Source organism: Nostoc sp. LEGE 12447, from assembly GCF_015206985.1.
In the GTDB taxonomy this organism is placed as follows: domain Bacteria; phylum Cyanobacteriota; class Cyanobacteriia; order Cyanobacteriales; family Nostocaceae; genus Nostoc.
This window is the reverse complement of sequence record NZ_JADEXT010000007.1, coordinates 165,349-223,019: the sequence shown is the minus strand read 5'-3', so window position 1 is coordinate 223,019 and position 57,671 is coordinate 165,349. Positions and strand designations below refer to the sequence as shown.

General features: G+C 41.9%; 51 protein-coding genes (1 of these 51 running past the window's edge). 31 read left to right on the top strand and 20 right to left on the bottom strand.

The features are described 5' to 3' along the window. Positions 1–214 precede the first annotated feature (214 nt). Positions 215–1,168 (bottom strand): lysylphosphatidylglycerol synthase domain-containing protein, encoded by a 954-nt coding sequence (locus tag IQ274_RS11345; RefSeq protein WP_194142314.1) that lies wholly within the window; start codon positions 1,166–1,168, stop codon positions 215–217. 137 nt (positions 1,169–1,305) lie between these two features. Here IQ274_RS11345 and IQ274_RS11340 point away from each other — a divergent pair, with 137 nt between their 5' ends. The 4 genes from IQ274_RS11340 to IQ274_RS11325 all read left to right on the top strand — a co-directional run bounded on the left by IQ274_RS11340 (position 1,306) and on the right by IQ274_RS11325 (position 7,037). After that, the gene (locus tag IQ274_RS11340) at positions 1,306–2,271 is read left to right on the top strand and encodes an alpha/beta hydrolase (RefSeq protein ID WP_194142313.1); all 966 of its coding nucleotides are present in this window, start codon (positions 1,306–1,308) and stop codon (positions 2,269–2,271) included. A 136-nt stretch (positions 2,272–2,407) separates the two neighbouring features. Next, positions 2,408–3,316 carry an alpha/beta hydrolase gene (locus IQ274_RS11335; protein WP_194142312.1) on the top strand — a complete coding sequence of 303 codons (909 nt, stop codon included), beginning with the start codon at positions 2,408–2,410 and terminating at the stop codon, positions 3,314–3,316. A 69-nt stretch (positions 3,317–3,385) separates the two neighbouring features. Beyond that, the gene (locus IQ274_RS11330; protein WP_194142311.1) at positions 3,386–5,056 is read left to right on the top strand and encodes a phosphatidylglycerol lysyltransferase domain-containing protein; all 1,671 of its coding nucleotides are present in this window, start codon (positions 3,386–3,388) and stop codon (positions 5,054–5,056) included. A 523-nt stretch (positions 5,057–5,579) separates the two neighbouring features. Next, on the top strand, positions 5,580–7,037 hold the full coding sequence (locus tag IQ274_RS11325; protein WP_228058140.1) for a hypothetical protein: 1,458 nt from the start codon (positions 5,580–5,582) through the stop codon (positions 7,035–7,037). 191 nt (positions 7,038–7,228) lie between these two features. Here IQ274_RS11325 and IQ274_RS11320 read toward each other — a convergent pair whose 3' ends face one another. Next, positions 7,229–7,828 carry a site-2 protease family protein gene (locus tag IQ274_RS11320; protein WP_163929351.1) on the bottom strand — a complete coding sequence of 200 codons (600 nt, stop codon included), beginning with the start codon at positions 7,826–7,828 and terminating at the stop codon, positions 7,229–7,231. A gap of 949 nt (positions 7,829–8,777) precedes the next feature. On the opposite strand from IQ274_RS11320, the gene IQ274_RS11315 reads away from it, so the two are divergent. The 6 genes from IQ274_RS11315 to urtD all read left to right on the top strand — a co-directional run bounded on the left by IQ274_RS11315 (position 8,778) and on the right by urtD (position 15,881). Continuing rightward, positions 8,778–9,059 carry a DUF4212 domain-containing protein gene (locus IQ274_RS11315; RefSeq protein WP_114083898.1) on the top strand — a complete coding sequence of 94 codons (282 nt, stop codon included), beginning with the start codon at positions 8,778–8,780 and terminating at the stop codon, positions 9,057–9,059. Between the two features lie 9 nt (positions 9,060–9,068). Beyond that, the gene (locus IQ274_RS11310; protein WP_163929350.1) at positions 9,069–10,739 is read left to right on the top strand and encodes a VC_2705 family sodium/solute symporter; all 1,671 of its coding nucleotides are present in this window, start codon (positions 9,069–9,071) and stop codon (positions 10,737–10,739) included. Positions 10,740–11,161: 422 nt separating this feature from the next. After that, positions 11,162–12,475, top strand: a complete 1,314-nt coding sequence (urtA, locus tag IQ274_RS11305) for an urea ABC transporter substrate-binding protein (protein ID WP_194142310.1) — start codon at positions 11,162–11,164, stop codon at positions 12,473–12,475. 375 nt (positions 12,476–12,850) lie between these two features. After that, entirely contained in the window at positions 12,851–14,011 is a 1,161-nt protein-coding gene (gene urtB / locus IQ274_RS11300) for an urea ABC transporter permease subunit UrtB (RefSeq protein ID WP_194142309.1), read from the top strand. A 30-nt stretch (positions 14,012–14,041) separates the two neighbouring features. Continuing rightward, positions 14,042–15,160 carry an urea ABC transporter permease subunit UrtC gene (gene urtC, locus IQ274_RS11295; RefSeq protein ID WP_194142308.1) on the top strand — a complete coding sequence of 373 codons (1,119 nt, stop codon included), beginning with the start codon at positions 14,042–14,044 and terminating at the stop codon, positions 15,158–15,160. Then, complete coding sequence (urtD, locus tag IQ274_RS11290) at positions 15,135–15,881, top strand: urea ABC transporter ATP-binding protein UrtD (protein WP_194142307.1); 747 nt, start codon at positions 15,135–15,137, stop codon at positions 15,879–15,881. The genes urtC and urtD overlap by 26 nt, the downstream gene beginning before the upstream one ends. A gap of 352 nt (positions 15,882–16,233) precedes the next feature. Here urtD and IQ274_RS11280 read toward each other — a convergent pair whose 3' ends face one another. Further along, positions 16,234–16,629, bottom strand: a complete 396-nt coding sequence (locus IQ274_RS11280) for a hypothetical protein (RefSeq protein WP_194142306.1) — start codon at positions 16,627–16,629, stop codon at positions 16,234–16,236. A 264-nt stretch (positions 16,630–16,893) separates the two neighbouring features. Between IQ274_RS11280 and IQ274_RS37305 the strand changes: the two genes are divergently transcribed. From IQ274_RS37305 to urtE, 3 genes are all read left to right on the top strand, one after another. Next, positions 16,894–17,025 (top strand): hypothetical protein, encoded by a 132-nt coding sequence (locus IQ274_RS37305; protein ID WP_265578532.1) that lies wholly within the window; start codon positions 16,894–16,896, stop codon positions 17,023–17,025. An 84-nt stretch (positions 17,026–17,109) separates the two neighbouring features. Next, a complete protein-coding gene (locus IQ274_RS11275) occupies positions 17,110–17,724 on the top strand; it encodes a Uma2 family endonuclease (RefSeq protein ID WP_163929343.1) in 615 nt (204 codons plus the stop codon). 31 nt (positions 17,725–17,755) lie between these two features. After that, entirely contained in the window at positions 17,756–18,454 is a 699-nt protein-coding gene (gene urtE / locus IQ274_RS11270) for an urea ABC transporter ATP-binding subunit UrtE (RefSeq protein WP_194142305.1), read from the top strand. Here the strand turns inward: urtE and IQ274_RS11265 are convergent. From IQ274_RS11265 to IQ274_RS11255, 3 genes are read right to left on the bottom strand one after another with little or no spacing between them, the layout of a single operon-like run. Beyond that, positions 18,417–19,157: a hypothetical protein gene (locus IQ274_RS11265; RefSeq protein WP_194142304.1), complete on the bottom strand. Its 741-nt coding sequence runs from the start codon at positions 19,155–19,157 to the stop codon at positions 18,417–18,419. The genes urtE and IQ274_RS11265 overlap by 38 nt on opposite strands. Before the next feature lie 8 nt (positions 19,158–19,165). After that, entirely contained in the window at positions 19,166–20,479 is a 1,314-nt protein-coding gene (locus IQ274_RS11260; protein ID WP_194142303.1) for a cytochrome P450, read from the bottom strand. Between the two features lie 6 nt (positions 20,480–20,485). Continuing rightward, positions 20,486–21,268, bottom strand: coding sequence for an ABC transporter permease (locus IQ274_RS11255; protein WP_163929339.1), 783 nt, complete (start codon positions 21,266–21,268; stop codon positions 20,486–20,488). A 150-nt stretch (positions 21,269–21,418) separates the two neighbouring features. Here IQ274_RS11255 and IQ274_RS11250 point away from each other — a divergent pair, with 150 nt between their 5' ends. Continuing rightward, positions 21,419–22,030, top strand: a complete 612-nt coding sequence (locus IQ274_RS11250) for a DedA family protein (protein WP_194142302.1) — start codon at positions 21,419–21,421, stop codon at positions 22,028–22,030. A 61-nt stretch (positions 22,031–22,091) separates the two neighbouring features. After that, the gene (locus IQ274_RS11245; protein ID WP_175586667.1) at positions 22,092–22,625 is read left to right on the top strand and encodes a hypothetical protein; all 534 of its coding nucleotides are present in this window, start codon (positions 22,092–22,094) and stop codon (positions 22,623–22,625) included. Here the strand turns inward: IQ274_RS11245 and IQ274_RS11240 are convergent. The 4 genes from IQ274_RS11240 to IQ274_RS11225 all read right to left on the bottom strand — a co-directional run bounded on the left by IQ274_RS11240 (position 22,622) and on the right by IQ274_RS11225 (position 28,601). Beyond that, positions 22,622–23,182, bottom strand: coding sequence for a hypothetical protein (locus IQ274_RS11240; protein WP_194142301.1), 561 nt, complete (start codon positions 23,180–23,182; stop codon positions 22,622–22,624). The genes IQ274_RS11245 and IQ274_RS11240 overlap by 4 nt on opposite strands. A 360-nt stretch (positions 23,183–23,542) precedes the next feature. Next, positions 23,543–25,186, bottom strand: coding sequence for an acetolactate synthase large subunit (locus IQ274_RS11235; protein ID WP_163929363.1), 1,644 nt, complete (start codon positions 25,184–25,186; stop codon positions 23,543–23,545). 109 nt (positions 25,187–25,295) lie between these two features. Continuing rightward, positions 25,296–26,663: an NAD-dependent succinate-semialdehyde dehydrogenase gene (locus IQ274_RS11230; RefSeq protein ID WP_194142300.1), complete on the bottom strand. Its 1,368-nt coding sequence runs from the start codon at positions 26,661–26,663 to the stop codon at positions 25,296–25,298. 297 nt (positions 26,664–26,960) lie between these two features. Continuing rightward, positions 26,961–28,601, bottom strand: coding sequence for an adenylate/guanylate cyclase domain-containing protein (locus IQ274_RS11225; RefSeq protein ID WP_194142299.1), 1,641 nt, complete (start codon positions 28,599–28,601; stop codon positions 26,961–26,963). 672 nt (positions 28,602–29,273) lie between these two features. On the opposite strand from IQ274_RS11225, the gene IQ274_RS11220 reads away from it, so the two are divergent. Next, a complete protein-coding gene (locus tag IQ274_RS11220; RefSeq protein WP_194142298.1) occupies positions 29,274–30,560 on the top strand; it encodes a phosphotransferase in 1,287 nt (428 codons plus the stop codon). Here the strand turns inward: IQ274_RS11220 and IQ274_RS11215 are convergent. Both IQ274_RS11215 and IQ274_RS11210 read right to left on the bottom strand, forming a co-directional pair. After that, complete coding sequence (locus IQ274_RS11215; protein WP_194142297.1) at positions 30,553–31,440, bottom strand: succinate--CoA ligase subunit alpha; 888 nt, start codon at positions 31,438–31,440, stop codon at positions 30,553–30,555. The genes IQ274_RS11220 and IQ274_RS11215 overlap by 8 nt on opposite strands. 173 nt (positions 31,441–31,613) lie before the next feature. Then, positions 31,614–32,840: a succinate--CoA ligase subunit beta gene (locus IQ274_RS11210; protein ID WP_163929332.1), complete on the bottom strand. Its 1,227-nt coding sequence runs from the start codon at positions 32,838–32,840 to the stop codon at positions 31,614–31,616. 650 nt (positions 32,841–33,490) lie between these two features. On the opposite strand from IQ274_RS11210, the gene IQ274_RS11205 reads away from it, so the two are divergent. Further along, the gene (locus IQ274_RS11205) at positions 33,491–35,254 is read left to right on the top strand and encodes a hypothetical protein (protein WP_194142296.1); all 1,764 of its coding nucleotides are present in this window, start codon (positions 33,491–33,493) and stop codon (positions 35,252–35,254) included. A gap of 37 nt (positions 35,255–35,291) precedes the next feature. Here the strand turns inward: IQ274_RS11205 and IQ274_RS11200 are convergent, their stop codons facing one another. The 3 genes from IQ274_RS11200 to IQ274_RS11190 form a co-directional block, all read right to left on the bottom strand. After that, positions 35,292–36,320 (bottom strand): aspartate carbamoyltransferase catalytic subunit, encoded by a 1,029-nt coding sequence (locus IQ274_RS11200; RefSeq protein WP_163939301.1) that lies wholly within the window; start codon positions 36,318–36,320, stop codon positions 35,292–35,294. Between the two features lie 102 nt (positions 36,321–36,422). Beyond that, positions 36,423–37,775 (bottom strand): magnesium transporter, encoded by a 1,353-nt coding sequence (mgtE, locus tag IQ274_RS11195; protein ID WP_163939298.1) that lies wholly within the window; start codon positions 37,773–37,775, stop codon positions 36,423–36,425. Between the two features lie 578 nt (positions 37,776–38,353). Continuing rightward, the gene (locus IQ274_RS11190; protein ID WP_194142295.1) at positions 38,354–39,316 is read right to left on the bottom strand and encodes a TauD/TfdA dioxygenase family protein; all 963 of its coding nucleotides are present in this window, start codon (positions 39,314–39,316) and stop codon (positions 38,354–38,356) included. 644 nt (positions 39,317–39,960) lie between these two features. Here IQ274_RS11190 and IQ274_RS11185 point away from each other — a divergent pair. Next, positions 39,961–41,637: an FAD-binding protein gene (locus tag IQ274_RS11185; protein ID WP_322745223.1), complete on the top strand. Its 1,677-nt coding sequence runs from the start codon at positions 39,961–39,963 to the stop codon at positions 41,635–41,637. A gap of 13 nt (positions 41,638–41,650) precedes the next feature. Then, the gene (locus tag IQ274_RS11180) at positions 41,651–41,992 is read left to right on the top strand and encodes a 4Fe-4S binding protein (RefSeq protein ID WP_194142293.1); all 342 of its coding nucleotides are present in this window, start codon (positions 41,651–41,653) and stop codon (positions 41,990–41,992) included. 9 nt (positions 41,993–42,001) lie between these two features. On the opposite strand, the gene IQ274_RS11175 is transcribed toward IQ274_RS11180, so the two are convergent. Continuing rightward, the gene (locus IQ274_RS11175) at positions 42,002–42,169 is read right to left on the bottom strand and encodes a hypothetical protein (RefSeq protein WP_194142292.1); all 168 of its coding nucleotides are present in this window, start codon (positions 42,167–42,169) and stop codon (positions 42,002–42,004) included. A 416-nt stretch (positions 42,170–42,585) separates the two neighbouring features. Between IQ274_RS11175 and IQ274_RS11170 the strand changes: the two genes are divergently transcribed. Together IQ274_RS11170 and IQ274_RS11165 are read left to right on the top strand one after the other, a co-directional pair. Continuing rightward, positions 42,586–45,792, top strand: a complete 3,207-nt coding sequence (locus tag IQ274_RS11170) for a glycoside hydrolase family 15 protein (RefSeq protein WP_194142291.1) — start codon at positions 42,586–42,588, stop codon at positions 45,790–45,792. A gap of 40 nt (positions 45,793–45,832) precedes the next feature. Beyond that, positions 45,833–46,210 carry a GxxExxY protein gene (locus tag IQ274_RS11165; RefSeq protein ID WP_194142290.1) on the top strand — a complete coding sequence of 126 codons (378 nt, stop codon included), beginning with the start codon at positions 45,833–45,835 and terminating at the stop codon, positions 46,208–46,210. Positions 46,211–46,307: 97 nt separating this feature from the next. On the opposite strand, the gene IQ274_RS11160 is transcribed toward IQ274_RS11165, so the two are convergent. Continuing rightward, positions 46,308–46,622: a YkvA family protein gene (locus IQ274_RS11160; protein WP_163937504.1), complete on the bottom strand. Its 315-nt coding sequence runs from the start codon at positions 46,620–46,622 to the stop codon at positions 46,308–46,310. Between the two features lie 365 nt (positions 46,623–46,987). Between IQ274_RS11160 and IQ274_RS11155 the strand changes: the two genes are divergently transcribed. From IQ274_RS11155 to IQ274_RS11145, 3 genes are all read left to right on the top strand, one after another. Further along, positions 46,988–47,716 carry a MotA/TolQ/ExbB proton channel family protein gene (locus IQ274_RS11155; RefSeq protein WP_194142289.1) on the top strand — a complete coding sequence of 243 codons (729 nt, stop codon included), beginning with the start codon at positions 46,988–46,990 and terminating at the stop codon, positions 47,714–47,716. Positions 47,717–47,756: 40 nt separating this feature from the next. Continuing rightward, on the top strand, positions 47,757–48,437 hold the full coding sequence (locus IQ274_RS11150) for an ExbD/TolR family protein (protein WP_163937510.1): 681 nt from the start codon (positions 47,757–47,759) through the stop codon (positions 48,435–48,437). Positions 48,438–48,762: 325 nt separating this feature from the next. After that, a complete protein-coding gene (locus tag IQ274_RS11145; RefSeq protein WP_012411457.1) occupies positions 48,763–49,125 on the top strand; it encodes a phage holin family protein in 363 nt (120 codons plus the stop codon). 65 nt (positions 49,126–49,190) lie between these two features. Here IQ274_RS11145 and psb29 read toward each other — a convergent pair whose 3' ends face one another. Further along, on the bottom strand, positions 49,191–49,898 hold the full coding sequence (psb29, locus tag IQ274_RS11140) for a photosystem II biogenesis protein Psp29 (RefSeq protein ID WP_163933359.1): 708 nt from the start codon (positions 49,896–49,898) through the stop codon (positions 49,191–49,193). A 204-nt stretch (positions 49,899–50,102) separates the two neighbouring features. Between psb29 and IQ274_RS11135 the strand changes: the two genes are divergently transcribed. Then, positions 50,103–50,708, top strand: a complete 606-nt coding sequence (locus IQ274_RS11135) for a chromophore lyase CpcT/CpeT (RefSeq protein ID WP_194142288.1) — start codon at positions 50,103–50,105, stop codon at positions 50,706–50,708. Between the two features lie 55 nt (positions 50,709–50,763). Here the strand turns inward: IQ274_RS11135 and IQ274_RS11130 are convergent, their stop codons facing one another. Then, on the bottom strand, positions 50,764–51,132 hold the full coding sequence (locus IQ274_RS11130) for an STAS domain-containing protein (protein ID WP_163933353.1): 369 nt from the start codon (positions 51,130–51,132) through the stop codon (positions 50,764–50,766). A gap of 262 nt (positions 51,133–51,394) precedes the next feature. Beyond that, entirely contained in the window at positions 51,395–52,438 is a 1,044-nt protein-coding gene (gene hemF, locus IQ274_RS11125) for an oxygen-dependent coproporphyrinogen oxidase (RefSeq protein WP_194142287.1), read from the bottom strand. 308 nt (positions 52,439–52,746) lie between these two features. On the opposite strand from hemF, the gene IQ274_RS11120 reads away from it, so the two are divergent. The 6 genes from IQ274_RS11120 to IQ274_RS11095 all read left to right on the top strand — a co-directional run. Beyond that, the gene (locus IQ274_RS11120) at positions 52,747–53,271 is read left to right on the top strand and encodes an SRPBCC family protein (protein WP_163933347.1); all 525 of its coding nucleotides are present in this window, start codon (positions 52,747–52,749) and stop codon (positions 53,269–53,271) included. 206 nt (positions 53,272–53,477) lie between these two features. Next, positions 53,478–54,548, top strand: a complete 1,071-nt coding sequence (locus tag IQ274_RS11115) for an Mrp/NBP35 family ATP-binding protein (protein ID WP_194142286.1) — start codon at positions 53,478–53,480, stop codon at positions 54,546–54,548. 185 nt (positions 54,549–54,733) lie between these two features. Beyond that, complete coding sequence (gene rodA / locus IQ274_RS11110; protein WP_163933340.1) at positions 54,734–56,047, top strand: rod shape-determining protein RodA; 1,314 nt, start codon at positions 54,734–54,736, stop codon at positions 56,045–56,047. 87 nt (positions 56,048–56,134) lie between these two features. Next, positions 56,135–56,332, top strand: a complete 198-nt coding sequence (locus IQ274_RS11105; RefSeq protein WP_012411449.1) for an NAD(P)H dehydrogenase subunit NdhS — start codon at positions 56,135–56,137, stop codon at positions 56,330–56,332. Between the two features lie 164 nt (positions 56,333–56,496). Then, positions 56,497–57,153, top strand: coding sequence for an HAS-barrel domain-containing protein (locus IQ274_RS11100; RefSeq protein WP_194142285.1), 657 nt, complete (start codon positions 56,497–56,499; stop codon positions 57,151–57,153). A 142-nt stretch (positions 57,154–57,295) separates the two neighbouring features. After that, a protein-coding gene (locus IQ274_RS11095) for a cation:proton antiporter (RefSeq protein WP_194142338.1) crosses the window boundary here: on the top strand, positions 57,296–57,671 show its start. It continues 1,763 nt past the right edge of the window; the window shows 376 of its 2,139 coding nt (coding positions 1–376); its start codon is at positions 57,296–57,298; the stop codon falls past the right edge of the window.

The window sequence follows — 57,671 nt, the reverse complement described above, 5'->3', positions numbered from 1 at the left end:
ATTAAAAAATTTCCACTAACTGTTACTATTGTGATGGAATCAAATTAGCGATCGCCTCAGCAAAAATTATGAACTTTTACTGCTAGTTATGAAGATATCGCATTTAAAATTAACAGCATTTATAAATTTTACTTAGTCGAAAGGCTCAGATTCCCGACTTCTTCAAGAAGTCGGGAATCTAATTCATTATTAGTATTCATACTGAAACTGAATTTTACAGTTTATTGATATTTTTTAAATTCCGGGTTCTAAATCTAATTTCATAAATTCCTAACAAACCCGATGCTACTAGCAAAGGTAAGAAATAATAGACTCCCCGATAAGCTAACATTGACCCCAAAATTGCCGCCGCCGAAACTTGGGATGAGAGAATCAGCAAAATTATAGTTTCAAATACACCTAAACCACCAGGAACATTACTAACAACACCTGCAAACATCGCTAGCAAATAGATACCCAGAAAATCCAGATAAGAGAAAGATATATTAGTGGGAAGCACCGCATAAAGAATTGCTGCTGCCAAAATCCAATCAAGACCAGAAATTGCTATCTGAATAAGGGATATCTTAAAAGAAGGAAATCGAAATTCTTGTCCACGAATTATTAAAGGTTGTTTAATAAAAATACTTCCTAGCAAATAACTAGCCACCAATAGGAGAAAAATCACGCCGATGGGACGCACAGTAGCAAAAGGTAAATGTAGTTGAGTGGGAATTTTGAGGGGGTTGATGAGGAATAAGCAACCTGCAACGGCAAACATCCCCAACCAAAAAGTAAAATTGGCGAAAGCAATTACTTGAGCGATCGCAACTGCTGGCACTCCCCAACTAGCATAAAATCGATAACGGATAGCACTGCCAGTCAGCAAAGCAAAACCTATAGTATTACTAAACGCAGAGCTAATAAAGCTGGTTAAAGCAATCTTGTTCCAGTTTAGGGAACGATTAATGTAACTAAAACCCAAAATATCATACCCAATCATCACTAGATAGCCCAAAACCGTCAGCCAAATTGCCCAGCTTAAGCGGCTTTTGGGGATAGCAGCTAGAGAGTTGAGGATGTCACGATAATTATACTCATGCAGTTCGTTAGCGATCGCCCACAGGGAAAGCACCAGCAGCGACAAGCCAAACAGTGTGCTGAAATTCAGTTGCAGTTTTTTAAGCATCGTGAAGAAACTTATCCTAACTTATGACTTTTAACTTACAACAAGTCGCAAAGTTTCCATCCTGTTGACACAACATTGACAACTTACTTCCGTAAACTTAATGGTTGCCAGCACAGACTGTCCAATGCTCTACAAAGATGAACTACAAACAACCAAAAATTCTCTTGCTAGTTTCAGTATTAACCCTAGTTAGCTGTAATTTATCCCAAAATGTCGTAGCAAAACCACCTCTACAGCAAGATTTAAAAACAACTCCTTCCGTTCTTTCAACAAAGTCTAATACTGGCGACTCAGCTACTCACTTAACCTACAAAATTGAAACCTACGATAGTCAATTAATGGGTGCAAATCGCACTTATGGCGTTTCTTTACCCCCTGGCTATGAACAAAACCCAAAACAAAGATATCCTGTAATCTTTCTCCTCCACGGTGGACATGGTAATCCCAATGATTGGTTTATTCAGAATAAGGGACAAGCTCTCAAGACAGTGGAACAACTTTATACTACAGGTAAGCTCCCACCTAGCATTATTATCACACCAGATGGCAACGACAAACGTGGCTCTAGTCCCTACCGAGATCCAGAATATATTGATGGCCCTAACGGTAAAGTCTCCACAGCCGTGGGTGATGAGTTAGTAAAAGTCGTGCAAAGCCGTTATCGTACAGTAACTAATCCAGATTTTTGGGCAATAGGTGGTTTATCTTCTGGTGCTTGGGGTGCAATGAATGTAGGGTTACATAATGTAAATCATTTCTCAATTTTATTTAGTCATAGTGGTTATTTTAAAGATAAAAGCGGCCCAACAAATAGCCCAATAATTTATATCAAAAGCATTCCCACACCAGCTAAAAAACGATTGCGAATTTACTTAGATTCAGGCAAAGCAGATATTGAAGAAATCGATGAAGCTAAAAATTTCTCTAAAGTACTAAATAACCTCAAAATTTATAATTTGTTTCGTCAATTTCCTGGCAGTCACACTTGGCAATATTGGCGGGAACATTTAGCCGATTCTTTGACATTTGTGGGCGAACAATTTAAATCTGCTGAAATGGCAAGTATGACTCGTAATGTAGGTGTTAATAATAAAAATCCTTAGCGATCGCCAGGATAAATAATACTATTTTGTAAATCCGTTGATATTTAAATATCACTGTGGAAAACTCTACCGCCATTCTTAAGCAGATTCACTATAGTAAGTTCGGACGGAGGTGATTTTTTAACCCTAAAAAAATATGAAAATTTCTAAATTGTTAATTAGTTTGCTAGGAGCGATCGCACTTCTCACTACTGCTGGTTATTATTATGTATTTATATTAGGTGCGCCGCAATTAGACCCACCCCAAAAAGTTGCAAAGACTGGACTAAAGTTTCAATTAGCAACCTTTAACTCTCAAGCGATGGGTGCAGTCCGCAACTATGGCGTGATTTTGCCGCCTGATTATGATAAAAATCAGCAAAAGCGCTACCCGGTGATATTCTTATTGCACGGTGGTCATGATGATGCTCGTGCTTATGCTGATAAGTATGCAGTCTTAGATGTACTTCATCAACTTTATCAAAATGGAAAATTACCGCGATCAATTGTGATTACACCTGATGGTAATGATAATCGTGGTTCCAGTCCTTTCTACGATCCTGATTACTTTGATGGGCCGAATGGCAAAATAGGGACTTTAATTGGTTCTGAGTTAGTGCAAGTCATCAAGTCTCGCTACCGCACTTTAGAAGAACCCCAGTTTTGGGCTCTGGGAGGTCTGTCTTCTGGGGGATGGGGGGCATTTAATATAGGGTTACGCTATCTTAACAACTTCCACATTTTGTTTAGCCATAGCGGTTATTTTACCGATAATAGCGGTTCACAAAATAGTCCCCAACAAATTGTGCAACAGCTACCGCTTCAAGATAGGAAGCGATTGCATATTTACTTGGATGCAGGTTTGAATGATACTAATTTATTGGCTTCTACCAAAGCCTTCCACGAAACCTTAAATAAATTAGGCATTGATCACGTATTTTATGCGTTTCCAGGAGGTCATGGCTTATCTGGTGCTGATATAGGCTGGAACTACTTTCACAAACACCTTAAAGATTCGCTCTCGTATGTAGGGGAACAATTTCAAAAGTTAGGAGTTAAAAGTTAGGAGTTAAGAGTTAAGAGTTTTAACACCAAAACAAATGACAAATGACAAATGACAAATGACTAATAACAAATGACTAATAATTTAAAAACTCAGATTGGACTTTGGAGTGCAGCTTTCCTTACTGGTTTAGTGGGAGTAGTAAATTTGTTGTCAGCAGTGACACCTAACTTGTATGGGCGGAATCACTGGTTAAAGGAATTTTTGCCATTTGAAATTCGTGCCACGGGTCATATATTTGCAGCGTTGACTGGGTTTGTTTTACTCGCGCTTGCTACTAATTTATTACGCAGAAAAAGAATTGCCTGGTTACTAACCATTGCTTTACTAGTAATTTCCATCTTCAGCCATTTGTTCAAGGGATTGGACTATGAAGAAAGTCTACTCTCTGGAGTTTTATTGGTGCAATTAATCTTGATGCGCCATTTTTTCACGGCACAATCAGATCGTCCTTCAATAGCACGGGGAGTTAGAGTGCTGATAGGTGCTTTACTATTTACCCTGGCATACGGAACTATTGGATTTTATTTATTAGACGGCAAATTTTCAGAAAATTTTAATTGGCGTGAAGCTGTACTTCAGACTTTAGCGATGTTCTTCACTGAGGATAATTGGGGACTGCAACCAAAGAGCCGATTTGGGGAATTTTTTGCTAATTCTATCTATATTATTGCCGCAGTTACTATTACCTATGCAATAGTAATGTTATTGCAACCTGTATTTTGGCGTAATCTAGGAACGCCAAAAGAGCGCCAAAGAGTTAAAGAAATTGTCGAACAATATGGACATTCTTCTTTAGCAGCGATCGCACTCTTAAATGACAAGAGTTATTATTTTAGCCCTACTGGTAATAGTGTAATAGCTTATGTTCCCAAAGGCAGGGGTGCGATCGCATTAGGAGATCCCATCGGCCCCATTGAAGACCGCCAAGAGACAATTGTTGCTTTCTGGCAGTTTTGCCAGCGCAATGACTGGTATCCAGGCTTTTACCAAACTTTGCCCGATGATGTTGAGCTTTACAAATCATTGGGATTTAAGGTACTCAAGATTGGAGAAGAAGCGATCGTTGACCTGAAAAGTTTTACATTACAAGGTAAAGCCGGTAAAAACTTTAGACCATCAATCAATCGTTTAACTAAACTGGGATACCAAATCGAGTTTTACCAACCACCTATTACTGATGGTTTGTTGCACCTCCTTAAACCTGTGAGTGATGAATGGCTAAAGATGGTACAAGGTTCAGAAAAACAATTTTCTTTGGGCTGGTTTGACGAAGCTTATCTGCGAGAGTGCGAGATTGCTGTGGTGCATACTCCCGAAGGTAACATCAGCGCCTTTGCCAACATTCTCCGGGAGTACCAACTCAACGAAGCAACTATTGACATGATGCGACATCGCTCATCTCTTGAGAATGGGACGATGGACTTTCTATTTATTTCTCTGCTTCAGCATTTTAAAGAGTGTGGTTACGACAGCTTTAATTTCGGTCTTTCTGCCCTTGCGGGAGTTGGAGACAACCCAGAAGCACGCCGTTTAGAGAGAGTCTTGCACTATCTTTACAAGCATTTGAATCGCTTCTACAACTTCAAGGGGCTACACACCTACAAAGATAAGTTCCGCCCCAGTTGGGAACCGCGTTATTTGGTTTACCCCAGTTTAGCTGCCTTACCAGATGTAGTTGTAGCATTGATTCGCGCAGATTCAGGCGATCGCCTTTTTGATTATTTCAAACCCGGAGCCTAAAGGCATCTATTCTGGCATTAACCCCATAACACCTCATTCGACTTCTTGCAGAAGTGGGGAAAGGGGAAGGGGATGAAATTTCCCCTTACCCTTTACCCTTTCCCCGACATCTTGGCATTTGTTACTTTTGCAAGATGTCTATTCTAGGGCGATATCTACGATTGACTCGTCTGCACAAATTGACATTTTTGTGATACAATTGTACTATAAAAGCATAAAAGGGGAAAGAGATGATGATTGTCGCGCCACTTGCGGGCGAGGTTTTACCTTCCTCATAAAATTTGGATTATTTCGCGCCACTTGCGGGCGAGGTTTTTACCTTTCCCCCTTCCCCTTCTTATGAATATCCGGTGAGTATGTAACGCTAAGTCTGACAGGAAATGTCCAAAGTTTGTCATAACTGAATCCCCATAGTAGTTAGTACACTGAGGCCAAAATTTCCCTTATCTTGAATGAGGGGCAAAATCTCCTTGTCTCTATTTGGCATCAATTTATTTTGTGTTTGTCCTTCAAGTTTTCACGGTTGGAAGAACTTATTAGAAACCGTGGCTTTAACAGACTTATTGACATTTATACGGAAGGTGAAAATATGAGAAATAATCAAATTTCTCTGCCAGAACTCATCAAATTTTTTGCAGAATATCGCAACAATATCATCATTAATATCAAGCACCTGCAAGAAAATTATCAAAGAACAGGTATCAAGCGCCTTAAAGGTGTGAGAGATGAAAAAGGGGAACTCTTACAACCTTGGTTGCAAACAGAATATATAGATAATGCTGAGTATGTTGGTATGGGCGAGTTTCAATTTAACCGCAATACCGCTACTATCAATATGCTTATCAAGCGTAAAGTCAAACTTACTAAATCTGAAGATAAAACCCCTACTCTTGAGGTAGCAGGTTTGCTGGTAAATGACCTCAATAGCTTTAATAACTACACGATTGTAAGTGACGGTAAAATCAATATAAAGTCTTTACAAGTCAAAATTAGTAGTAAAAAAGCTTTTGATTGGCTCAAAGAAAAGGGTGTATTAGATGCAGAAAATTTTGACTTCCATGCTGAATATACCATCCAGCTAGATAACTTGCCGCTTGTAGCTTCTAATAGCTCTTACAGTAATATTGATGGGCTATTCAATCAACTCGCAGAAATTAAAGTACTTACTAGTATTATTTCCGCTTACTTGAAAAAAGAGTCAGATGTATTTATAGCGCCGCAGTTAGATGAGTTTAAAAAACACTATCTGTCCAAGAATACTTACATCAATTTCCCTACAACTAATGAATACACCAATATCCACGAAGCTTTAGTTAATGGTACTCTTGATTCCAGATTGAGCTATAAAATCGATATCGGCAGTCAAGATATTCTGAACTTGAGTAAGTTCCCTTCTGCTAACAAGTTTCTGAATAGAATGTATCGTCTTTATGATAAAGAAACTGGAGAAATTATCATTAAGCCGAATTTTGAGATGGTATTTAATGAAAATCTCGCTGTTAGGCACAGGTTACTGTCATCACGTACTAAGATTACGAAAGTTGACGAGTTTATGAAACCAATTTTCGATGATTTTCTTGGGCTTGATCAAAATGGCATAGTTATAGATATTCTGAAGAAAGTTGGTGCTGATATTTTGGCGCAGTTATTTCAAGAGAAACAAACTGGTAAGCAAATCAGCAAAGAAGAAATGGTTGCAGCTTTGAGCGCAGCGAATATCAAGCTAGAGAAATATGTAGAAAATATCTACCAAGATAAGATTTCCCCTTTGGTATTTTACATTGGTTGTACTGGTCTATTGCCAGATGAAATAAAAGCAAAACCCATGACTGCTGAAGAAGCTGCTGCTAAATATCCAAATCTACAATTTTCTAAAAATGAGCAAGAAGGCACTTTTTTTGCAGTTGGTAATAGTATTATCAGCATCTATGTCAAGACTGAATATTACAGCAAACTTATTTCTGTCGGTATAGACAATTAGATTGCATATACCAATAACCCAAAGATCCCCGACTTCTTAGAGAAGCCGGGGATCTTGTTTATGCACTTTTGGATTGCTATAGCAATTATAATTATGGGTTTCCCAAAATACAGCTAGAGTTTGGACGTATCAAGAAATTGGACTTGCAGACGAAGGACTCATTACAATAGTGTTGCCTAAAAAGTTGCTGTCTACATGCTCAATGCTGACCGGATAAATAAATCAGCAATGCCACCAATTCCTCTCCCCAAACCTGGGATTATGAACAGAAGCATCATGCCAAAGATTCCGAATTGAGTATATTGCAGTGGCTTTAGCTGAGGAAAAATCTCACTGAAAATATGAAAGCCATCCAGTGGTGGAATTGGCAGCAGATTAAACAGAAATAAGGTCAAATTGATCCGAGCCGCTAAGTAAAAAAATTCGACACTCAAAAGTCCTGAAAGATTAAAAAGTTTGAGCAACACAGTAAATAGAATACCTAATGCCAGATTCGACAATGGGCCTGCTGCGGATACCAAAATATTGCCTAGCTTACCAGAACGAAACTTAGAGGGGTTGACGGGCATTTGTCCCCAAGCTATACCCATGAGGCAAAGAAAGATGATTGATTCTTTACCCATGTGAACTACAGGATTAAGCGTCAGATGACCAGTTTGTTGGGGAGTGTTATCTCCCTGACTCATCGCAGCCCAGCCGTGAGCAAGTTCATGCAAAGTAATGGAGAATATGACAATTACAACGATTCTGAAAAAATGAATCGGCTCTGTGATGAGTGTTTGGATAAACATATATTTTGGCTTGTGGTATGGTTAAAGCTGAAATCCGCACTTTCTGAAGATATGCACGAAAAAGTTATCCAATTTAAAAACTGCAAACCTTGAGAATCAAGGTTGCTCGCAAATAAATTAGGTAAGTTATTTTTGCGCGGTATAAGAGGTTGTTTGAAAAGTCTAATTTATTACTCACCGGGCGACTGTAAGTCGCGGCTACACAGGCAAAACCCACCTCCGTGGGTTAAAAACATTGATTTTCTCTTAGTCCTCGCAGGTGGACAACTTTTAGAGACGCACTCGCATTCGTTTGTGTAGTAGCGTTCGCCCTTGGGTGCCGGAGGCATCATTCTATTCGCCTAAAACTTTTCAAACTGGTTGTTGAGAATAAAGCAAATCAGTTGCTTGAAATCAGCCTTTTCTCACCATGATGATAGAAGTTCTCATCTATACTGGCTGCAATGCGTCATAAAGCTCAGTAAGACAGTATTTGTATAATAATTTACTAGCTATATTTTGGTAATGGCCCATGTGTGTAATAACAAACTCGCTGTTTTAATAGTATTAAATATACTCCGTAATAGCCTATAGTAGTTGTTCGTATATTTTTAAAATTAACTTTACTCACTTTTGAGATCGCCAATAGCTTGTATAGCTTCAAAAACTTAATTGATAGCATTTAAGTGTGAAAAAATTCTAGCAAATAATACGTATTTTAAATTGAAGATGTTGTATAGAAAATTCTAGTAGCATTAATTATTTATTGGATGTTTCAGCTTTATTAAGCAACATTTGTTCATAACTGACTATAGGTTAATTCTCAGCCGATTATTACTTAGTTAAATTTATTACGAGCAACTTAAATGTTATTTACTAAATAATTTAAAAATTAATACAGTCATTAGACAGGATATTAACGGCTTATTGGTATTATTTTGATGCACCAACGCAATGATGATGAAAAACAATGGATGAAGATCAGCGCCGTTCTTATTGGCGTGCTAATACTGCTTTAATTCGTAATCTTTTAATTGTCTGGGCATTGGTTTCCCTAGTTTTTAGTATTTTGTTGGTTCAACCTTTGAATGCAATACGGTTTTTTGGCGTACCCTTTGGCTTTTGGATGGCTCAACAAGGGTCAATCCTGGTATTTGTGGCCTTGATTTTCATTTATGCCTTCCAAATGGATAAGCTAGACCGCAAATACAATCTTAGCAAGCAAGACCATAAATACAATATTAGGAAGTGAGGAAAAACCGTGTCTGTTGAAATTTGGACTATTGTATTAGTTGGACTTTCTTTCGTCGCCTACATTTATATTGGTTGGCAATCACGAGTCGAAAATAGTAAAGACTTTTTTATAGCAGGTCAAGGGATACCTTCAATTGCTAATGGTGCGGCTACCGCGGCCGACTGGATGTCAGCAGCCTCCTTTATTTCAATGGCGGGGCTGATTTCTTTTTTGGGTTACGACGGTTCTATTTATTTAATGGGGTGGACTGGCGGCTATGTACTGCTAGCATTATTACTGGCTCCCTACCTACGGAAATTTGGGAAGTATACAGTGCCAGATTTCGTAGGCGATCGCTACTACTCTAATATCGCCCGTTTAGTGGCAGTAGTTGCAGCCATTTTCATCTCCCTAACCTATGTTGCTGGACAAATGCGGGGCGTGGGCATTGTTTTTAGCCGCTTCCTACAAGTCGATATCAATACAGGTGTAATCATCGGTATGGTGATCGTCGGCTTTTTCTCTGTGTTGGGGGGGATGAAAGGTATTACCTGGACGCAAGTAGCACAGTACTGCGTGTTGATTTTTGCTTACCTGATTCCAGCGATCGCGATCGCCTGGTTTCTCACTGGTAATCCTATTCCTCAGCTAGCATTTACCTTCAGTGATATTGGAGAAAAACTTAATCAAATTCAGGTTGACCTGGGTTTTAAGCAATATACTGAGCCATTTGTGAACAAGTCGATGCTAGATGTGCTGTTTACCACCATTGCTTTGATGGTAGGCACGGCTGGCTTACCCCATATCATCGTCCGTTTTTACACAGTAAAAAGTGTGCGTGCAGCCCGTTTTTCTGCTGGTTGGGCATTGCTATTTATTGCCATTCTTTATACAACGGCTCCAGCCCTTTCCATGTTTGCCCGCTACAACCTAATCGATTCCCTGCACAATCATACAGTTGCAGAAGTGCAGCAGCTAGACTGGGCGACGAAGTGGGAAAAAACTAAACTTTTGGGTTTTGATGACATAAATAAGGATGGGCGTTTCCAGTTAACTCCAAATAAGGAGACTAATGAAATAAAGATCGACCCAGATATCATCGTACTTTCCACCCCGGAGGTAGCTAACCTCCCTCCGTGGGTGATTGGCTTGGTAGCGGCTGGCGGTTTGGCTGCTGCTTTGTCTACAGCATCAGGTTTATTGCTGGTAATTTCCAGTTCCATCGCCCACGATATCTACTACCGGATCGTAGATTCATCAGCCTCAGAACAAAAACGGGTGTTTGTCGGGCGGATCATGGTAGGTTTTTCCCTCGTCCTTGCTGGTTATTTTGGCGTGAATCCACCAGGATTTGTGAGCCAGGTGGTGGCTTTTGCCTTTGGTTTAGCTGCTGCTAGTTTCTTTCCAGTGATTTTCTTGGGGATTTTCGACAAGCGCACTAACTCTGAAGGTGCGATCGCCGGTATGTTAACGGGTTTACTGTTTACGATAATCTACATTGTCGGCGTTAAGTTTGGGGGTATGCAACCCTGGTTTTTTGGGGTTTCTCCTGAAGGAATTGGTACTTTGGGTATGCTAATTAACTTTGCTGTCACCCTAGTAGTTTCACGCCTAACACCACCACCTCCAGCAGAAATTCAAGCAATGGTAGAAGACCTCCGCAGCCCATTGATTGAAGAATCATTGGTTGAAGAATAAGAGATTGGGTGGGTATGGGGAATGGGGTATTTCTTTTTCACTCCCTTATCTCTAAATACGCTTGGGATAAGCTTTTTCTTCCCCCCCCTGCCCATTTCATGAGAATCTCACTATCCCAGGATTTGAGAACGTTCATTTATTCTCCAGTTTTAGCAATCCTTTGGTGATTAATACCACCTTTGGCAAAGCCCTCAAGTAAAGATGAGATTATTATCCAGCTATTTTTTTATTGCTGACAATAATATTAAGCTTAACAAATATTGATATTGTAAAGTTATTTTTTTGTAACAAAAATCAGACATTTGGTATCCGAGATAACTTTTTACTAGTAAACTATCGCACTATCATCACACTTTAAAGTTTGATATTGTCAGCTTTCTATTAAGTTAGTTGATTCATCAAGAGGAAAATTCATAAAGATTATGAGAAGACAATTTAACAGACGTAAGTTTTTGATCTACGGTTCTCTAACTTTCGGAAGCAGCTTTTTTCTAAAAGCTTGTGCGAATAATCCCCCAAGCGCTACAGAGACAGTCGCAACTCCTACTGCTTCACCAGCTGCTGCTACTGCTGGTAACACCATCAAAGTAGGTATTTTGCACTCTCTGAGTGGTACGATGTCTATCAGTGAAAAAAGCGTTGTTGATGCTGAAAAATTAGCAATCAAAGAAATTAATGCTGCTGGTGGTGTCTTAGGTAAACAAATTGAAGCAATTACCGAAGATGGTGCTTCTAACTGGGATACTTTTAGAGAAAAGGCAACTAAGCTAATCGATCAAGATAAAGTTGCTGTAGTTTTTGGTTGTTGGACTTCTGCTAGCCGTAAGAATGTCAAGCCAGTATTCGAAAGCAAAAATCACATGCTCTGGTATCCTGTACAGTATGAAGGGCAAGAGTGTTCTAAAAATATTTTCTACACTGGTGCAGCACCAAATCAACAAATTGAACCATCTGTTGATTGGTTGTTAAAAAATAAGGGTAAAGAATTCTTTTTAGTTGGCTCTGACTACGTTTTTCCCCGCACTGCTAACACAATTATTAAAGCCCAATTAGAAGCTTTAGGCGGAAAAACAGTTGGTGAAGATTATTTACCTCTTGGCAATACAGAAGTTACACCTATCATTACGAAAATCAAACAAAATTTACCCAATGGTGGCGTGATTTATAACACCCTGAATGGTGATAGTAATGTTGCTTTCTTTAAACAATTGAAAGGGGCTGGATTGACACCAGATAAATATCCCTCTATGTCTGTCAGTATTGCCGAAGAAGAAGTCAAAGCAATTGGTGTAGAGTATCTCAAAGGTCATTACGCAGCTTGGAACTATTTCCAAACAGTAGACACACCTGCTAACAAAAAGTTTGTTGCCGCTTTCAAGAAAGAATATGGTGAAGATCGCGTGACAAATGATCCAATGGAAGCAGCATATATTGCAGTTTATTTGTGGAAGCAAGCAGTAGAAAAAGCTAAAACTACTGATTTAGAGAAAGTGCGGACTGCGGCTTATGGGCAAACTCTAGATGCGCCTGAAGGTAAAGTGACAATGGATGCCAATCATCACATCTCCAAAATTGTGCGGATTGGTCAAGTTAGGCAAGATGGTTTGTTTGATATTGTCTATGCTACTCCTGCACCAGTTGAACCAGTTCCTTGGAATCAATTTGTAAAAGAGACTAAAGGGTTTGCTTGTGATTGGACTGACCCAGCGAAGGGTGGTAAGTACAAGAAAGTTTAAATAATTCGTAATTCGTAATTCGTAATTAATTACCAATTACGAATTCTCAGAAATCGTAGGCTGTGTTATGGCTTTAGAGGTTGTTTGAAAAGTGGTTGACTGTGATTTTAGGCACTAACTGATCCCCCCTAGCCCCCCTTAAAAAGGGGGGAACCGGAATCAAAGTCCCCCTTTTTAAGGGGGATTTAGGGGGATTTAGAATGTTTTGTTACCGAGAAGAAAACCTTTCAAACATCCTCTTAGCCTAACGCACCATCTTAGATAGCGGTGTGTTAAGCGCTCATGTCATTTTTTCATTACAAATAACATAGAAATGTGCGACTGAGACACCCTATAGTAACTCTAATAACAAGAAGTTAATATATAGGAAAAAAAGTGTTAGCAGGATTTTTAGAAGCTGTATTTAATGGCATTAGCATTGGCGCTGTTTTATTGATTGCAGCACTGGGGCTAGCAATTATTTTCGGATTGATGGGTGTCATCAATATGGCACATGGTGAGTTGATGATGTTTGGGGCTTATACAACTTATGTTGTACAAAATGTCTGTAAGCAATTGGGTGGAGTGTGGTTTGAAGTCTATATATTTTTGGCTTTGATTATCGCTTTTATTTTCACGGCTGCTGTGGGATTAGTTCTAGAAAAAGGCGTGATTCGTTATCTCTATGGAAGACCATTAGAAACTCTGTTGGCAACTTGGGGAGTAAGTTTGATTTTTCAACAGTTTGTTCGCAGCGTGAATTGGGTATTGATAATTGGCATAGGCTTATTTTCTCTGTTATTTTTTGGAGGTTTATGGATTCTAAATTCTCGCACTGATTTGGGAAGAGTTCGTAACTGGATTGTAGCGGTAATATTTTTACTATCGCTGGGAGTGACAATCACAACAGGTAATTTATTAAGTCAAACTTATCAGCTAGCAGTGACTCAACCTTGGTTTGGCGCTCAAAATGTAGATGTAACAGCGCCTACTTGGTTACAAGCGGGGATATCTTTGGGTGGTGTGCAATTTCCCTTTGCTAGATTATTTATTATTGCTTTAACAATAATCTGTGTGTCGGGAATTTATTTATTTTTACAGCGTTCTAGCTGGGGTTTAAGAATTCGGGCTGTGACGCAAAACCGGAGTATGAGTGCTTGTTTGGGTATCCCAACTCAAAAGGTTGATGCGATTACTTTTGCATTGGGTTCTGGTTTAGCTGGTGTGGCTGGATGTGCGATTAGTTTACTCGGTTCTGTAGGGCCAAATACGGGACAAAACTATATTATTGATACTTTTATGGTTGTTGTTGTTGGGGGTGTAGGCAATTTAGCCGGGACGATTGTGGCGGCGTTGGGTATTGGGACGGCTAATTTTTTAATTGGTTCTGGGACTTTGGCTTTGTTGTTGAGTCCTGTTAAGCCTTTGGCTGATTTGTTTAGCTTTTTTGCAACGACGAGTATGGCTAAGGTGTTGGTATTTGCGCTGATTATTGTGTTTTTACAGTGGAAGCCTGGGGGGATTTTTCCGCAGAAGGGACGTACTGTTGATGTTTAACGAACCGCAGAGACGCAGAGGACGCAGAGAATGAGGAAGAGGGGAGGAGGATTATTAATTGAGGTGGGGGTGGTGGTTGCGATCGCACTCTTCCTTATAATTGTTATGCCACTGGTGCTTTCGGAGTTTCGCTTGAATTTGTTGGGGCGATTTTTGTCACTGGCGATTGTGGCTTTGGGTATCGATTTGATTTGGGGGTATACTGGTTTATTAAGTTTGGGACATGGTATCTTCTTTGGTTTGGGTGGATATGCGATCGCAATGTACCTAAAACTCCAAGTCCCGACTGGAGAATTGCCTGATTTCATGGGGCTTTATGGGGTTACTGAACTTCCCGCCTTTTGGCAACCTTTTTATTCTTTTCCTTTGACAATAGCTTTGGTTGTACTAATTCCAGGGTTATTGGCGGGATTGTTGGGATATTTGGTTTTCCGTAATCGCTTGAAAGGTGTTTATTTCTCTATCTTGACCCAAGCCGGAACTATTGTATTTTTCAACTTCTTTAACGGTCAACAACAATTTTTCAACGGTACGAACGGACTGATAGATTTTACAACCTTGTTTGGGGCAACGGTGAGCGATGCCAAAACGCAGTTTGTTTTCTACACCCTAACGGTAGTGTTTCTTGCAATCACCTACGGGATTTGTCGCTGGTTGACAACTGGACGCTTTGGGAGATTGCTGATAGCGATTCGTGATGATGAAAGTCGGGTAAGATTTTCTGGCTATGACCCTACAGATTTTAAGGTGTTGGTGTTTGCAGTTTCTGGTGCGATCGCAGGTATAGCAGGAGCATTTTACACTATTCAAAGTGGTTCAGTCTCACCCAGAGCAATGGATATTGCCTTTTCCATTGAAATGGTGATTTGGGTAGCGGTAGGCGGACGCGCTACTTTAATTGGCGCAATTGTCGGAACTTTGTTAGTCAATTATGCCCGCACTTTTTTAAGTGAACAATTTGCTGAAATCTGGCTATTTTTCCAAGGCGCATTATTTTTGATAGTCGTCACAGTGCTTCCTGACGGTATCGTGGGATGGTTGCGTAGCCAGAATATTGCTCTTTTCAACCGTCGTCAAGAAATTTCTACATATCCCACCTTGGAAGAAGACCCCGAAGTGCAACATGAACGCGAAAATATTGGAAACTGAAAACGTAACTGTTAGTTTTGACGGTTTTAAGGCTTTAAACCAGCTTAACTTTAGTATGGATGTGGGTGAATTACGAGTAGTAATTGGCCCCAATGGTGCTGGAAAGACAACGTTTCTGGATGTGATTACGGGGAAAGTGCAACCAACTATTGGGCGAGTTTTATTTAAAGGAAAAAACCTACGTTCTTTACCTGAATATAAAATTGCGCGATTGGGAATTGGGCGCAAGTTCCAAACACCTCGAATTTACTTAAATTTAACGCCCCGTGAAAATTTAGAAATTACCATTAACAAAAAGAAAAATGTCTTTTCTACTTTGTTTGAACATTCTAATGCTGTTGAAAAGAATAATATTAAAGGATTGTTAGAAACCATCGGTTTAACTGCAAAAGCTGATATTAGAGCAGGTTTACTTTCTCACGGAGAAAAGCAACGTTTAGAAATTGGGATGTTAGTAGCACAGTCACCTGATTTATTACTCGTTGATGAACCAGTTGCTGGTTTAACAGATGAAGAAACCTATAACATTGGTGAATTACTTTTAGCATTAGCACAAAGTCATTCAATTTTAGTAATTGAACATGATATGGAATTTGTGCGTCAAATTGCTAAGAAAGTAACAGTGCTACATGAAGGTTCGGTGCTGTGCGAAGGGAATTTTGAGGAAGTCCAAAATGACTCACGTGTGATTGAGGTGTATTTAGGAAAACAGGAAGAATGAAAAACGCGGTTCAGTTCAGGCAAGAGACGGCGATTTATCGCATCTTTGTGATTTATAATTTTCATCAAAAAGCCTTAACCGAACGGTATTGAAAACGCGATAACTTCATTAAGCTGCGCTAATGTACTTTCTATTTACTTGGTAATTCTGGTCGATTTGCGCTATTAAACACCTGCTCTACTGTTAGCACTCAGTCAACAATTACCACTGGTTCTATGCAAGTAGCACCTGTAAATACCTTATCCTCATACTGTTTCTCCACCCACTGGCAAATCGTAATTTGTTGCATCTGTGGGTCAACAATCCAATACTCTAATATTTCCCTATGTTAAATATCAAATTACCTCGTTTTTTATGCAGGTGCCCCATTTTTATCTGATGCTTGCTCTGCAATATTTTTTAAGCGGCTCGATCTCATTTTGCGAAGGCGAACGCTATTGCGAACACCTCCCGCCATTTCATATTCAGCGCTGTCTTTGCCGTACTTGATAGCAACCACCATTAACAGTTTCTCAGAAAGCTGACTCAAGTTTTTTTCCATCTCTTCAACTTCAGTTAAAGAAGAGTCAACTATAGCCAGAGCGCTATTATGAACATCAATTTTGTTACGTAACTGTTCGATTGACTCAATCAGTTTTTCTAAAGTATAATCTTCTTCAAATTTAATGCTGGGAACAATCGATTTCATCCCAGATGCTCTTAACTCAGCTTTTTCTAAAACGCGGGATGTACGTTTTTGACGAGACATAAATTTGCTCTTTTAAGATACTTCTAGAGCTAGTTTGCCTCAATTAAACGCGATTCCGGTTCAGCATAAATCGCAATTTTCGATCGTAAAATTTTTAACTGATGCCAGTAATATCTCGGTATATAATTAGACGGAAGCAATAGGCAAAAGGTATAAAACACGAGAGTAGTCGCTACAGGGTTGGGAGTAACCGCTACAGACTAGGGAGTAGTCGCTACAGACTAGGAAGTAGTCGTTACAGACTAGGAAGTAGTCGTTACAGACTTGGGAGTAATTGCTACAGACTTGGGAGTAATTGCTACAGACTTGGGAGTAATTGCTACAGACTTGGGAGTAGTTGCTACAGACTTGGGAGTAGTCGCTATAGACTTGAGAGAAGTGGCTTTAGTATTCTAATAAAGCTTACTGGTATATCTCTTATCTTGCGGCACAATCCAGGGGCAGCGATGGTAAAGTCAAATATATCTGGAGGTGGTAACTATGACTCAAACCCTACCCAAGTTAGTAACCTTTGAACAATTTATCGAGTGGTACCCCTCAAACGGGGAGCGATATGAACTACATAAAGGAGTCATTGTAGAAATGCCACCCCCAACTGGTGAACACGAAAATGTTGTTGGATTTTTGGCGGCACAGATAACCCTCCAGTTCTTGCAAATGGGGCTTCCGTTTCGTATCCCCAAAACTGCCTTTGTCAAAATTCAGAGTAATAACTCAACCTATTCTCCTGACATTTTGCTATTAAATCATGCCAATCTTGTGAATGAACCTCTGTGGAGTAAGCAATCGACCGTTATTCAAGCTGCATCTATCCCATTAGCTGTTGAAATTGTTAGCACTAACTGGCGAGACGACTACTATGACAAGTTCAGGGATTATGAAGAGATGGGGATTCCTGAGTATTGGATTGTAGACTATGCTGCGATCGGTGGCAAAAGATTTACTGGTAATCCTAAACAAAAAACCATTACAATTTGCGAATTAGTTGACGGAGATTATCAAATGACTGTGTTTAGAGGAAATAATTTTATTGCATCGCCTTTATTCCCCCAACTCAACTTAACAGCACAACAAATTTTTGATTCTGCTTTGTAAGTTTTGGTTTGAATAAAAACTGAATTTTATTATGCTAAAAATCTCTAACCTCAACGTTTACTACGGCGAAAGCCACATTCTCCGCAATGTAGATTTAAGCGTACCATCTGGACAAATGGTTTGCCTAATTGGACGCAATGGTGTGGGTAAAACAACCCTGCTCAAAAGCATCATGGGTTTACTCAAACCCCGCAGTGGCACAATTAACTTAGCTGAAGAATTAATCAACTCCAAATCCCCAGACCAAAGAGCAAAATTGGGGATTGGTTATGTCCCGCAAGGAAGAGAAATTATCCCCCGATTAACAGTCAAAGAAAATCTGCTGCTGGGGTTGGAAGCCAGACGCAAACCAGTAAAAAAAGCGGAAATTCCAGAAGAAGTTTTTAGCTTATTCCCGGTGTTAAAAACCATGCTTTCGCGGATGGGCGGTGATTTGAGTGGGGGACAGCAGCAACAATTAGCGATCGCACGTGCTTTAATGGGAAAACCTCAATTACTCGTCTTGGATGAACCTACTGAAGGTATTCAACCCTCAATCATCCTCGAAATTGAAGCCGCAGTCCGTCGCATCGTCGAAACCACAGGCATTTCGGTTTTATTAGTAGAGCAACATTTACACTTTGTCCGTCAAGCTGATTATTATTACGCTATGCAAAAAGGTGGTATTGTCGCCTCCGGTTCCACAGCCGAACTTAGCCAAGATGTGATTCAACGCTTCTTAGCTGTTTAATTTGGGAGATGTCTATATCAATTGTGTCAGAAGCAATCAAGTCTGTTGCTTCTTGTAAAAGCTCATGCTGTTCCTTTTGAATTGCTTCTAAGCGATGAGAAATTTCTACTAATCGTTGTTTTTTATTTGGTTGAAAATTTTCAGGTAACAAAGGTGGCAGATTATCAGTTGTTTTAGTAGCCGTAAATTGTTGAACAGCAAAACTGCCGACTTTAGTTAAGGATAAAAAACTAACTTTAATCAAAGCCTGAAGCAATTTTAACGGAACTTGGAGTACTGACCAACTAGCTGTTTCAATCAAGCGGACAATTGCTTTGATAATGCTCCAGACCAAAGCAAGTGCAAACAAAAAAATCACTATACTAATAATTGGGTGATTAGTTGCCCAACCTAGTATTTGAACTAACCTAAAAAATATCGGGTGTTGTGTCAGCCAATCACTTACAGAAGATGCCATTACATCTTTAACTGCGCCCGATGTTGTAGTTTTAAATTTATCAGCAGTTTGCCAAGTTTGTTCTAAGCTTGTTGTAACTGTATCAATTGCTTTATCAGTTGTTGTAGTTGCTGTTGCCTTCAAAGACTCCCCAACTTGTTGCGCTGAGTTACTTAGAGAGTTAACATTCTCACCGACAAAATTTTTCACATTTTGCAAGCGTTGCAAAACTCCGTTAGGCAAGTTTATGTCTATTTGGGATGCCATAAAACATTTCACCGAGGTTGAAATCTAACCCGCAACCCATCTTTAGGGCGATTAGTGGGAACAGCAACTACTTCTAAACTTTGATTGGGTAATATTTCCCAATGATAACTACGTAGAAGATGAGCAGCAACAATCTTCATTTCCATTTTGGCAAAAGCTATGCCAATACAAATGCGTGGGCCACCGCCAAAAGCAACTAAACTAAAGGGATATTTTTTGTGTTCTTGCCGTTGAGGACTAAAACGGTCTGGGTCAAAGAGTTCTGGCTCAGAATATATTTCTTCAATTTGGTGAGTAACTCCAATTGAGTAGTATAATTGCCAACCAGTAGGTACGTGATAACCATTGATTTCAAAGTCTTTAATCACACCACGAAATCCACCTCCGACAGGTTGATGCAATCTTTCAACTTCCCACAAAACCTGCTCTAAATAGGGCATTTTCCCTAATTGTTCTAAATCCAAATCGCCTTGACTTGCAAGTTGCAATTGTTCAACTCTTGCTTTTTCAAGTACTTCTGGATGACGGGCTAACTCTGTACATAACCAAGTCAGCATCGAAGTAGTAGTCTCATGTCCAGCGAAGAGTAACAGCACCGCTTGGGCAATGATTTCTTTTTCACTTAGGCTGTTACCGTCTTCATCCTTAGCTTTGATTAACAGGCTGATGGTATCTTGAGTTGGGTTTTGCTGACGTTCTCTGACAACTTGAGTGAGATGCTCTAAAATTTCATTACGCGCGGCTATAGCTTTACCAAATGTAGTAAATGGTAGAGGCAACGGATTAATAGCAAACAGCCCATTCGTCAAAGTTGTAAACAACTGGCTGAGACGCACACATTCCGGCCCAGGACGCGTACCCAACAACAATTGACTAGCAATATCAAATGTCAGCTGTTTAAACTCTTGGAACCAAGTAAACTCCTGTTTTTTCTCCCACTCTTGGAGATAGCCGCGCGTAATATCTTCCATTGTGGAGAAATAATTCGCCAATGCTGGGCCATGTAATGCCGGCATCATTAAGCGGCGGTTTCTGCGGTGTTCCTCTCCATCTTGCAGAAAAAGTGATTCACCGAGTAATGTCTTGAAATTATCAGGCCATCCCTCGCGCCAAGAAAAATTCTCGATATGGCTTGACAAAACGAACTCTAATGCCTCCGGCCCTGCCATTACCACAGTCGGTCTCCCAAGAAGATGGGTTTTGAAGATGGGCCCATACTGGCGATAGCGCTTTTTGGCAAAATCGCGGTCGAAAACAAAGGAGAGTGTTTCACCTAATACAGGCAAACCAAAGCTTCCAGGAGGAATTTGATTAGTTTTCATATCTCTCTAACTCGAAGCACTAGTATAAAACCGCAACGCAAACCGCCAAAACCAAGTAGAAACAAAAAACAGCACTACTGCTAATATTGCTGCACCTATCAACCAGCTAATTTCACTCCGACCCAACAGCGCTTGGGCTGGTACAGTAGTTAAAAAAGCTACTGGCATCACAAAAGTGAAGAAAAAACGGTAAGCAGTGGGATATGCAGCTATGGGATATCGTCCAGCTTCCAATAAACCACGCAACACTTCAGTAACGTTGTATATTTTGACAAACCAGATACTCATTGAACCCAGCATAAACCACAGGCTGTATAAAATCACAAAGCTGAATAATAACGGCAGCACACCAAGTAGATAGCCGTTTATTCCTACACCAAGGCGTTTACCTGCATAGCCAATGATAATACTACCAAAAATTAGATCCGGCAGTCCCCAAGGGGAAAGGGTATGAGTCGAAAGCCAAAACTGGCTGCGGATAGGTTTTAATAATATAAAGTCCAAAGTGCCTTCTTGAACATGACGGACAATGCGGTTCAAGTTAGACGCTAGAAAAGTCGCAGAAAATCCTTGTAGTAAAGTAAAAATTCCTAAAACTACTAAAGCTGCTTCCCATGACCAGCCACTAAAAGTATAACCAGTGCGGTAAAACAAGAATAATCCAAAGAGGCTACCCGCAAGATTTCCCAAGCTGGTGAGGGTAGCGACGAAAAAATTAACCCGATACTCTAACTCAGATGCGATCGCAGCACCCCAAAATAGTCTTAGTACTTTCAAATATCTTTGCATCTTGCACCTCTAACCCAAAATGTGCCATCTGTCACTAAAATTTCCAAGATTACACAAGAACTTTACGTAAATTTAATATTACTTTTTATTCAGCAAAATTGCTAAACGTTAAGATGTTGTGGATCTATTGTTGAAAACTAAAAAATTCTAATGCATTTAAATTTACCAGACCTAATTACAAAAATTGGCTACTTTGGGGTATGGGCAATTATCTTTGCTGAATCTGGCTTGCTAATTGGTTTTTTTCTGCCAGGAGATAGTTTGCTATTTACTGCTGGATTCCTCGCATCTCTTCCAAAATCAGGGTTTAACATTTGGGTTCTGATTTTTGGTGCTTTTGTTTGTGCAGTCCTTGGTGATAATGTTGGCTACGCTACAGGACATAAATTTGGCAGAAAATTATTTCAGAAAGAAGATTCATGGTTGTTTCATAAAAAACACTTGGTAAAAACCCAGGATTTTTATGAAAAACATGGCAAAAAGACACTAGTTTTGGCCAGGTTTACACCGATAATTCGCACTTTTGCGCCGATTGTGGCTGGACTTGGTGCGATGCATTACCGAACATTTACGTGTTACAACTTAATTGGTGGCTTTCTTTGGACATTTGGCATTACCCTGTTAGGATTTTTCTTAGGAAAATCTCTGCCACCTGAACAAGTAGATAAATATTTATTACCAATTATTGGATTAATTATAGTTATTTCTTTAGTACCATCAATGATTCATGTAATACAAGAAAATAGAGCAAATAAAAGTTAAAATATTTTTCGTAATTTATGGAGATTGGAATGAGTTAATTTTGAATTTGGAACGAAGCGACATGAATTACTTAAATATTAATCTCTATCTATTAATAGAAAATCTTCTCTTTTTTGCAATTGCCACACTTTTTATTGTGGTTGTGAACTGGGGGTGGAAACACACAAAGCCCTATACTCTACCTTTGCCATTTCCCGGTTGGTATAAAATCTGGTTTGGCTCAGTGCAACTGCTAGGAGGATTGCTGCCCTTAGTAGTGATGCTATTGTGGGGTGTATGGTGGGGCGATCGCACTGTGTTGACTGTGCTTGGTTGGTATTTTATTATCTTAGGGTTGCAAATTATCTCTGAGATAGTAACACTCAGGCAGTTGCAAAATGTAGTGTGGGTAATGGTTCCTTATATATACTTGCCTTACCGCTTCTGGCAGCTATATGAAGGTTTAACACTTTTAGATTCTAAAAGTGAGTTGGTATGGGTACGATATTTATTGATTTTTGAATTGGTGTTGTGGATTGTTAACTACGTTATAGATGTGTCTCAATTGCCACGGCTGTTTCGCTGGGAAGTAGAATCAAACTCTGATCTTAGTTAGGGATTAATCGCAGAATTAGCCATTTTTATTAAAGAAGTGCGATCGCCTGCTTTTAACCCAACAACATATTGCACACCCTGTTGTCTCCAAGTCAAGGTAGCATCTGAGCAATTAGCACCACAAGTGAAATCTACAAAATAGCCAGTAATACCCTTAGCTAAGGATACAGCTTTACCATTCAGGCGTGGGGTTTTGCGGGTTACTGCTTCAGCAGAAATCACACCCAGACGACAAGCAGTTCCACCACTACAATCAGGACTGAAACCGAGTAAAATCTCGTAGTTTTTTTGTGTAGCAGCTTCTATAATTGCGTAAATTCGATTTTCCCCATCTGATTCAGGAATAAACTTTGGCAACAGAACCCGAATCTGAGTCTTTTGCTTTAATTTAGGCAAAATAGATTTAAAAACTGAGTGTACCTGGGTTTTACCCTGGCTTTGCGCTATTAGTTGGGACTGGTTATTTATAGTAGCTATAGCTGATTTGTGAAAGCTGCTAACGCTGACTAATACAAATACGCCACATACAACACTGATATAACTGATGCTTGAAATCATCTTTGAAAACCTATTTCGTCTAAAAAAGGAGTTAGGAATAAATACAGCAGATTGCAAGTAAGTGATAACAATTTAATGTGAAGTTGCACATATCTTGATCCCCTTAAATCCCCCTTTTTAAGGGGGACTTTGGTAGATGTTTTTCTGGTTCCCCCCTTATTAAGGGGGGCTAGGGGGGATCGAATTCTATGCAGCTTCATAAAAAATTGGTATGAGGTACAAAATGCAGCACTCAAAATTCGGATATAAAGAGTTTCTACCTTCTGCCTCAAAACCCTTACTTTTGTACTTCATGTAAAGAAAAACTGCTGTAATTCCTAACTCCTCAGTTATAACTCTTAACTCCTAAGTCGTAACTTTTTACACCGCACAACTCAACTCGCCGGCTTTTTGGCTAAAGCGGTGATTCTCCCGATAATCTACGGGACAATCTATCACGGCGGGTACATCTTGAGCGAGGGCTTCTTTCAGAGTGGGAATCAAATCTAAAGCTGATTCAACTCGGTAGCCTTTTAAACCCATGCTTTCAGCGTATTTCACAAAATCAGGATTGCTAAAATGCACAAAAGATGAGTTTCCTTTGCCAAATTGATTTTCTTGCTTCCACTCAATTAACCCATAGCCACCATCATTGAAAATTATGGTGACAAAAGGTGTACCTACGCGTAAGGCTGTTTCTAATTCTTGAGAATTCATCATGAAGCCGCCATCACCTGTTACAGCAACGACTTTGCGCTTAGGATGAACGAGTTTTGCTGCTAAAGCGCCAGGAATGGCAATACCCATAGCCGCAAAACCATTGGAAATAATACAAGTATTGGGACTATGGCAATGATAATGACGGGCCATCCACATCTTATGTGCGCCAACATCAGAGATAACGATATCATCTGGGCCCATCACTTGCCGTAAATCATAAATTAATTTTTGCGGCTTAATTGGAAATCCGTCATCATGGGCATACTGTTCATAATCAGCCCGAATATCTGACCTTAAGCTGATAGCAAAAGGATCGGGTTTACCTTGTCTGTCTGCTAATTTTAAAATTTCATAGAGGGAATCTGAAATATCTCCCACGACTTCGGCGTTGGGAATATAACTACTATCAATTTCCGCCGGACTTACCCCAATATGCACAATCGGAATTTCACCATTCCGATTCCATTTTTTGGGAGAAAACTCAATCAAATCATAGCCGATCGCAATCACTAAATCTGTGTTATCAAAACCGCAGGTAATGAAGTCTCTTTGCTGTAATCCCACTGACCACAAAGCCAATTGATGTGTGTAGGGAATCACACCTTTACCCATGAAAGTATTGGCAACAGGTATATTCAGCAATGTGGCAAATTGCGTTACGGCATCACTTGCTTGAGCGCGAATTGCTCCATTTCCGACTAAGATTAATGGGTTAACTGCTTGGCAAATTGCGGCTGCTGCTGCCCGAATGCTAGCAAAAGATGCATAAGTTTTTTCGCTATTATCCTTACGCAAAGGTTTGCCTTCGACGGGCATGGCGGCAATATTTTCTGGTAAATCGATGTGAACTGCACCGGGTTTTTCAGATTGCGATCGCTTAAATGCTTTCCGCACGACTTCTGGTGTAATACTCGGTCGTACAATCTGCTTATTCCACTTGGTAACAGGTGCAAACATTGCCACCAAATCTAAATATTGATGGGATTCAATGTGCATTCTATCTGTTCCCACTTGACCAGTAATTGCCACTAAAGGCGCACCATCAAGGTTAGCATCTGCTACCCCAGTCATCAAATTGGTTGCCCCTGGACCAAGAGTAGAAAGACATACCCCAGCTTTTCCTGTTAAGCGTCCGTAGACATCGGCCATGAATGCTGCACCTTGTTCATGACGAGTTGTAATAAATTTAATCGAAGAATGTTTTAGCGCTTCCAAAACGTGCAGGTTTTCTTCGCCAGGGAGTCCAAAAATATATTGCACTCCTTCATTTTCTAAGCACTGCACCAATAATTCTGCTGTATTCATTTTATTTCCTAACTATTTATTTAGTCTTTTGTCCTTTGTCATTTGTCCTTTGTCATTGGTCATTTTTTGGCTAATGACCAATGACCAATGACTAATGACTAATGACTAATCAGTTAACCCACACGGTTTTCACATTGACAAACTCATGTATACCTTGGATACTCAATTCTCTGCCATATCCAGAACGCTTAGTACCACCAAAAGGCAACCGAGGATCGGATTTGACCATACTGTTGATAAATACGGCACCTGCTTCGATTTCTGCAACTAAGCGATCGCATTCTTGGTCATTCGTTGTCCAAGCGCTTGCACCTAATCCAAAGGGACTGTCATTAGCGAGTTTAATGGCAGCATCGATATCAGGAACCCGGAATAACAAGGCTACTGGGCCAAAGAATTCTTCTTTTGCAATTGGTGTGTCAGGCGGGATATCTATGATAATCGTTGGCGGATAAAAGTTCCCTGGACGATCTGATAAAGGATGTCCGCCGGTGAGGACTTTTCCACCACTTTTGGTAGCAGCTTGCACTTGTTGATCTAAATCCTGGAGAATACCAGGTGTTGCCAGTGGGCCTAAATCGGTATCCGGTTCCATAGGATCGCCTACTTTTAGCGCCTCGAATTTTTCTAAAAGCAATTTTTCAAATTGATCTGCGATCGCTTCTGCGACAATAAAACGTTTCGCTGCAATACATGATTGCCCGTTATTCAACATCCGTGCTGTAGTAGCTGTGACAACTGCTGTCTCTAAGTCAGCACTTTCTAACACAATAAATGGATCGCTTCCTCCCAATTCCAAAACGGTTTTTTTAATTTGTTTGCCTGCGGCGACAGCGAGGGATATGCCTGCTGGTTCGCTTCCGGTTAAAGTGGCAGCTTTTACGCGGTCATCAGCCATTAAATCGGCGACTTTGGCAGCGCCTATTAATAGAGTTTGAAACGCACCTTCAGGAAAACCCGCGCGTCGGATAATATCTTCAATTGCCAAGGCGCACTGCGGCACGTTGGAAGCGTGTTTGAGTAAACCGACATTTCCCGCCATTAGTGCTGGTGCAGCAAAGCGGAACACTTGCCAAAAGGGGAAATTCCACGGCATCACCGCAAGAATTGCACCCATTGGTTGATAACGTACAAAACTCTGGCTGGCATCAGTTTTTACACTGACATCAGCCAAAAAAGCTGGGGCGTGTTCAGCATAGTAGCGACAGACGGCGGCGCATTTTTCGACTTCTGCGATCGCAGCTTTAAATGGCTTACCCATTTCTAGAGTCATTAACTTAGCAAATTCTGCTTTGTCTTGCTCTAAAATATCAGCAGCCTTTTCTAGCCATTGCGATCGTTCAGAAAAATCAGTCTGACGATACTTTTCAAAAGTCTGATTTGCCAAATCGAGTTTAGCAACAATTTCTGTATCATTGAGCGCCTCAAAAGTTTTGAGCGTCTCCCCAGTGGCGGGATTGATGGTAGCGATCGCCATTACCTGACCTCCCGTTAAAAAATAGCTTCAGGTAGGCTTCCTAGTGTTACACAGATCAATTCTGGAAGCTACACCCAAATTTTAGTCTTTTAAGCAAAAATTAGTCGCTTAATATTACAATTTTGCAATTATTTTTGAAACAAAATATACAACTAAACTATGTATTTATGTTGATAAATTTGTCATCCCAATACACCATGCCCATACCCATCACCAATACAACTCTTGGAGAGGCTGTGCCCTAAGCGTAGCTATGCCGCAGGCTTTACGACTATGCTCAGTACAAGTGACTAATGACTAATAGCCAACAATTGTTGGCACTTGCTGCAAATTTGTCTGATAAACCTTAACTAATCGATCAATACCTTTGAAACGATAGTCTCCCATTTCCTGGAAGTCTTCAGGCAGTGAAAGCATTTTATGAGTAGCTTCACTAATCACGCATTCACTAGGGGGACAAACTGCTTCCATCCGAGCAGCAAGATTAATCGTCGCGCCTAATGCCGTATAATCTACCCTTTGGGAACTACCGACATCTCCCACAACAGCCTTACCGCTATTGATAGCAATCCGTAATTGCAGGGGTTCGTGCCAAAAACCATTGGCATTTAAATGTTCGAGACGAGTGAGCATTCCTTTGGCAGCAGTAACAGCGCGATTGGCGTGATCTGCTTGCGGTTCTGGAGCGCCAAAAAATGCCATAATACAATCGCCAATATATTTATCTAAAGTGCCGCCGCAAGTAAACACTTCTTTTAGCATTTCTTCAAATAAATTATTTAATAGTTGAGCGATCGCAGTTGGTGTTAACCGTTCAGAAATTGCTGTAAAACCTACTAAATCTGCAAATAAGATACTGATTTCGCTCTCGGCTGGTGCTAAACGGCCACCCGGTAATCCGCCTACAGAAATCAACTGCTGCACAACTGCTGGAGAATGATAGCGTTCTAATCGGTGACGAATCATCTCTTCAGTTTTGAGTTTCTCTACCAATAGCCAACGCTGCACACTTGAAGCTACAAGGTTTGCTAAAGCCGAAAAAAAGCTGAGTTCTTCCTCGCCTTCATTTGCCCAATGGTAAGAAGAAAGATTAGCATCGGCATAGAGTACGCCTACAACTTTATTTTCATCCCATAAAGGCACTGCCATCGCGCTACGAATGCCTTTGACTAAAATACTCTGTTCACTAGCAAATCTTTCATCCTGATGGGTATCGGCGGTTTGAATCACAACTTTTTCGTCAAATACCTTTTGACAGATACTCCGACTGATCCAACTTCCATCTGAGGGTAGATGTTTTTGTTGGGAAATATTTCTTGTAGCAGCGTTCACTAACTCTAATTGACCGCAACCATTAACATCAATTAATAGTGCCAAGCGATCGATACTATCAAGGTAACGGAAAACTACTTGCTGCACTTGAGAAAAAATTTCTTCTATAGATGCCGCTGCACAGAGATTTTTCGCTATGTCCACTAAGTCTTTGAGACGGGCAATGGTTTTATCCTTATTGCTGATATTCCCATCTTTACTATCAGCTGCAATCCATTGCTGTTGTAATTGTTCGACATTGTGCAGAATTGTTCTCTGCTCATTATTTTCCGAACTTGCCTGATACTCAGGTATCGATTGACGAACAGCGCTTGTGAGCATTACTACCAGGCTAACATTGCCCAACCAAACGATATCACCATGATGCAACTCTTGGGGACAGTTAATCAGATATTTATTGACTTGCGTCCCGTTTTTGCTGCCCAGATCCTCAATAGTCCACACACCGTCTGCTGTTTTCACCAGGCGAGCATGGTTGCGGGAGACTCCAGCAAAAGGTAAGTACAAGTTACATTCCGGCAAACGACCAATTGTGAATATACCTTGATCGACTGCGATCGTTGTCTCCGTATCTCCCTCTTTTAGGCGTAGCGTGAGTTCAGTCATGAGTGTGATCCATCAAAGCTAGAGGTGCAAGCAACTCTCAGGTAAGTTCTACCCTATAGGTTAACCTTCGCCTTTTCTTTATGACACTGTTAACTGCATTCCGACAACTGTATGTGAGAGATATTACATTGAATTAGGCTATTTTGCTGGAGGTTTGTAGGACTTCCGCAAAATATCTGTCAAACTCTCGTTTCTCCGTGTCGTGCTAGTTGCTACAACGCAGAGGCTAGCGTCAAAAGGATTTCCCCTATGAGCGATTGATTTTATTGGGCGGTAATTCTAAACTAATGTGCTTCTCCCCTAGCTAGACAGTACTTTCAGGCTTGGGTTTCAATCATACTACTCAATCGCTACTCAAAAGCACCATCTTTAACCACATTTTTCGCGATCGCAAGCAACCATCGCCCTAATCAAATGCTACTCATTCATTAGTGCCCATGTGGACTAAATATAATGTGACGAAAAGGGAATTTCGCAATGCCGCACCTGAATCCTCTACACAAGAGTCTAGCAAGAGTCATTGTTTTACCCCTAAGAGACTGTCATGCCCAAACGCAAACACATATCTGCAATTGTACTTATCTTAATTTTAAGTTTGGTGTTTGTATGGTTCTTGGAAACTTTTGGTGATGATGAAAGGTGGACTTACACTAAACGCTGTAGGGACAATTTATGAATTGCCCATACCTGAAAATCAGAGTCTTGGCTATTGTTTGCGTAAGTCCTCATCAAGTAGTCGATGAAATTTTAGAAAGCATTGATCCAATGAATTCACCTTCCACGCATCTGCTAATTGATGAAGTGACATTAACGACTGTTATCCGTCGTATACTCGACAGTAAAATCGCCACTCTGGGCGAATGGCACTCCGAAGCGATCGCTCACCATATTATTAATAACGTTACAGCCGGTTTGCAGCGCATTACTGGTATTGCTAACAATGGCAGCGAAGAATTATCTTGGTCGGTAATTCTGAAGATTTTGCACCTACAACCAGAAAATGCTGGCTCTATTTTCAATTCCTCTCAAGACCCCACACACTGGAATTACTGGCAGCGTGAGGCGTTGATATATACATCAGGAATGCTCGATAATCTGACTAACGACTTAGTAGCCCCCCGTTGTTTCGCGGTTACAGAACCGTCTCCTAATGTCGTCTGGCTGTGGCTGGAGGATATTCAGGGTAGTCCTGGCAGCACTTGGACTATGGAGCGCTTTGGTGTAGCGGCTCGTCACCTTGGCTATTTACAAGGAAGCTATGTAATGGCGCAATCATTGCCTTCTGAGCCTTGGCTAAGTCGTGACTGGCATCGAGCATGGGTATCTAATATCGATAGTACAGCTTTAGAAGCGTTGCAAGAACCCACTGTATGGCAGCACCCACTAATAAAAGAGATATTTTCCCCAGATATCGGCGATCGCGTGATGGACTTGTGGAGCGATCGCCATATCCTTCTCGACGCTGTGGACAAAGCACCCCATACACTCTGCCACTTTGATATTACGCCTAACAACTTGTTTTCTCGACGTAACGCAGATGGCAATGACCAGACTGTTCTCATCGATTGGTCTTTTGTTGGCTATGGTGTCTTGGGAGAAGACATCATAAATTTGGTGCTGGACAGCGTTTTCTTATTGTTCGTCGATGGTTCATCACTGATACCCTTGGAAAAACTTGTACTTGAGGGTTACTTAACGGGGTTGCGTTCTGCTGGGTGGAATGGGGATGAACGTTTTGTGCGCTTTACTTATGCTGCTTTAGCGGCACTTCATTTTGGTCTAATCGCAGGGAGGCTGTTAAAGCTAGTGCAAAATGAATCTCGTCGCAGTTGGCTAGAGCAACGCTTTGGGCGAACTTTTGACGAGATTATCACATCAAGAGCGATCGCTATTACTCATGGATTAAAACTGGCAGACGAAGCCAGATTATTGCTTCCTTCGCTTTTTGTAATTAATTGATTTTAATTTCCTTTCTCAATAATTCTGGAATCTGAGAAGGGCGTTCAGCTACTGGAACTTCTGCTTCTTTTAAAGCGGCTAATTTACTTTGGGCTGTCCCAAAGTTAGGATCGCGTCCGATAACCGTTGCTAAAGTCCCAGTTTGCCGCCAACTTTTTCCTGGTGGCGCTTGTCTACCTGCAATGTAGGCAATTACTGGTTTATCAATTGCCTCAGCAATATACCGAGCTGCTGCTTCTTCACTACCACCACCTGGTTGACCGACTAAAACGATCGCCTCTGTAGTTTCATCCTCATCTAGAATTTGCAACCATTGGAGAAATGAGGAACCAACGATCGCATCACTACCAATACTGACACTAATCGATTGCCCCAAACCTACTTTTGTTAATTCGTAAGCAACTTCGTAGGTGAGAGTGCTGCTACGACTAACGATTCCCACTACCCCAGGAGTATAAAACTCACTAGGTTGAGTGCCTAAAAGAATTTTTCCCGGCACAATGATCCCCGGACTGTTAGGCCCGATTACCAAAGTTTCACAGGCTTCGGCTTTGCGGAGTAACTGCACCATATCCAAAGGTGGCACGCCAGCAGTGATAATAATGATCTGGCTAATATGAGATGCGATCGCTTCTAATGCAGCATCTAGAACGTCGTAAGGATCTACACAGATAATTGTTGTGTCAATTACCCCAAATTTTTCTATTACTTCCTCTACTAAGTCAAATACTGGTAGTCCATGCAGTTCCTGTCCGCCACATCCCGGATTAACACCTGCTACCAAATTCGTACCATAAGCTTGCATTTGAGCAACATGAGTGCCTGATATAAATTCACAAAAGCCTTGAATTAATACTTTACTTTCTGGCGTTAGGTTCATAAAAAATTACCGTAAGTTTGACAACCCAGTGAGTTAAGCCACTAAGTAAGGGAGCAGGGGAAGCAGGGGGAGAATAACTAATGCCCAATTCCCAATTCCCAATTCCCAATTCCCAACAATATATTTACGTGGTAAAAATTAATAATGTTTGATTTGGAACAAAATCATAGTCACTACTTTTTATTAGCAGTTGGTTTAGCAAGACGGACTGCTGCCGCTACAGCCTCATCTAAATTTTCTACCACGAGTAGCGCATCGCTGTGGGTTTTTAGTGTTGCTAGATATTTTCTAGCAGCATTAAATTCAGAACCAGCAAGACGGATAACTAAGGGTGTAAAATTCTGTACTTGACGACTTTTACTACCATTAGAACGTACAACTTGTGATTCAAGTTCGCTGTTGTCTTGCTGTACAACTCTGGCTATAACTTCAACCACTTCCTCTGTTTGAGGAATGCTACCCAGAAAGTTTATTAGTATTACTTGAATGCTTTTGTCAGCTTCCAGGATTTTCAGACCTGTCTCTAGGCGATCGCGGAAGGTAGTTGGTGTCGTATCTGTGAGGAAAGCATGACGTAGATTTAAACAAACACCTGGATTGCCACCAGCATTGGCGACTAAATCCAAAGTTGCCATTACTGAACCAGTCCCATTACCTAAAATACCGATTTTACCGTGCATTTTTACGCCATCCCAGTCACCTAAAATACCATTAATTTCAGTACTGGTATGACGGCTGATAATTTTTGCAGCCATCTCAGCCAGGTCTGGATGACGCTTGATTGCCCGTTCATTGATCCTGACTTTACCATTGAGAGCCATAACTTGACCATTAGCACTGACTGCCAAGGGATTTATTTCGACTAAATCCAGGTCTTTTTGCACAAATAAATGGTACATCTTCTCCAAAACGCTGCTTACCGACTGCATCAGCGTCCCTTGTAAACCCATTTTCAAAGCTAGTCTTCGGGCATAAAATGGCGAAAATTCCTGTTCCACGACAACATGGTGCATTTTTTCCCCAGCAGATTCCCAATCGATGTCTGCTTCTTTACAACCTAAAAGTACTGGTCGGCAGACAGCAGTATCTAAAACTACCGCTAGATAAAATTCTTGGTTCGCGTCGTATTGGGATTCTGCCAGCACCACTTCTGGCAATTCGCCCCATATTGGTAGACTAAAAATATTTTGAGCAGCTGCGATCGCATCAATTGTCGTTTCGGCAAACCTGACTCCACCCGCTTTTGCCCGCTCTGCTCCATGTACTTGAGATTTCAGTACAATCGGAAAGCGAATTTTTAAACGTTTCAAATCTGTAGGATGGTCAATCCGTTGGGAGGGCAAGACCGGAATGCCTATCTTCCCAAACCATTCTTTAACTTGATACTCTAATAAATCCATTGATACACCTTGTATTGACACTTTCCAAGCTTTTAGTGAATGCTGTTTTAATATTTTGCAGCACTTTTATTTAAAAATTAAGCTTTTGGCAGCTATAAAAATTTCTTTTTCACGTATCAATTTTATCGAACCCAGCAAATGAGGCACATTAATTTTGATAGCTAACCTGTTTGTGCTAGAGCCACAACATGTAATTAATTTCCTCAGTAAGTTTCCCAGCATAGAAGATAACTAGCATTTCTGTCAAAACCCTCTGACCTAGAACTGTTTCCTTAACCTTTGGATAAAATTTTCACAACTGCTCTGCAATGAAAATTGTACAGAGTAGTAGCTACTTTAAATTTAACTGTCGCAAAATAATGCAGTGAAAACACTCAAAAATCCTATTATTCCCATTTTTTATTTGTAATTTATATCTGAAGACAGATCATTTAATTTTGCATCTAGTAGCGTGAAAATGTAGCGCCGCGAACAATAATTGCTTTTTTTAATTTTTGGTGAAAAGTCAGAATTTGTGTTAGAAAGTTGGTCGTTCAGATTTTCAGGCTGTGGTTGGTTAAACTGTGCATTTGCATTCAACAAAACTAAAAAGTTCATTTCATCCTCTTAAAAATAATCAAAACAATATAGAAGTTAAGCGGGAAAGCTCTATGAAAGTAGCAGTCCAGCACGAAGATTTACAGCTTTTAGCCAAGACTTTGCAGGAACAATTGCTTGTAGAAGTCTCATCGGCTGAAGTCTTCGAGGTTAAGTGTGCCGTCAATAAAGACGGGTTAATGATTTTAACGCAACATGAATCAGATGTAATAGCTGACGCTCAGATAATCTTTGCAGTCATTGAGGAAGTACTTCAGTCTCTAGCACCCCATAGAGAGCAGCGAGTGCAATGTTTCCTCAGAGTTTCTGGTGAACAACTCCCTTATGCCAAATGTTTTCTACCCCTGAAGCAGACGAGGGGATGGGGAGATGAGGAAGTAGGGGGAGCAGGGGAGGCAGGGGGAGCAGAGGGGCAATACTTTTATCCTATTTCTTCATCTGCTTTGACTTATTCTCCATCACTTGATGAGACAGAAGAAGAGGAACTGTTTGACCCGTTTGCAGATGCGCCGAATTTGCCGATTTCAAAAGCATTCGCAATCAAACCCATGCTGCTGGGTGTAGCCTTAGCGGGAATTGTCATTTTAGGCGGTGGTGCTTACTTCTTGACTCGTCCTTGTGTTATGTCGGAGTGTAAAGAAATACAAAATGCCGAGCGATTAAAAACAAAATCTCCACAACTGATACGCCGTGCCAAGTCTGAACAAGAATTAGTAGCTGTACAACAGCAACTTACGGCAGCCAGTACAGCTCTGAATGCAATTCCTAGTTGGTCGCCTCGTTCCCAGGTGTCAGAAGAACTAAAAGCAAGTTTGTCTAGACGGTCAGAAAAAATCAACCAGGTGGTCAAGGCTTTGCAGACAGGATCTTTGGCGACACAAAAAGTTCAAACTCCTGCACATAGTCTAGAGGAATTACAAGCTAGGCAACACTTGTGGCGACAGGCTATAGCACCACTAGAAACTATAAGTCCCGACAGTGAACTCTATGGGCTAGTGCAAGGGAAATTGATTAATTATCGAGTTCGTTTGCACGCTGTAAATCAGCAGATATTTACTGAGGAAAAATGGCTGAAAAAACTAACAGCAGCAAAAGCTGTAGCTAGTGCTGCCGAGAAGCAAGAAGGTACTGCTAAATCTTTGAATGATTGGCAAAAGGTGCGGTCTACTTGGCTGGTGGCGATTAATGCTTTGAATAGTATTCCTTTAACTAGCCCTAGATACCAAGAAGCTGAAAAGCTGTTGGTAGATTATAAACCGAAACTGATGGCGGCACGCGATCGCGCGACTAAGGAACAATTAGCTGTTAAAACCTACCAACAAGTTCTTAGCACCGCCAAGCAAGCCAAGCTTTATGAGCAACAAAACCAATGGCAAGCAGCTGCTACATACTGGGATCAGGCTTTGCAAACTGTTAAAAAAATTTCCCAAGATAGCTTGTACTACAATCAAGCTCAGTCCCTCATCGAACCCTATTCAACAGCCCTCAAACAAGCACAAGAAAAAGTACAAGTTGTTAGTAGTTTGCAACAAACCCGTACTGACTTGGATAAAACTTGTATTAATGAAATTCAGATTTGTACCTTTAACATAGACAATGCAGGAATTACTGTCCGGTTAACTTCTGAGTATGACCAAGTAAGACAAAATAACTTGGCTAATCCTTATTCTGAGAATTCTAGTACTGCTGTTGATGTTACCAATCACTTGCAAATCTTACGAGAAGCTCTAGCTGTAATTAGTGACAATGCCAACCTGTCCCTTATCCTTTATGATTCTCAAGGCCAGGTAATTTATACTCGGACTTTGGGTGGGTAAAATCTGCCAATTCTCAGGTGAAAATCTATTGTTTGGATTAAGCTTTGCCGCTACCTAACAAATATAGTAGCGCCATGCGAACGGCGATACCGCTAGTAACTTGCGATTGAATAAGACTAAATTCTGGATCATCCATCAATTCAGAACTAATTTCAACACCACGGTTAACGGGGCCTGGATGCAAAACTTTAACATTAGGTTTACAAAGTTGCAATTTTGTACGTGTAATGCCAAATAGCTGATGATATTCTCGCAAACTTGGCAATAAATGAGCTGTCATACGCTCTTTTTGTAGGCGCAGAGTCATCACAAAGTCGGCATCTTGTAAAGCTGGTTCTAGCTGCCAATGTAGAAAAAGTGGGGGAGTGGGGAAGTGGGGGGATAACTCCTGACTTCTGACTCCTAACTCTTCAGAAATGTACTCGGCAAATAATTTGGGTAAGAGGGTTGGTGGTGCTGCCAGATGGACTTCGGCTCCACTGGCGATTAAACTCCAAATATTCGATCGCGCCACGCGAGAATGAAGAATATCTCCAACAATGGCAATTTTTTTCCCCTTTAAAAGTTCCAGTCGGGGGCTAGCTGGGTCAATTAGAGTACTTATGGTAAATAAATCTAGCAGTGCTTGGGAAGGATGCTCATGTTGACCATCACCAGCATTAAGGACACTAACTCGTACACCTAAACGATCCATTTCAGCCGCGATCGCATTTGGTACTCCTGCCTCTCGATGGCGGACTACCATAATATCAGTTCCCATGGCCAAATAAGTCTTCGCCGTGTCGAGAATTGTTTCTCCCTTAGTCATCGAAGATGTAGCGGCAGCAAAGTTTAGCGTATCCGCACTTAAACGTTTCGCCGCGAGTTCAAAACTGCTGCGAGTCCGGGTAGAAGATTCAAAAAATAAATTCGCCACCACCTGTCCCTGCAAAGTTGGCACTTTCTTCGTCCGCCGCGATAGCACCTCTTGAAAACTGGCAGCAGTTTGCAAAACAGTATCGTATTCAGTGGTAGTGAAGTCGGCTAGGGAAAGAATGTGATGACGATTCCAGGTGGTAGTAGGCATATTTTGGAACTGGGGACTGGAGACTGGTGATTGGAACTGAAGGACTGGGGGAGATAAGGGAGTAATCAATGCCCAATGCCCCATGCCCAATGCCCAATCCCTTCAAGTTGGTAAATGGAAAACGTTTAAAGCTAGAGAAATTAAGCTGAGGAACGTTAAAAATCCAATTGTATCTAGCATTGTAGTCACTAACGGGCCACTAACCAAAGCAGGATCAAGTTTCAGTCGTTCCAAAGCCATTGGCAGTAAAGTGCCGAGTGTAACAGCCACAATTGTATTAGTTGCCATTACCATTCCGGCAATTAAAGCCACCCATCGCTCTTGGGGTCGTGCCCAAATTAAGGAAAGCAGGATCATCGTTGTGGCTAAAGCGAGAGCTGTACCTAAACCAGCTAGAAGTTCTTTGCGGAGAATTTTCAAAGTGTCTTTGGGTGTTACCTCACCCACCCCTAAGCCGCGAATTGTCACCGTTAATGATTGAATACCGACAGTACCACCAGTGTTAGAAAAAATTGGCATGATTACTGCTAAAACTGGCACTGCGGCAATTACAGATTGAAAAGGCGCGATCGCACTGGCTGCACCAATATACATAGCCATGATGCCCAACAGCCAAGGCAAGCGGTTGCGGATGGTGAGTAGGGGAGAGGATAAAGCCGCTTCATCACCACTCACACCCGCGAGTTTTTGGATATCTTCTGTGGCTTCCTCTTCCAAAATATCCATGACATCATCAATGGTGACAATGCCAACCAATCGGTCTTCCCGATCAACAACCGGGATAGCGATTAAGTCGTAGCGCTGCATGATTCGCGCCACTTCTTCTTGAGGAGTTTCAGTTCTAACTTTGATGACGCGATCGCTAGAAATATCTTTGATGAAAACATCAGGAAAAGTAAATAGCAACTGGCGCAGTGAAACTACTCTCACTAGTGTCCGGTTGTCATCAGTAACGTAGGCGTAGTAGATTGACTCTTTATCTTCATCCTGACGGCGGATTTTACTTAGGGCTTCACCTACAGTCAATCCTTGCCGCAACCGGACATATTCGGTTGTCATCACCCGCCCAGCCGTGCCTTCTGGATAGCCGAGAATCGTTGCTGTTGCTTGCCTTTGTTCTGGACTTAGTTCTTGCAATAGCCGTTTGATTACCCCAGCAGGTAATTCATCAAACAATTCTGCCCGTTCGTCGGGACTCATTGCTTCTACAAGTTGCACTACTTGGACATCATGCAGAGAATTAATTAGTTCTTCCTGCACCTCTGTAGGCAGATATTCAAATACATCGATTGCCTGAGCTTTGTTGAGTAAACGGAATGCGATCGCGCGTTGTTTTTCAGGCAATTGTGTAATGTAATCTCCCACATCCACAGGTTGCAAGCGATTTAAATCCCACTTCAACTGGTTTAAATCGGTAGTATCAGTAAGCAAATCACGAATATCTTGTGTGAGCATGAGATATATCTCCTAAGTCTCCCCCGCGCTGGGAGACTTCCTCGCCAGCTCAGAGGAGGTTGATACTGCCATCTGGTGGACTATTGCCCATAAAATTTCAACAATTCAATATCGATATCTAAATTAAGGCATTGCTAGTCATCATCCTAACCCGGAATCGCACTCTCAGGTAGACACTGAATATTAGCATTCAGCATCTATAATATTTCTGACTAATTTAATTGCCCTAAATTTTAGGTAATTTTTGTGTACTTAAAGTAGATTTTACTACTGCTAGAAGCTATGTCAAGCCAATAAAGGAATTTACTCGCAAAATTCACAGAGTCAAAATATTTACAACAGTAATAAGTAGTATTTTGTATCAAGCAACTTCATGCATAGTTACCTGGACAAAAATAAAATAGGATTTCTATATAAAGGCTGATATATAAGTAATATAATTCACGGCGAATCAAAAAAAAGATTCTATTAAATGCTGGTGGATATACAAAAAAATCTATTTAGGAACTTCACTTTCTTCCCCTGAATGATAGGCTGCGTCAGACAGATGCACGCAGCCCGGTTTAGCACCTTGTAGTTTACGAAAGCACTGCTTGTGCTTCCAGATTCTGGGCTTTTTGCTTGAAGACGGTTGGTACTTCTGCGCTGAACGCTTCACCTTGAACCACTTCTGAGCGGAAACCATCAACCCCAACTGGAACATCGCCAGTAATAGTGGTGCGATAGAGGAGACGCTCGACATCCAAATGATCTAAATCTTGAGGAGCCAAATGCACTGTGGCGCGGTTGTCCCAGAAGGCGATATCACCATTGTTCCAACGGAAACGGGTGGTGTAAGCAGGCTTGGTGATTTGGTTGAAGAACAATTCCAGCAGCAGGTTGCTCTCTTGTGGTGACACATCAACAATGTGCGAGGTAAAGCCAGGGTTAACGAACAACGCACGCTCACCAGTCTCAGGATGAACCCTAACGACTGGGTGGATTGAGACTAGTGGATTGACAGCAATACGCTCGGTGAACTTGCTGTTGCGGGGCTGATGCTTACCTCCATTGAAGCGATGTTCAGCTTTCAATGTGTCTGCTAGCGCCCGTAAAGGTGCTGACAAACCCTCATAAGCTGCAACTAGATTACTCCACTGGGTGTCACCACCGAAGCTAGGAACATTAACTGCACGCAAAATTGACGCTGCTGGTGGATTAATAGCCGCTGTCACGTCTGTGTGCCAGGGTCCTCCACTGCGGAAACCATATTGCTTTTCATAGAGCCTACGGTCTACGGGTTTGATCTGCGGAAATCCCGCAACTGGTTCAGGCTCTCCAAGTGGATGCGCGAAAGTCACTTCGCCAAAACGAGATGTGAACTCAACCTGGGCAGCATGATCGATGTTCTGACCACGAAAGAACACAACTTTCCACTTTAATAGCGCTTTACGAATTTCTTTGACTTCATCATCATTCAGAGGACGCGAAAGATCCACGCCGCTGATTTCAGCACCAATGAAACCAGCTACTTGTTTGACTTCAATATGCTTGTAGTCCATGTAGACTCTCCAAAGTTTGATCTATAAGGTGGTGTTCGCACTCGTCTTTTTCTTTTGGAATATTGCTATCAACTACAAGCAATGTTTCAAAGGAAGCGGTCGTAGTTTTTAACATCATACACTAACTCGATCGAAATACCGTAGTATAATGTAAATATATTTTTAGACTGCTGAAATAACGGGAAGTTCATAGCGTCTTATCTGTTAAAGATGCCTTCGTACCGCCAGCTTATCTACTAAGTCTGTCATGGTGATATTGGTATGAGCCAATATCATTACCCCTCACGAGGATGGAAACTTACCCCTCACGAGGATGGAAACTTTTACCACAGTTCCAACCGGATAAGATATTAGTTTGTAACACTTAATGTTTGCAAAACTAATAATTAGTGTATCATGTAAACTGTAATTTGCCTTACACATTCTTTGTATAGATTATGCAAACTCGATCTACTGCATAAGTATTTATCATGAACTGCATACACCAGAACGGATGAAAAAGGGACTGGTACAGCAAAGCGAAATTCAAAATTAAAGAACTCTTAGGGACTGAGCTAGGAAATCAGCACGCTGCTCAAAGTCCCTCTAACAGAACTTTTCCAAGTCAAAGTATGAAGTTGACTGCCAAAAAGGAGGACAAGGAATTGCTAACAGCCTATAGCGAAAATGAACTGCAATTAACTGCTGACGTGCTGGTAATTGGTGGTGGTCCTGCCGCAGCATGGGCAGCATGGGCAGCCGCATCACAAGGTGTCAAAGTTATCATTGTTGATAAAGGTTTTCTGGGTACGAGCGGTGCAGCTGCTGCCAGTGGCAATGGCATCATGGCTCCTTCTCCAGAGAATTGGGACAAAGTTTTATGGGAGCGTTATCGCGCAGGAAAAAACCTAGCTAACTTACGTTGGATCGAGCGTGTTATCGAAAAAACTTGGCTCAGTTTGCCTCTAGTTGAAAAGTGGGGCTATCGTTTTCCCAAAGAAAATGGGGAATCCGTGCGCCAGAGTTATTATGGGCCCGAATATATGCGGGTACTTCGCAAGAACCTATTGCGTGTTGGGGTGCAGATTCTTGACCAAAGTCCTGCTCTAGAGCTTTTATTGGCTGATGACGGCTCAGTGGCTGGAGCAAGAGGTGTGCAGAGACAAAATCATCGTACCTATACTGTTCGCGCTGGTGCAGTAGTCCTGGCCAATGGTGGTTGTGCATTCTTGAGTAAAGCATTAGGGTGCAATACCAATACAGGTGATGGAATGCTGATGGCAGTAGAAGCTGGCGGTGAACTCTCCAGTATGGAAGCTTCTAATCACTATGCCATCTCGACCGCTTTTAATGCCACAGTGACAAGGGGTGTTCCCTTTGGCTGGGCTAGTTACAGCGATGAAGCAGGTAATGATCTTGGTGGCTATGTCAATGGTCGTCGCGATCCATCATTTCTTCCCAATGCCCTCCTGAAAGGCTCCGTTTATGCTCGTTTGGATCGAGCTACACCTGAAGTCAAGGCGGTGATTGAAAAGTCTCATTTCATATCTTTTTTACCCTATAAAAAAGCTGGCATTGACCCCTATACAGAACGAGTGCTTGTAACACTAATTTTAGAAGGTACAGTCCGTGGTACGGGTGGAATTCGGATTGTGAATGATAGTTGCGCTACAAAGGTTCCTGGCCTCTACGCCGCCGGTGATGCTGCATCGCGGGAGTTTTTAGCAGGTTTAGCTTCTGGGGGTGGTGGTCCCAATGCGGCCTGGGCAATCTCCACAGGACAATGGGCTGGAGTTGGCGCGGCTGAATTTGCGAAAAGTCTGGGCGCTCATCCTCATGAACGGGTGGTGCATCCTGCTGGTCAAGCCGGATTGCGTAGCCCATCGCAGTCTCCCGCTTCCGAAACATTCGATAGCGAGGCGATCGTGCGCGGTGTACAAGCGCAGATGTTCCCGTTAGATAAGAATTACTTGCGCTGTGAGCAGGGACTTTTGGATTCCCTGGCCAAATTAGAAACGTTGTGGCAGCAGGTAAAGACGAACCCGAAACAAGATACAGTGCGCGATATGGAATTTTCTCGGCGAGCGGCTGCTCTCACGGCTGTAGCGCGATGGGCATATTTTAGTGCTTTACATCGCACGGAAACCCGCAGCGAACATATTCGCATGGACTATCCCGAAACCGATCCAAATCAGCGTTATTATCAGGCAACCGGCGGCTTAGATCGTCTGTGGGTGAGGCGTGATTGGCTAACGGATGCCATCGCCTATGACGAGCAGAACGCGATCGCTACACCACCAGTACCAACCACTCAAACCACACCCTCTGTATCAAAGTTGTAGCAGGAGCAGTATCATGATCGAGCTTGTCAGTCATCAACTCTGTATCAATTGCAATGTATGCGTCCAAGTATGTCCTACCAATGTCTTTGAGTCTGTACCTAACCAACCACCCGCGATCGCTCGACAAGAAGACTGTCAAACTTGTTTCATGTGTGAGGCTTATTGCCCTGCGGATGCACTCTATGTTGCGCCCCAATCGCATACCAATGTTGCAGTCAATGAGGATGATTTAATTGAAAGTGGCATCATGGGTGAATATCGTCGCATCTTGGGTTGGGGGTATGGCAGAAAAAACAATAGTGAATTGGATACTGCTCATCAACTGCGCCAACTGCCGCGCCCCTATCAAAGTTAATTTGAGTGTTTAATTGAGTGTGGTAGCGACCTCAATTAGTCGAAAACCTGCAAGTCCACCAATAACTGCTTCTTTTAGATGCTCTATCTTACTAGCACCAATTACCGTTGTTGGTGCTAGTAGTTCGCCAAGTGAACTTGGCGGGGTAAAGGGAAAGGGGGAAGGTGGGGCCCCCACGAAGTGGGGATAAGGGGCAGGGGGAAAGGTTTTAAATCCCTTACCCTTTCCCCTTTCCCCTTTCCCCAGACCTCACAAGCGCATTTTTGGGTTGGCAGACTACTAGTAAGATAGGGCAATTTGTCTTGGTTTAACGCCGCGTTTTTGAGCTAATTCTACGACGCGAGCAACGATCGCACTGCCTCAAAAATACCCCTAGTAATAAGCTTTGCTATTTCAGGTATAAAATAGCCCAAGCAAATCGTATTTTAGTTTGCGATCGCTAAAATTCAGTACCCAGAGGTCTACTAACACGAGATAATAATAAACTCACACCACCCTTAGCTGTTGTCCCATCGCCGATTACAAAACTTGTTCTGGCTTGGTTTAGTTCACAGCCACAGGGTCGAATTTTGCAAGTAGTTCTGAACCAAATCATGAAAACATCTACCGAATTGCTAGCTCGTCTGGACTATTACTACCAGCAAATCAAGACAATTATCCTGGCTCGGCAGAATCCGATTACTGGTTTACTACCTGCGAGTACAGCGATTACAGCCCACGGCGATTATACAGATGCCTGGGTGCGAGACAATGTTTATAGTATTTTGGCAGTTTGGGGTTTAGGACTTGCATACCGCAAGATTGACGACGATAAGGGACGCACTTATGAACTAGAACACAGTGTCATCAAACTGATGCGCGGGTTGTTGTTTGCGATGATGCGACAGGCTCATAAAGTAGAGACATTTAAACATACTCAATCGCTATTAGATGGACTGCACGCCAAATACAATACCGCGACCGGTGACATTGTTGTTGGTGATGATGAATGGGGACATTTGCAACTTGATGCCACATCTATATTTTTGCTGATGTTGGCGCAAATGACGGCTGCGGGATTGCCAATAATTTATACAATTGATGAAGTGAATTTCGTCCAAAATTTGGTTTACTACATTGGACGAGCTTACCGCACACCAGATTATGGCATTTGGGAACGTGGTAATAAAATTAATCGGGGTAGTGCTGAGTTAAATGCCAGTTCTGTAGGCATGGCAAAAGCTGCTTTAGAAGCTATTAACGGACTGGATTTGTTTGGTGTGCATGGGAGTCAAGCATCGGTGATTCATGTGCTGCCAGATGAAATTGCCCGCGCCCGAATTACTTTAGAATCTTTATTGCCGAGGGAATCTGGTTCCAAAGAAATTGATGCGGCGCTATTAAGTATTATCAGTTATCCTGCCTTTGCAGTGGAAGACTCGCAGTTACGCGATCGCACTTTAAACGATATTATCAATAAACTCGCAGGTAAATACGGCTGCAAACGCTTTTTGCGTGATGGACACCAGACGGTTTTAGAAGATAATCAGCGCTTGCACTACGAACCGTGGGAACTCAAGCAATTTGAGCATATTGAATGTGAATGGCCGTTATTTTTCACTTATTTAGTTTTAGATGGATTATTTTGCGGTGAGCAAGAACAAGTTAAAAAATATCAAGAACTTTTAGAATCATTACTTATAGAACAAGATGGTTTGCGTTTACTGCCAGAACTATATTATGTCCCAGCCGAAAACATAGAAGCAGAAAAGTTAGCACCCCAAATGCAACCACGTTTACCCAATGAAAATATCCCTTTGGTGTGGGCGCAGAGTTTATATTTTCTTAGTCAAATGTTGAGTGAAGGGTTACTAGCAGTTGGTGATATCGACCCTTTGGGAAGACATTTGTGCGTGGGAAAACAGCGCGAATCATTGGTACAAATTGCCTTGCTAGCAGAAGATGAAGATTTACAGAAAAAACTAGAAGTTCATGGCATTGAAACACAAACACCTACTCAAGTAGAACCGATTCAGGTGAGAAAAGCTGGAGAATTCTCAGCTATTTATACCCAAATTGGCCGTAATGACAAACTTGGTTTAACTGGGCGGCCAGTACGACGGCTGCGGAGTTTAACAACATCTAGAATCTTTCGGATTCGTGGGGAAACAATTGTATTTTTGCCTTCATTCTCCGACTCTCAACAGTTTTACTTAACCCTTGATTACCATTTTCTACTAGATCAAATTAGAAGCGAACTAGCTTATATTCAAAAATACTGGAGCGATTTAGGTCGTCCTACCTTGACTTTAATGTTGACGCACACCATGTTAGAAGCAGGTTCGAAAGCATTACTAGAACTGATGCAAGAACTAAAAGATGGTGTTTGTAACGGTGTGCGAGTGAAATTAGGGCGGCTAAATCAGCTAATTTTAACAGCCGGAATCCAAAGAATTGATTTTCTCCCCAATGCAGAATTCTCGCGATCGCCAGTGAGAAATGCTGGCCCACGTTGCTATTATTTGGCTTATCATCCTGAGAAAAACTGGCGCTTAGGGCATACTCAAGAATTTCAGATGGAGTATGAAACTAACTTTGCATTATTACTTTCTTATTTACGCTCATCAGAGAATATTTACGAGCAAATTGAGTTATTGCAAACCTTAACTCGCTTGCAAGGTATGAACTTTGATACGGGGTATGGCGGCCCAGGATATCCTGTCACCGTAGCCGATTTACTTGATGAAGTGTATACCAAAGCTGGAGATTTAGGTATTTGGGCTGTGGTACGTCGGGCTGCGGGGTTACGCCAAATGGTTGATATCAGCCTATCAGATGCAGTCACGAGTATTTTGGTGCGAGGTAAGCAAATTTCTGTGGGTAAAGCTTACAGTGAAGCGTCCTTGATTAGCGTACCCATGTCTCACGATGAAATTGCCGATAAAATTAATCATTTTTGTCGTGAAGATATCCGCGATCGCGTCCTCACTCAAGAGATTTTAATCTATGTTGGTATCTTAATTCGCTCAGAACCCCAATTATTTCAGGGACTGCTGACGCTGAGAGTCGGCTATCTCATCCTGTTAATAACCAGTGAACTAGCGCGAGAATTGCATGTCACTCAAGATGAAGCTTACGATCGCCTAATGCAACTTTCACCCTTTGAAGTGAAAATGCGCTTGCGTCAGGTATTAACTGGATATACTGGCATGAGTAACCTGTTGCGTCAGCAAGAATCACTGCACGTCAAGCAAAAAGAAAGTGATATTGCTTGGGTGGTGTTACCAGGAATCGCCGAAGGGATAGAAGTTCCGCCAGGTGGTTGGCGACGGTTTCGCCAAGCCGAAGGTGCGACGGGGCGCGTACCAAAAGACTTTTTCAAGCAGGTTTGGCTATTAATGCAACATTGCAAGGGTCTAGTAATTGGGGATAAACTAGAGCGCCGCAATCGTTTAGATAGTGAGATAATGTTATCCGAGATGACAGCAGGGGAAAGAAATTTTGCTCTCTTGGTTGAGCATTTGCTGAATAAAATCGAAGCTCCAGAATACCGCCAAGTTAATATTGAAGCATTAATCGAATTAGGAGCGATCGCAGCTAATAATCCCAAGCTGCAAATCGAAGAATATATTGTGTTAGATGTGTTGATTGGACACGCAGTGCGATTGGCGTGGCTAGAAAATCATAGTCAACGCAGCGATCGCTATGATGAGGATAAGGCAAGTGCGTGGCGATCGTTTTACAATACTTCTCCTAGAGATTGCGCTAGTTATATTTTGAAGGCGTTTAGGTTCTTGACGGAATTTGTGAAGGATTTTTAAACGCAGAGGGGCGCAAAGGAAACGCAGAGGAGCGCAGAGGATGAGAGAGAATGATTTGAGTGGGGTGAATATTGGTTGTGCGATGAGGGTTCATACTGCTTTGGGACCTGGTTTGTTGGAGTCGGCTTATGAGGAGTGCTTGGATTATGAGTTGAAGAAGTCCGGGTTGAGTGTTGGCAAGCAAATTCCATTGCCTTTGGTTTACCAAGAAGTGAAATTGGATTGCGTTTATCGATTAGATTTGATGGTCGAAAACCAAGTAATTGTAGAGATTAAATCTGTAGAATCCTTCCACCCGATTCACTCAGTTCAACTCCTAACCTATCTCAAACTCGCAAACTGCAAACTAGTACTACTCCTCAACTTCAACGTCCTCCACCTCAAAGAAGGCATCAAACGCGTAGCCAACAACCTCTAACTCCCCCTCCGCGAACCTTTGCGCTTCCCTCCGCGCCCCTTTGCGTTAAAAAAAAATATCCCCCACCTCCATTCCAAAAGCAGGGGTTTTATTAAATCTACTTAACCGAAACAGCATCAACATCAATTGTGCTTGCAGTAGACGTAGAACCCTCTGTGTTATTAGGTACTTCAGCACCCACCTCACCCTTACGAGCCTTCCATCCCTCAATTACTAGCCCAGACACCTCAGAAACTAGCAGAGTCAAAAGGAAAACATCATCAATTTGCCCCACAACGGGTATAAAATCTGGGAGAACATCAAATGGGCTGACCAAATAGACCAACGTTCCTAAAATTACCCACCAACGGTACTTGGGGTTACGAAGCACATCGCGATACCAGGTGTAAAGTGATTGGATTGAAAATTTCATATTTTGAACCTCCAGTTATCTTTAATTTTGACAAATAATCCTAAAAATTCCCGGTGCGAATAACCGCCCTAGTTAGTCGGGAAGACGCTACTCGTAATCTGTCATCAAAAACCTATTTTGTAATTATCCATAAGAGTTTAATACCGCAAGGGTTTGACAAATTAGACAGTGATTGTATTAATTCGGGATTATGGCAACCCAGCAGCAAGTTTGTCCACTAGTCTAAGTCCAATACCCCATGCTTACACTATCTTTTTAGCTTTTCGAGAAATTTATATTTTGGAAGTCCCTCATTTTGCATTAATCTCTAGAATTAAAATGCCTTAGCACATTTGCTCTAATCATGGAGGGAGGAAACTTAAACAGTGGATATTTTAGATTTATTTTATAAGGGCGGGCCAGCGATGTGGCCTTTACTTGTCCTGTCGATTCTATCTTTGAGTGTGATTTTTGAGCGTCTGTGGTTCTGGTTGCGAATTTTGACTCAGGAAAAGCAAATAGTTGATCGCATTCTGGATGCTGCCCAAGATAATTGGCAAGCAGCTGCTGACATTGCCAAACAAGCAAGCCATCAACCTGTCGGGCGTTTTCTTTATGCCCCCTTACGTTTTCAAAAAACTGATGTGGAAACCTTTCGACTAGCACTTGAGGCTACAGCAGAAGATGAATTGGCTGGAATGCGGCGGGGCGAAAAGCTTTTAGAAGCTGTGATTGCCCTCGCGCCCCTGCTGGGATTATTGGGTACTGTTTTAGGTCTAATTCACTCTCTGCGCTCAATTCGGATTGGCGATTTGGGAACTGAATCTACCGCCGGGGTGACTACTGGTATTGGTGAATCCTTAATTAGTACGGCAACTGGGTTAATAGTTGCCATTATTAGCTTGGTATTTTATCGCCTATTTCAAAGTTTTGTAGTTAACCAAGTCAAAGTTTTTCGGAAGGCAGGGAATGAGATGGAATTACTCTACCGCCAGTCCCCCCCTGATTTTAGTAATATTACATCACCAATTGTCCGGGAAAATTTCACTCCACCTCGCAAGCCAGGAAAGACTAGGTTGCCTGAACCTCCTGAACCCCCGAATTTACCTAATTAGTCAATAAGTTAACCCCCAAGCAGGCGATTAAATTGAGAAAATGAAAGTTAATCTACATACCCCAATTGAAGAAGTCCAAATTCAAATCATCCCTTTAATTGATGTCGTTTTTTGTATCCTGACGTTTTTTTTGTTAGCGGCTTTACAATTTACACGGCAACAGGCAATAAATGTTGATTTGCCCAAAGCCAGCCCTAGTACAGTATCTGCAATAACATCACAGAGTGGAAGTCTCATTGTAACTATCGATGCCGTTGGCAATACTTACATAGAAAAACAGCCTGTAAAACGCGACGATTTAGGAGCCAAGTTAAAACAGTATCTTCAAGGAAACCCCAGTGCTGTTGTGGTGCTAAATGCTTCGCGGACAGCAACTTATAATGATGTGATTGAGACATTGGATTTGCTACGGCAAGTAGGAGGCGATCGCGTTTCTTTAGGAATTATTCCTGGCCCATCTCAACCACCCACAAACTCACTCAATCAGCCGAATATCCCCTCTTTCCCAGTCAATCCTGGTATAGCACCAGTTCCAGGCATCAATCCCGAAGGGAATATTACCCCTAAATTTCCCTTAGCACCTAATTCCGTACCCTTACCTGGTGTAAGTCAGCCTCCAACCGGGCAAGGCATCAGTCCTATCAATCCTGGTATTTCCAACCCACCAGCATCCCAAGCCCCTGTAGCACCCAAACAAACGCAACCACCTCTTAAAAGATGAACTAGGGAGTATGAGGGATTGGGCAGAAGAGGGAGAGGGGCAGGGGGCAGGGGGACAAGGGGACAAGGGGGAATTATTGAACAAGTCTCTCTCTCCTGTCTCCCCCCCCTCTTCCTTGTCTCTTCTTTATACCCCTGCTCCCTGTTCCCCTGCCCCTCTGCTCCCCTGAAGCTTTTTCTCAATCCTAAAGATATCTAAAACAAAATTCAGTTAGCAATGAAATTTCTGCTAACTTACAAATAATTGGTTGAGCTTTAAAGATTTTTCCACCGATAAACTGAAGGAATTTATAACCAATTGCCATTCACGTTTCAGGGGTTGTGGCATGAATATCGTTACGCTTTTAATTGTTTGGGTAGTAACAGCTATCAGCCTGTTGATAATTAGTAAATTACCTTTAGGAGTTGAAATTGATACTCCTGGTAAAGCTTTTCTTTCGGCCGCAGTGCTTGGTATCGTGACGGCAATAGTCAGACCGATTTTAAGCCTCGTTTTTGCAGTTCCCAATTTACTTACGTTGGATTTACTATCCGGCATTTTCACATTTATGATTGCCGTAGTTTGCTTTAGTATTGCTGCTTGGTTAGTAGAGGGCTTCCGCTTACGTTACGGTATTTGGAGTGCTGTTATTGGAGCATTTACGCTGACTATAATTAACAGCTTAATCTACAAATTATTGGGTGTTTAAAATCAATAGTGATGAGCTAGAAGTTAGGATTTAGTTGTTAATAACTCCTAACTCCTAACTCCTAACTATTCGTTGGAACTTGGGGGAGCAACGGGAGTCGTTGATTGCTGTTTACGTTGTTCGCGTTTTTTGCGATCAGCTGAGAGCATATCTGCCATTACTACCAGCGCTTGCGCCATCTTATCTAGGTTAGAACGGTATAATTCCAAATCCTTGTTGAGTTTGTCATCAGATACGTGCAAGCCAGCTGCGATCGCTTTTAGCGCCTCAGTTAGTTGCTTTTCATCTTTGACTAATTCCGGATCTGACTGTTCTAATAACGAAAATAAACCAATTGCGAACAAACGGTTGTATTTAAAGTTAGGATTGTTGGCGATCGCTTGCAGTTGTGCTTGCAAGTCAGTATCTCTATCTAAGTAAGTAGTTTGGGCTAGCCACCCAATTAAATCTTTAACAGGCAAACCTTTAGCTACAGCTTGCAATCTTTGGGCATCGTGTCGATAGCGTTGTGGATCTGTTTCTATAGCCTGACATAAGGCGTTAAAAATTGATTCTTGATCCCGTTCTGGTTGATAGCCTTCCATGAAGCGGTCAAAAGTTGTGACGACACCCAAGGCATAAATTGGATTGTAGCTAAAATCGATATTTACTGACAGCAGATGCATTTCTACCATCAATTCTTCTACTACCCGACGATAAATAGTGTTAATCGGACGGGTGTGAAGATTGTAAAAAGTTCGTTTTGTATCAGAGACAGTACGGACGTTATTCACAAAGAAAATGTTAAGGGCGACGTATCTTTATTTTCTCGCTTAAAGGCTACTTTGCCAAGTTGAGCTTTTGACTTGTGACGGTTTCATTTACAATATAAACAAATCAAAAGTATTTTATAAGCTAGTAGCCACAGGGGATTAAGACCTTTTCCTCTAAAAAACTAGCCAGAAATATTTCTCCTTAATGATTTGTTTATTGAATTTATGAACTTCTCGCCACAGTTAATTGCTTTAGGTGAGTACCTAGCTGGTGAATTTGATAATCGGGAACAAGCTATAGAAGAACCAGTTTGGTATGTCCATCTCCGAATGTGGCAAAGACCAGTGAATTTGTTCACAGAAGATAGCATCACCTTGTTTGCCGAACAAGCTAGCGTGATTAACCTAGATAAACCTTACCGTCAGCGAATTATGCGGTTGCGTCAGGGTAGCAACTCTGACACATCTTTGGAAGTACAATACTATATACCTCAAGATCCAGATGCATTAAGAGGCGCAGGCAATAACCCTGCTCTACTGAACACACTGACACCCGAACAATTAGATTTACTACCAGGTTGTATCCTAACAGTTACTCACGAAGCATTAGCTGGCGCTCGCTATAAGTTTACCGCCACACCACAACCAGAGACTCGTTGCAGCTTTACTTATCTTGGTAATAGCATCTATGTTTCCTTGGGGTTTGAAACCACTGCGGCAGAATTTCACAGCTACGACAAAGGAATTGATCCAGAAACTGGAAAAGCAACTTGGGGAGCGATTATGGGCCCTTATCGCTACACCAAGCGGAATCAGTATTCAATAAGATAAACCTATCATTCATGAATTACGAGTTATGAAGTTTCTATTAACTCCTAACTCTTTTTTAGCTAGCCATACTACGAGGTACACCTTCCAAAGCTTCATCTTCTGTTTCAAAGATTTCAAAGACAGTATCCATCATTGTCACTTCAAACACGAGTTTGGCTTCTGGATGTACATTGCAGATGCGGAAACTGCCCTTGACTTTATCAGCATCACGCATTCCAGCTACCAAAGACGTGAGACCAGAACTATCAATAAAATTCACCTGAGCCAGATTTACAACTACATGGCGGCTGAGTTTGGAAATACACTCTTGTAATTTCAGGCGAAATTGCCAAGCAGTGGTAATGTCTAGGCGACCTGCTGGTGTTAGGACAATAACGGTGTTTCCGTCTTGGGTTGTATAAGTTTTTTGGTCTATATGAATCACTAAAGCCCTCCCCGTGGCATTCCTCTTAAGATTAGGTAGTTACAGAATTGTCTAACGCTGTCACTTGAGATTAACAAGCTATAGCTAAAATTGTCACCTTTTTCTGCTAAGTGCTTAACTTTAGTAGTTTAACTCACTAAATCAGTACTGAGTAGCAATTTTAAACGAGGAGTGGCTGAGACTAGGAAAATGAGGGAGATAGGGAAAAACTCCTAACTCCTAACTCAGCACAGGCTAAATGCTCCGCTATCCATGTACAGCACTATTGAGGTGGTGTCCAGTTGATCCAATCTTGAGGCTTAAGGAAGATTTCATACAACTCGGCTTCGGGTGTATTGGGTTCCGGTTGATAGCCGTATTCCCAGCGCACTAAAGGTGGTAGGGACATAAGAATTGATTCGGTGCGTCCGTTAGTTTGCAGACCAAAAATAGTACCTCGGTCATAAACCAAGTTAAATTCTACATACCGTCCGCGGCGATAGAGTTGAAAATTCCGTTGGCGATCGCCATATTCCATCCCATGTCGCCGTTCTACAATAGGTACGTAGGCTGGTAAAAATGCTCTGCCACAGTCTTGCACAAAAGCAAACAAATCTTCCCAATTGCGGGTTGCTGGTGTTCCCACCTGGTTGCTATAAATAGCTGCTTCCCCATTGGGATTTGGCCCGCGATATAAAGCACCTTGACCATCTTGGTAATCAAAAAATAGACCACCTACCCCTCGTGTCTCATCACGATGCTTGAGGTAAAAATATTCATCACACCACTTCTTAAATACTGGGTAATACTCCGGGTGGTGTTTGTCACAGGACTGTTTTAACGTTTTGTGTAAATGTGCCGCATCTTCAGCAAACGGGTAATAAGGTGTCAAGTCAAGACCACCACCAAACCACCACACTGGCCCCGCTTCAAAGTAGCGATAATTTAGATGAACTGTGGGCACGTAAGGATTGTGAGGATGCAACACCATTGAAGTACCCGTGGCATAAAAGCCATGTCCTGCGGCTTCAGGGCGTTGGGTTAAAATTGAGGCTGGCAAATGAGAACCCCAAACTTCAGAAAAGTTTACACCTGCTTGTTCAAATATTGCACCTTCTCGCAGCACGCGCGATCGCCCTCCACCCCCTTCAGGGCGTTCCCAACTATCTTCATTAAACTTAGCCACACCATCTAGTTTTGCCAATGATTCAGTAATTTCGTCTTGCAGTTGTTTCATAAACTGACTGACTCTAATCTGAGCGTCAGGTGCTGGCAAAGACTTGGATGATTCTGCTGCTACAGTTGGTGTTTGCGAGTTGGTCAACATAGATTCCCGAACCTAAATTACAATTTCCAGAAAGCCACAAATTTCTTAATTTTAAAAATTTGGGGGAAACACGCGCCAACAATCAAGCTCTATTTGCCCAACCCGCTTTTTTCTTACTGGTTAAGCATTTATACGATTGATGGCCATCACTAGAGTTATTTTCCCTCAAATGCGTATAGGCTTGTATATTGACTGAGTTTTATTTTGTTAATTTTAACTATTTCGCTCATTTGGTACTTCAGGAACTGAGCGTAGTTGCACACAATACCAGAGTTACCAGAAAGTGTCTAGGGAGGAGGATTAGGAAAATGCAAGATTGGTTATCCAAATTCATCCACCGCAAACGTCGTCGGTTTTGCGCTTCTCTGGTGCGGACATATCGAGAGATAAGCTCTGCTTCTGTAGATGAACTGTGGCAAAAAGTTGCTGACTTAACAGATGTTTCCTGGCATCCACTACTTAAGAGTACTAATGTACCCTACGGTTTAGTACCCAAACCAGGATTGATTTTTCATGCTGTAACACGCTTTTCACCAATTCCCATCCGTATTTTTGTGGAGCGTGTCAATCACAGAGAGATGCTGAGTATCCGAGTGCTGGCAATTCCAGGAATAGAAGAACGGGTGACTTATCAAGTAGAGTCAACGGTTTGTGGCACTTGTTTATCTTATTCTGTAACCCTACGGGGTTGGTTATCGCCCCTGATTTGGTCTTTATCCCGTCCTTATGTAGACCGCGTAGCCCGGTCTTTAGTAGAAGCAGCAGAAAAGACGGCATTGCCAACGGTATCTGGGAAGAAGAAATCTCTTGACGACAGTTGTTTTGATTTTTAGGTAAAGGGGAGCGCTCCCTGCTCCTCTGCCTTTTGTACCCAATGCCCAAAGAAAGTTAAGATTCTATTAGGTAATAATGCCATTTGCTAAGTTTTATTACGGCATTGACAGTGAAAACACTAAGCTGACCTTACTTAAGAAAACATCGAGTTAATAGCAAGATGTTCGCCACAAGTGTATTTATTCATTTTGAATTTTGAATTTTTATGTACGATGTCCTCGATTCTCGCTCTGTCCTAGAAATTTTGCGTCCAGTGGAAGACCCAGAACTCCGCAAAAGTCTGGTGGAACTGAATATGATTCGCAACGTCAAAATTGACGGTGGCAAGGTTAGTTTCACTTTAGTGTTAACCACTCCTGCCTGTCCTTTACGTGAATTTATCGTCGAAGACTGTCAGAAAGCTGTCAAAAAGCTATCGGGTGTTACAGATGTCAGCATAGAAGTAACCGCAGAAACACCCCAACAAAAAAGTTTGCCTGATCGCACTGGTATTTCTGGTGTAAAAAATATTATTGCTGTTTCCAGTGGCAAAGGTGGTGTTGGTAAAAGTACGGTGGCGGTGAATGTAGCAGTGGCTCTAGCTCAAACTGGGGCAAAAGTTGGCTTGTTAGACGCTGATATTTACGGCCCCAACGATCCCACTATGTTGGGTCTAGCTGATGCTCAAATTGTGGTGCGTTCCACTGAAACAGGTGATATTTTGGAACCTGCTTTTAATCACGGTGTCAAATTAGTTTCAATGGGCTTTTTGATTGACCGAGATCAACCAGTCATTTGGCGGGGGCCGATGCTCAATGGCGTAATTCGCCAGTTTCTCTATCAAGTGCAATGGGGAGAACTGGATTATTTGATTGTAGATATGCCACCGGGAACCGGAGATGCTCAGTTAACTTTAACTCAAGCAGTGCCAATGGCCGGGGCGGTAATTGTCACAACACCGCAAACTGTAGCCCTATTAGATTCTCGCAAGGGATTGCGGATGTTCCAGCAGATGAATGTCCCGGTATTGGGGATCGTGGAAAATATGAGCTATTTTATCCCCCCCGATCAACCAGATAAACACTATGACATCTTTGGTTCTGGTGGAGGCTCCAAAACCGCCGCCGAATTGGGAGTGCCACTGCTGGGGTGCGTACCGCTAGAGATTTCCACACGAGTTGGTGGTGACAGTGGTGTGCCCATAGTTATTGGCGATCCAGATTCAGCTTCGGCAAAAGCATTAACTGCGATCGCTCTTACAATTGCTGGTAAAGTATCAGTTGCTGCGTTGACATAATTAATTTTAATTTCTATCTGCTTCCTGGGCTATGTCCTGGGAATACTAAAGATCGGGTATTGGAAAGAAGCAAAGGAGCAGAGGGCAGGGGACAGGGGGAAAGAGGTAATGTTATTCTCCTTAATTCCCAATTCCCAATTCCCAATCCCCAATTCCCAACAATTAAAAAAGTCTAAATTGGCACAATGTTATTAAAACGATCGCTCCCCAAAATTCGCTGGAAGTCTTGGGTTAAGCCCTGGCAACATGTAGATTGGCTACTATTTTGTTTGCCAGTTGCTGTCAGTATCTTTGGTGGCATCATGATCCTCAGTACGGAACTGAAGCAGCCAGTAACTGACTGGTGGTGGCACTGGATGGTAGCGGGTATCGGTGTGCTTATAGCCCTATTTCTATCTCGCATCCGCTACGAACTCTTAATGCAGTGGCACTGGGTAACATACTCACTAACGAATTTCAGCTTAATCGCGGTGATGATTGCTGGTACTAGCGCTAAAGGGGCACAGAGGTGGATTAGTATCGCTGGCTTTAACGTGCAACCCTCAGAATTTGCCAAAGTCGGCATGATCATTACCTTAGCAGCTTTGCTACACAGGCGTACTGCTTCTAGCCTTGAAGGTGTTTTCCGAGTTCTGGCAATTACCGCCATACCTTGGGGATTAGTATTTTTGCAACCAGATTTAGCAACATCATTGGTATTTGGTGCGATCGTCTTAGGAATGCTTTATTGGGCAAATGCTAACCCAGGCTGGTTAATTCTGCTGATTTCTCCTGTGGTTGCGGCCATTTTGTTTAGTATATCTTGGCCTTTATCAGAGCCGATAATTTTATTCAAAGAACTATCTTTTGGCCCATTGGGAATAGTTTGGTCATTTGCGATGGCTATTTTGGGCTGGCAAACTCTCCCTTGGCGTAGATTTGGTTGCAGTGCGATCGGTGCGTGGACTCTCAATATACTGGGTGGCGAATTAGGAGTCTTCGCTTGGAACCATATTCTAAAACCATATCAAAAAGCTCGGCTAACTGTATTCATGGACCCCGATCACGATCCACTCGGTGCTGGGTATCACTTAATCCAATCTCGTATTGCCATTGGTGCTGGTGAAATTTGGGGATGGGGTCTGTTCAAGGGGCCAATGACGCAACTGAATTTTGTACCCGAACAGCATACAGACTTTATTTTCTCCGCAGTCGGAGAAGAATTCGGTTTTGTTGGTTGTTTGTTAGTGCTGTTTGTCTTCTGCTTAATTTGCCTCCGTCTGCTGCATGTTGCCCAAACCGCCAAAGATAACTTTGGTTCCTTGTTGGCTATTGGCGTTTTATCTATGATCGTGTTTCAGTTGATTGTGAACGTTGGCATGACTGTAGGTTTAGCACCTGTGGCAGGAATACCTTTACCTTGGATGAGTTATGGGCGTTCTGCTATGCTGACCAACTTCATTTCCTTGGGAATAGTAGAATCGGTAGCAAATTTTCGCCAAAGGCAGAAGTATTATTAATTCGTCATTAGTCATTTGTCAGAACCAACGACAAATGACTAATAACAAGTATTAAGCTATTAAAAGGAAACAAGCGAGGCTAAAAACATGATTCTGCCTGGAGCAACTGTTCGCGTCAAGAATCCCGCAGATACCTATTATCGCTACGAAGGACTCGTGCAACGACTGACCGATGGCAAAGTAGCCGTATTATTTGAAGGTGGTAACTGGGATAAATTAGTTACCTTTCGCCTAAGCGAATTGGAACTCGTAGAAACCATAGCCGGACGGAAAAAAGCCAAATAAGATTAGTCTTTAGTCATTTGTTCTTTGTCCTTTGGCAAAAACTAATGACTAATGACCCTTACGGGTGACGCTCGTTCCTCGCTAACGCTGCGCTAACGCCAGTCACTCATGGGGGAAACCCCCAAGATCGTGCTGGCTCACCAATGACTAATGACTAAATTACTATGCGCCTCCCCCTACCACAGTTTGCTACTGGCGATCGCCATCCCAACCACATTGCGGAGGTGATTGAAACTACTAGTACTGAATTTCTAGCTCAGTGTTTGGAACCAGAAGATTTGAGCTTTCCCTCCATGCCACCCTTTGGTAGTTGGGTTTGCTCTGTGGATGAAGAATCTGGGAATCAAGTTTATGCTGTGGTATATTATGCCACTACTATGCCTATAGATTCAGTACACCGGGCTAGGGCTTTGGGGTTGTCACTGCAAGACTTACGCGAGGAACAACCCCAGATATTTGCCATGTTGAGAACAGAATTTAGAGCTGCGATCGTGGGATTTGAACAATCTTCCCAGAATCGAGGTTATAACCAAAGAATATATCAGTATCTACCACCCCGTCCCCCGCAAATTCATCAAGCTGTTTATCGGTGTGAACCAGAAGCGATCGTTAAATTTACTGAAGAACTAGATTTTTTGCGGACATTGCTTTGTATTAATGGTGCGCCAGTCGAGTCCTTGACCGCAGCCGCCATTCGAGATGTATACCAATTACGCAAAGCTGACCGAGAATGGCTAATTAAAGCTGGACGTAACCTAAGCGTGCTACTTAAAGACGACTACGATCGCTTGCGGTTTATTTTAAGTCAAATCCATCCGTAGGTAGTTAGTTCTTAGACAATTACCTAGTTAGTGTAAGTTAATATTTTTAATTTTTCGTCAGGTGGCTTACCCATTTTATATCCATCAGGCGATCGCCCCCAGGTAATCGCAGTTTTACCATAGCCCCTTCAATTCCTACATGATGGAACTCATATCACAAGTTCTTGTTCTGGAACCAACTTCCCAAGTTCTTGGCAAAGAACCAATTGTTCCCTTTGCTATTTTGCTAGTGGTTATCTTAGTTATCCCCCTCATGTTTGAGCGGCTAAGATTACCAGGATTAGTGGGTTTGGTTTTTTCAGGGCTAGTACTTGGGCCTTCAGGCTGGAATTTATTTCAGTCTGACTCACCGATGATTAACCTGCTATCAGAGATTGGGTTAATTTATTTACTGTTTGTCGCCGGGCTAGAAGTTGATCTTGAAAAGTTCCGTCGCCAAAAAAGTCGTGCCTTTGGCTTTGCTAGCTTGACTTTCATTGTCCCCCTGATAATGGGAACCTTAGTAGGGCTGATTTTAG

Bases quoted from the DNA above. Each gene is read 5' to 3' on its own strand.
- IQ274_RS11105 (WP_012411449.1), top strand. From the start codon at position 56,135: ATGATTCTGCCTGGAGCAACTGTTCGCGTCAAGAATCCCGCAGATACC.
- IQ274_RS11265 (WP_194142304.1), bottom strand. From the start codon at position 19,157: ATGGCATCCCAAATAGACATAAACTTGCCTAACGGAGTTTTGCAACGC.
- IQ274_RS11250 (WP_194142302.1), top strand. From the start codon at position 21,419: ATGCATTTAAATTTACCAGACCTAATTACAAAAATTGGCTACTTTGGG.
- IQ274_RS11145 (WP_012411457.1), top strand. From the start codon at position 48,763: ATGAATATCGTTACGCTTTTAATTGTTTGGGTAGTAACAGCTATCAGC.
- IQ274_RS11340 (WP_194142313.1), top strand. From the start codon at position 1,306: ATGAACTACAAACAACCAAAAATTCTCTTGCTAGTTTCAGTATTAACC.
- IQ274_RS11170 (WP_194142291.1), top strand. From the start codon at position 42,586: ATGAAAACATCTACCGAATTGCTAGCTCGTCTGGACTATTACTACCAG.
- IQ274_RS11165 (WP_194142290.1), top strand. From the start codon at position 45,833: ATGAGAGAGAATGATTTGAGTGGGGTGAATATTGGTTGTGCGATGAGG.
- IQ274_RS11100 (WP_194142285.1), top strand. From the start codon at position 56,497: ATGCGCCTCCCCCTACCACAGTTTGCTACTGGCGATCGCCATCCCAAC.
- IQ274_RS11280 (WP_194142306.1), bottom strand. From the start codon at position 16,629: ATGTCTCGTCAAAAACGTACATCCCGCGTTTTAGAAAAAGCTGAGTTA.
- IQ274_RS11230 (WP_194142300.1), bottom strand. From the start codon at position 26,663: ATGGCGATCGCTACCATCAATCCCGCCACTGGGGAGACGCTCAAAACT.
- IQ274_RS11150 (WP_163937510.1), top strand. From the start codon at position 47,757: ATGAAAGTTAATCTACATACCCCAATTGAAGAAGTCCAAATTCAAATC.
- urtC (WP_194142308.1), top strand. From the start codon at position 14,042: ATGAGGAAGAGGGGAGGAGGATTATTAATTGAGGTGGGGGTGGTGGTT.
- IQ274_RS11245 (WP_175586667.1), top strand. From the start codon at position 22,092: ATGAATTACTTAAATATTAATCTCTATCTATTAATAGAAAATCTTCTC.
- IQ274_RS11115 (WP_194142286.1), top strand. From the start codon at position 53,478: ATGTACGATGTCCTCGATTCTCGCTCTGTCCTAGAAATTTTGCGTCCA.
- IQ274_RS11200 (WP_163939301.1), bottom strand. From the start codon at position 36,320: ATGCCTACTACCACCTGGAATCGTCATCACATTCTTTCCCTAGCCGAC.
- hemF (WP_194142287.1), bottom strand. From the start codon at position 52,438: ATGTTGACCAACTCGCAAACACCAACTGTAGCAGCAGAATCATCCAAG.
- IQ274_RS11345 (WP_194142314.1), bottom strand. From the start codon at position 1,168: ATGCTTAAAAAACTGCAACTGAATTTCAGCACACTGTTTGGCTTGTCG.
- IQ274_RS11315 (WP_114083898.1), top strand. From the start codon at position 8,778: ATGGATGAAGATCAGCGCCGTTCTTATTGGCGTGCTAATACTGCTTTA.
- mgtE (WP_163939298.1), bottom strand. From the start codon at position 37,775: ATGCTCACACAAGATATTCGTGATTTGCTTACTGATACTACCGATTTA.
- IQ274_RS11120 (WP_163933347.1), top strand. From the start codon at position 52,747: ATGCAAGATTGGTTATCCAAATTCATCCACCGCAAACGTCGTCGGTTT.
- IQ274_RS11210 (WP_163929332.1), bottom strand. From the start codon at position 32,840: ATGGATTTATTAGAGTATCAAGTTAAAGAATGGTTTGGGAAGATAGGC.
- IQ274_RS11215 (WP_194142297.1), bottom strand. From the start codon at position 31,440: ATGAACCTAACGCCAGAAAGTAAAGTATTAATTCAAGGCTTTTGTGAA.
- IQ274_RS11330 (WP_194142311.1), top strand. From the start codon at position 3,386: ATGACTAATAATTTAAAAACTCAGATTGGACTTTGGAGTGCAGCTTTC.
- urtD (WP_194142307.1), top strand. From the start codon at position 15,135: ATGAACGCGAAAATATTGGAAACTGAAAACGTAACTGTTAGTTTTGAC.
- IQ274_RS11180 (WP_194142293.1), top strand. From the start codon at position 41,651: ATGATCGAGCTTGTCAGTCATCAACTCTGTATCAATTGCAATGTATGC.
- IQ274_RS11220 (WP_194142298.1), top strand. From the start codon at position 29,274: ATGAATTGCCCATACCTGAAAATCAGAGTCTTGGCTATTGTTTGCGTA.
- IQ274_RS11235 (WP_163929363.1), bottom strand. From the start codon at position 25,186: ATGAATACAGCAGAATTATTGGTGCAGTGCTTAGAAAATGAAGGAGTG.
- IQ274_RS11205 (WP_194142296.1), top strand. From the start codon at position 33,491: ATGAAAGTAGCAGTCCAGCACGAAGATTTACAGCTTTTAGCCAAGACT.
- IQ274_RS11260 (WP_194142303.1), bottom strand. From the start codon at position 20,479: ATGAAAACTAATCAAATTCCTCCTGGAAGCTTTGGTTTGCCTGTATTA.
- urtA (WP_194142310.1), top strand. From the start codon at position 11,162: ATGAGAAGACAATTTAACAGACGTAAGTTTTTGATCTACGGTTCTCTA.
- rodA (WP_163933340.1), top strand. From the start codon at position 54,734: ATGTTATTAAAACGATCGCTCCCCAAAATTCGCTGGAAGTCTTGGGTT.
- IQ274_RS11190 (WP_194142295.1), bottom strand. From the start codon at position 39,316: ATGGACTACAAGCATATTGAAGTCAAACAAGTAGCTGGTTTCATTGGT.
- IQ274_RS11160 (WP_163937504.1), bottom strand. From the start codon at position 46,622: ATGAAATTTTCAATCCAATCACTTTACACCTGGTATCGCGATGTGCTT.
- IQ274_RS11135 (WP_194142288.1), top strand. From the start codon at position 50,103: ATGAACTTCTCGCCACAGTTAATTGCTTTAGGTGAGTACCTAGCTGGT.
- IQ274_RS11225 (WP_194142299.1), bottom strand. From the start codon at position 28,601: ATGACTGAACTCACGCTACGCCTAAAAGAGGGAGATACGGAGACAACG.
- IQ274_RS11320 (WP_163929351.1), bottom strand. From the start codon at position 7,828: ATGTTTATCCAAACACTCATCACAGAGCCGATTCATTTTTTCAGAATC.
- IQ274_RS11335 (WP_194142312.1), top strand. From the start codon at position 2,408: ATGAAAATTTCTAAATTGTTAATTAGTTTGCTAGGAGCGATCGCACTT.
- urtE (WP_194142305.1), top strand. From the start codon at position 17,756: ATGCTAAAAATCTCTAACCTCAACGTTTACTACGGCGAAAGCCACATT.
- IQ274_RS11255 (WP_163929339.1), bottom strand. From the start codon at position 21,268: ATGCAAAGATATTTGAAAGTACTAAGACTATTTTGGGGTGCTGCGATC.
- IQ274_RS11240 (WP_194142301.1), bottom strand. From the start codon at position 23,182: ATGATTTCAAGCATCAGTTATATCAGTGTTGTATGTGGCGTATTTGTA.
- IQ274_RS11275 (WP_163929343.1), top strand. From the start codon at position 17,110: ATGACTCAAACCCTACCCAAGTTAGTAACCTTTGAACAATTTATCGAG.